The 55,322-nt window shown below is 70.9% G+C and carries 52 protein-coding genes and 7 pseudogenes (2 of these 59 cut by a window edge); 30 read left to right on the top strand and 29 right to left on the bottom strand.

Going from position 1 to position 55,322, the window contains the following annotated elements; translation table 11 throughout:
• The 7 genes and pseudogenes from BLV72_RS40580 to BLV72_RS40550 all read right to left on the bottom strand — a co-directional run.
• Positions 1 to 668: the 5' portion of an L-tyrosine/L-tryptophan isonitrile synthase family protein gene (locus BLV72_RS40580; RefSeq protein ID WP_093468733.1), read on the bottom strand. 268 nt of this gene lie to the left of the window's left edge; only the first 668 of its 936 coding nucleotides appear in the window; it begins with the start codon at positions 666 to 668; its stop codon lies beyond the left edge, outside the window.
• Between the two features lie 188 nt (positions 669 to 856).
• Positions 857 to 2,113 carry a cytochrome P450 family protein gene (locus tag BLV72_RS40575; protein ID WP_093468732.1) on the bottom strand — a complete coding sequence of 419 codons (1,257 nt, stop codon included), beginning with the start codon at positions 2,111 to 2,113 and terminating at the stop codon, positions 857 to 859.
• A gap of 12 nt (positions 2,114 to 2,125) precedes the next feature.
• On the bottom strand, positions 2,126 to 3,952 hold the full coding sequence (gene asnB, locus BLV72_RS40570; RefSeq protein WP_093468730.1) for an asparagine synthase (glutamine-hydrolyzing): 1,827 nt from the start codon (positions 3,950 to 3,952) through the stop codon (positions 2,126 to 2,128).
• Positions 3,953 to 3,986: 34 nt separating this feature from the next.
• On the bottom strand, positions 3,987 to 5,417 hold the full coding sequence (locus BLV72_RS40565) for an MFS transporter (protein WP_244321259.1): 1,431 nt from the start codon (positions 5,415 to 5,417) through the stop codon (positions 3,987 to 3,989).
• Between the two features lie 113 nt (positions 5,418 to 5,530).
• The gene (locus tag BLV72_RS40560; protein ID WP_093468729.1) at positions 5,531 to 6,373 is read right to left on the bottom strand and encodes an ABC transporter ATP-binding protein; all 843 of its coding nucleotides are present in this window, start codon (positions 6,371 to 6,373) and stop codon (positions 5,531 to 5,533) included.
• Positions 6,370 to 7,454: pseudogene (locus BLV72_RS40555) on the bottom strand (FecCD family ABC transporter permease). Before BLV72_RS40555 ends, BLV72_RS40560 begins: the two are co-directional and overlap by 4 nt.
• Positions 7,454 to 8,529: pseudogene (locus BLV72_RS40550) on the bottom strand (ABC transporter substrate-binding protein). Before BLV72_RS40550 ends, BLV72_RS40555 begins: the two co-directional pseudogenes overlap by 1 nt.
• A 365-nt stretch (positions 8,530 to 8,894) precedes the next feature.
• Here BLV72_RS40550 and BLV72_RS40545 point away from each other — a divergent pair.
• Positions 8,895 to 9,257 (top strand): DUF952 domain-containing protein, encoded by a 363-nt coding sequence (locus tag BLV72_RS40545; RefSeq protein WP_093468727.1) that lies wholly within the window; start codon positions 8,895 to 8,897, stop codon positions 9,255 to 9,257.
• A 12-nt stretch (positions 9,258 to 9,269) separates the two neighbouring features.
• On the opposite strand, the gene BLV72_RS40540 is transcribed toward BLV72_RS40545, so the two are convergent.
• The 3 genes from BLV72_RS40540 to BLV72_RS40530 form a co-directional block, all read right to left on the bottom strand.
• Positions 9,270 to 9,650 carry a VOC family protein gene (locus BLV72_RS40540; protein ID WP_093468726.1) on the bottom strand — a complete coding sequence of 127 codons (381 nt, stop codon included), beginning with the start codon at positions 9,648 to 9,650 and terminating at the stop codon, positions 9,270 to 9,272.
• Positions 9,651 to 9,769: 119 nt separating this feature from the next.
• The gene (locus BLV72_RS40535) at positions 9,770 to 10,588 is read right to left on the bottom strand and encodes a CPBP family intramembrane glutamic endopeptidase (protein WP_093468724.1); all 819 of its coding nucleotides are present in this window, start codon (positions 10,586 to 10,588) and stop codon (positions 9,770 to 9,772) included.
• A 44-nt stretch (positions 10,589 to 10,632) separates the two neighbouring features.
• The gene (locus tag BLV72_RS40530; RefSeq protein WP_167746503.1) at positions 10,633 to 11,304 is read right to left on the bottom strand and encodes a GntR family transcriptional regulator; all 672 of its coding nucleotides are present in this window, start codon (positions 11,302 to 11,304) and stop codon (positions 10,633 to 10,635) included.
• A gap of 363 nt (positions 11,305 to 11,667) precedes the next feature.
• Between BLV72_RS40530 and BLV72_RS40525 the strand changes: the two genes are divergently transcribed.
• Positions 11,668 to 13,233: an AbgT family transporter gene (locus tag BLV72_RS40525; RefSeq protein WP_093468721.1), complete on the top strand. Its 1,566-nt coding sequence runs from the start codon at positions 11,668 to 11,670 to the stop codon at positions 13,231 to 13,233.
• Positions 13,234 to 13,373: 140 nt separating this feature from the next.
• A complete protein-coding gene (locus BLV72_RS40520) occupies positions 13,374 to 14,453 on the top strand; it encodes an NAD/NADP octopine/nopaline dehydrogenase family protein (RefSeq protein ID WP_093468720.1) in 1,080 nt (359 codons plus the stop codon).
• Between the two features lie 57 nt (positions 14,454 to 14,510).
• Here the strand turns inward: BLV72_RS40520 and BLV72_RS40515 are convergent.
• Positions 14,511 to 14,959, bottom strand: a pseudogene (locus tag BLV72_RS40515) (isocitrate lyase/phosphoenolpyruvate mutase family protein); the annotation flags it as partial.
• A pseudogene (locus BLV72_RS40510) lies at positions 14,917 to 15,728 on the bottom strand (MmgE/PrpD family protein); the annotation flags it as partial. The pseudogenes BLV72_RS40510 and BLV72_RS40515, both read right to left, overlap by 43 nt.
• A gap of 87 nt (positions 15,729 to 15,815) precedes the next feature.
• On the opposite strand from BLV72_RS40510, the gene BLV72_RS40505 reads away from it, so the two are divergent.
• Positions 15,816 to 17,147, top strand: coding sequence for an MDR family MFS transporter (locus BLV72_RS40505; protein WP_093468718.1), 1,332 nt, complete (start codon positions 15,816 to 15,818; stop codon positions 17,145 to 17,147).
• Here the strand turns inward: BLV72_RS40505 and BLV72_RS40500 are convergent.
• A pseudogene (locus BLV72_RS40500) lies at positions 17,120 to 17,811 on the bottom strand (M24 family metallopeptidase). The gene BLV72_RS40505 and the pseudogene BLV72_RS40500 sit on opposite strands and share 28 nt — an antisense overlap.
• Before the next feature lie 69 nt (positions 17,812 to 17,880).
• On the opposite strand from BLV72_RS40500, the gene BLV72_RS40495 reads away from it, so the two are divergent.
• Positions 17,881 to 18,540 (top strand): pyridoxine/pyridoxamine 5'-phosphate oxidase, encoded by a 660-nt coding sequence (locus tag BLV72_RS40495; protein ID WP_093468717.1) that lies wholly within the window; start codon positions 17,881 to 17,883, stop codon positions 18,538 to 18,540.
• A 43-nt stretch (positions 18,541 to 18,583) separates the two neighbouring features.
• Here BLV72_RS40495 and BLV72_RS40490 read toward each other — a convergent pair whose 3' ends face one another.
• The 3 genes from BLV72_RS40490 to BLV72_RS40480 form a co-directional block, all read right to left on the bottom strand.
• Entirely contained in the window at positions 18,584 to 19,228 is a 645-nt protein-coding gene (locus tag BLV72_RS40490; RefSeq protein ID WP_093468715.1) for a LysE family translocator, read from the bottom strand.
• Positions 19,229 to 19,353: 125 nt separating this feature from the next.
• Entirely contained in the window at positions 19,354 to 20,238 is an 885-nt protein-coding gene (locus tag BLV72_RS40485; protein ID WP_093470832.1) for a serine hydrolase, read from the bottom strand.
• A gap of 255 nt (positions 20,239 to 20,493) precedes the next feature.
• Positions 20,494 to 21,294 carry an alpha/beta fold hydrolase gene (locus BLV72_RS40480; RefSeq protein WP_093468714.1) on the bottom strand — a complete coding sequence of 267 codons (801 nt, stop codon included), beginning with the start codon at positions 21,292 to 21,294 and terminating at the stop codon, positions 20,494 to 20,496.
• 144 nt (positions 21,295 to 21,438) lie between these two features.
• On the opposite strand from BLV72_RS40480, the gene BLV72_RS40475 reads away from it, so the two are divergent.
• Complete coding sequence (locus tag BLV72_RS40475; protein WP_093468712.1) at positions 21,439 to 22,323, top strand: helix-turn-helix domain-containing protein; 885 nt, start codon at positions 21,439 to 21,441, stop codon at positions 22,321 to 22,323.
• A gap of 30 nt (positions 22,324 to 22,353) precedes the next feature.
• On the opposite strand, the gene BLV72_RS40470 is transcribed toward BLV72_RS40475, so the two are convergent.
• Positions 22,354 to 22,995, bottom strand: a complete 642-nt coding sequence (locus tag BLV72_RS40470) for a TetR/AcrR family transcriptional regulator (RefSeq protein WP_208905898.1) — start codon at positions 22,993 to 22,995, stop codon at positions 22,354 to 22,356.
• A gap of 160 nt (positions 22,996 to 23,155) precedes the next feature.
• Between BLV72_RS40470 and BLV72_RS40465 the strand changes: the two genes are divergently transcribed.
• Positions 23,156 to 24,595, top strand: coding sequence for an FAD-dependent monooxygenase (locus BLV72_RS40465; protein WP_244321496.1), 1,440 nt, complete (start codon positions 23,156 to 23,158; stop codon positions 24,593 to 24,595).
• A gap of 277 nt (positions 24,596 to 24,872) precedes the next feature.
• On the opposite strand, the gene BLV72_RS50655 is transcribed toward BLV72_RS40465, so the two are convergent.
• A complete protein-coding gene (locus tag BLV72_RS50655) occupies positions 24,873 to 25,496 on the bottom strand; it encodes a hypothetical protein (RefSeq protein ID WP_244321258.1) in 624 nt (207 codons plus the stop codon).
• A complete protein-coding gene (locus BLV72_RS50650) occupies positions 25,496 to 25,870 on the bottom strand; it encodes a PhnD/SsuA/transferrin family substrate-binding protein (protein ID WP_244321257.1) in 375 nt (124 codons plus the stop codon). Before BLV72_RS50650 ends, BLV72_RS50655 begins: the two co-directional genes overlap by 1 nt.
• 189 nt (positions 25,871 to 26,059) lie before the next feature.
• Here BLV72_RS50650 and BLV72_RS40455 point away from each other — a divergent pair, with 189 nt between their 5' ends.
• Both BLV72_RS40455 and BLV72_RS40450 read left to right on the top strand, forming a co-directional pair.
• Positions 26,060 to 26,773, top strand: coding sequence for an HAD family hydrolase (locus BLV72_RS40455; protein ID WP_093468708.1), 714 nt, complete (start codon positions 26,060 to 26,062; stop codon positions 26,771 to 26,773).
• A gap of 173 nt (positions 26,774 to 26,946) precedes the next feature.
• The gene (locus BLV72_RS40450) at positions 26,947 to 27,585 is read left to right on the top strand and encodes a TetR/AcrR family transcriptional regulator (protein WP_093468706.1); all 639 of its coding nucleotides are present in this window, start codon (positions 26,947 to 26,949) and stop codon (positions 27,583 to 27,585) included.
• 7 nt (positions 27,586 to 27,592) lie between these two features.
• Here BLV72_RS40450 and BLV72_RS40445 read toward each other — a convergent pair whose 3' ends face one another.
• Complete coding sequence (locus BLV72_RS40445; RefSeq protein WP_093468705.1) at positions 27,593 to 29,074, bottom strand: LVIVD repeat-containing protein; 1,482 nt, start codon at positions 29,072 to 29,074, stop codon at positions 27,593 to 27,595.
• Positions 29,075 to 29,266: 192 nt separating this feature from the next.
• On the opposite strand from BLV72_RS40445, the gene BLV72_RS40440 reads away from it, so the two are divergent.
• The 3 genes from BLV72_RS40440 to BLV72_RS40430 all read left to right on the top strand — a co-directional run bounded on the left by BLV72_RS40440 (position 29,267) and on the right by BLV72_RS40430 (position 33,107).
• Positions 29,267 to 29,944 (top strand): DUF305 domain-containing protein, encoded by a 678-nt coding sequence (locus BLV72_RS40440; protein WP_093468703.1) that lies wholly within the window; start codon positions 29,267 to 29,269, stop codon positions 29,942 to 29,944.
• 236 nt (positions 29,945 to 30,180) lie between these two features.
• On the top strand, positions 30,181 to 31,524 hold the full coding sequence (locus BLV72_RS40435; RefSeq protein WP_093468702.1) for an FAD-dependent oxidoreductase: 1,344 nt from the start codon (positions 30,181 to 30,183) through the stop codon (positions 31,522 to 31,524).
• 176 nt (positions 31,525 to 31,700) lie between these two features.
• Positions 31,701 to 33,107: a nucleobase:cation symporter-2 family protein gene (locus tag BLV72_RS40430; protein ID WP_093468700.1), complete on the top strand. Its 1,407-nt coding sequence runs from the start codon at positions 31,701 to 31,703 to the stop codon at positions 33,105 to 33,107.
• Here the strand turns inward: BLV72_RS40430 and BLV72_RS40425 are convergent.
• A complete protein-coding gene (locus tag BLV72_RS40425; RefSeq protein WP_059149370.1) occupies positions 33,021 to 33,404 on the bottom strand; it encodes an ArsR/SmtB family transcription factor in 384 nt (127 codons plus the stop codon). The genes BLV72_RS40430 and BLV72_RS40425 overlap by 87 nt on opposite strands.
• Before the next feature lie 92 nt (positions 33,405 to 33,496).
• Positions 33,497 to 34,576, bottom strand: a complete 1,080-nt coding sequence (locus BLV72_RS40420) for an NADH:flavin oxidoreductase/NADH oxidase (protein ID WP_093468699.1) — start codon at positions 34,574 to 34,576, stop codon at positions 33,497 to 33,499.
• Positions 34,577 to 34,936: 360 nt separating this feature from the next.
• On the opposite strand from BLV72_RS40420, the gene BLV72_RS40415 reads away from it, so the two are divergent.
• From BLV72_RS40415 to BLV72_RS40395, 5 genes are all read left to right on the top strand, one after another.
• Positions 34,937 to 36,025, top strand: a complete 1,089-nt coding sequence (locus tag BLV72_RS40415; protein ID WP_093468697.1) for a WD40/YVTN/BNR-like repeat-containing protein — start codon at positions 34,937 to 34,939, stop codon at positions 36,023 to 36,025.
• A 93-nt stretch (positions 36,026 to 36,118) separates the two neighbouring features.
• On the top strand, positions 36,119 to 36,796 hold the full coding sequence (locus BLV72_RS40410; RefSeq protein WP_093468696.1) for a uracil-DNA glycosylase: 678 nt from the start codon (positions 36,119 to 36,121) through the stop codon (positions 36,794 to 36,796).
• A gap of 39 nt (positions 36,797 to 36,835) precedes the next feature.
• Positions 36,836 to 37,657: an LURP-one-related family protein gene (locus BLV72_RS40405; protein WP_093468694.1), complete on the top strand. Its 822-nt coding sequence runs from the start codon at positions 36,836 to 36,838 to the stop codon at positions 37,655 to 37,657.
• Between the two features lie 4 nt (positions 37,658 to 37,661).
• A complete protein-coding gene (locus BLV72_RS40400) occupies positions 37,662 to 38,813 on the top strand; it encodes an N-acetylglucosamine kinase (protein ID WP_244321256.1) in 1,152 nt (383 codons plus the stop codon).
• A gap of 306 nt (positions 38,814 to 39,119) precedes the next feature.
• Positions 39,120 to 40,118 carry a sirohydrochlorin chelatase family protein gene (locus tag BLV72_RS40395; protein WP_093468693.1) on the top strand — a complete coding sequence of 333 codons (999 nt, stop codon included), beginning with the start codon at positions 39,120 to 39,122 and terminating at the stop codon, positions 40,116 to 40,118.
• A 137-nt stretch (positions 40,119 to 40,255) separates the two neighbouring features.
• On the opposite strand, the gene BLV72_RS40390 is transcribed toward BLV72_RS40395, so the two are convergent.
• Positions 40,256 to 41,290, bottom strand: coding sequence for a lactonase family protein (locus tag BLV72_RS40390; RefSeq protein ID WP_093468691.1), 1,035 nt, complete (start codon positions 41,288 to 41,290; stop codon positions 40,256 to 40,258).
• A gap of 378 nt (positions 41,291 to 41,668) precedes the next feature.
• On the opposite strand from BLV72_RS40390, the gene BLV72_RS48435 reads away from it, so the two are divergent.
• The 3 genes from BLV72_RS48435 (at position 41,669) to BLV72_RS40375 (ending at position 43,726) form a co-directional block, all read left to right on the top strand.
• Positions 41,669 to 41,812, top strand: a complete 144-nt coding sequence (locus BLV72_RS48435) for a hypothetical protein (protein WP_167746501.1) — start codon at positions 41,669 to 41,671, stop codon at positions 41,810 to 41,812.
• A 225-nt stretch (positions 41,813 to 42,037) separates the two neighbouring features.
• Positions 42,038 to 42,718, top strand: coding sequence for an HAD family hydrolase (locus BLV72_RS40380; protein WP_093468688.1), 681 nt, complete (start codon positions 42,038 to 42,040; stop codon positions 42,716 to 42,718).
• A gap of 66 nt (positions 42,719 to 42,784) precedes the next feature.
• Positions 42,785 to 43,726 carry a D-alanyl-D-alanine carboxypeptidase family protein gene (locus BLV72_RS40375; RefSeq protein ID WP_093468687.1) on the top strand — a complete coding sequence of 314 codons (942 nt, stop codon included), beginning with the start codon at positions 42,785 to 42,787 and terminating at the stop codon, positions 43,724 to 43,726.
• Between the two features lie 87 nt (positions 43,727 to 43,813).
• Here BLV72_RS40375 and BLV72_RS40370 read toward each other — a convergent pair whose 3' ends face one another.
• A complete protein-coding gene (locus tag BLV72_RS40370) occupies positions 43,814 to 45,250 on the bottom strand; it encodes a DUF1996 domain-containing protein (RefSeq protein WP_093468685.1) in 1,437 nt (478 codons plus the stop codon).
• A 354-nt stretch (positions 45,251 to 45,604) separates the two neighbouring features.
• Between BLV72_RS40370 and dacB the strand changes: the two genes are divergently transcribed.
• A complete protein-coding gene (gene dacB, locus BLV72_RS40365) occupies positions 45,605 to 46,900 on the top strand; it encodes a D-alanyl-D-alanine carboxypeptidase/D-alanyl-D-alanine endopeptidase (RefSeq protein ID WP_244321255.1) in 1,296 nt (431 codons plus the stop codon).
• A 33-nt stretch (positions 46,901 to 46,933) separates the two neighbouring features.
• On the opposite strand, the gene BLV72_RS40360 is transcribed toward dacB, so the two are convergent.
• Positions 46,934 to 47,197: a hypothetical protein gene (locus BLV72_RS40360; protein WP_208905896.1), complete on the bottom strand. Its 264-nt coding sequence runs from the start codon at positions 47,195 to 47,197 to the stop codon at positions 46,934 to 46,936.
• 21 nt (positions 47,198 to 47,218) lie between these two features.
• Here BLV72_RS40360 and BLV72_RS40355 point away from each other — a divergent pair, with 21 nt between their 5' ends.
• Complete coding sequence (locus tag BLV72_RS40355) at positions 47,219 to 47,443, top strand: hypothetical protein (protein WP_208905894.1); 225 nt, start codon at positions 47,219 to 47,221, stop codon at positions 47,441 to 47,443.
• A 78-nt stretch (positions 47,444 to 47,521) separates the two neighbouring features.
• Here BLV72_RS40355 and BLV72_RS40350 read toward each other — a convergent pair.
• Positions 47,522 to 47,733: pseudogene (locus BLV72_RS40350) on the bottom strand (EF-hand domain-containing protein).
• Positions 47,734 to 47,800: 67 nt separating this feature from the next.
• A complete protein-coding gene (locus BLV72_RS40345; protein ID WP_093468681.1) occupies positions 47,801 to 48,250 on the bottom strand; it encodes a YjbQ family protein in 450 nt (149 codons plus the stop codon).
• A gap of 101 nt (positions 48,251 to 48,351) precedes the next feature.
• Here BLV72_RS40345 and BLV72_RS52255 point away from each other — a divergent pair, with 101 nt between their 5' ends.
• The 5 genes from BLV72_RS52255 (at position 48,352) to BLV72_RS40325 (ending at position 51,831) form a co-directional block, all read left to right on the top strand.
• Positions 48,352 to 48,435, top strand: coding sequence for a putative leader peptide (locus BLV72_RS52255; RefSeq protein WP_350203233.1), 84 nt, complete (start codon positions 48,352 to 48,354; stop codon positions 48,433 to 48,435).
• A 110-nt stretch (positions 48,436 to 48,545) separates the two neighbouring features.
• Positions 48,546 to 49,355 carry an ABC transporter permease gene (locus BLV72_RS40340; RefSeq protein ID WP_093468679.1) on the top strand — a complete coding sequence of 270 codons (810 nt, stop codon included), beginning with the start codon at positions 48,546 to 48,548 and terminating at the stop codon, positions 49,353 to 49,355.
• Complete coding sequence (locus tag BLV72_RS40335) at positions 49,328 to 50,125, top strand: ABC transporter ATP-binding protein (protein WP_093468678.1); 798 nt, start codon at positions 49,328 to 49,330, stop codon at positions 50,123 to 50,125. The genes BLV72_RS40340 and BLV72_RS40335 overlap by 28 nt, the downstream gene beginning before the upstream one ends.
• A gap of 96 nt (positions 50,126 to 50,221) precedes the next feature.
• Positions 50,222 to 51,256 (top strand): ABC transporter substrate-binding protein, encoded by a 1,035-nt coding sequence (locus BLV72_RS40330; RefSeq protein WP_093468676.1) that lies wholly within the window; start codon positions 50,222 to 50,224, stop codon positions 51,254 to 51,256.
• A 113-nt stretch (positions 51,257 to 51,369) separates the two neighbouring features.
• A complete protein-coding gene (locus BLV72_RS40325) occupies positions 51,370 to 51,831 on the top strand; it encodes an ATP-binding protein (RefSeq protein ID WP_093468675.1) in 462 nt (153 codons plus the stop codon).
• A 76-nt stretch (positions 51,832 to 51,907) separates the two neighbouring features.
• Here BLV72_RS40325 and BLV72_RS40320 read toward each other — a convergent pair whose 3' ends face one another.
• Positions 51,908 to 52,723, bottom strand: coding sequence for a TetR/AcrR family transcriptional regulator (locus tag BLV72_RS40320; RefSeq protein WP_093468673.1), 816 nt, complete (start codon positions 52,721 to 52,723; stop codon positions 51,908 to 51,910).
• Between the two features lie 163 nt (positions 52,724 to 52,886).
• Here BLV72_RS40320 and BLV72_RS40315 point away from each other — a divergent pair, with 163 nt between their 5' ends.
• Positions 52,887 to 54,110: a DUF418 domain-containing protein gene (locus BLV72_RS40315; RefSeq protein ID WP_093468672.1), complete on the top strand. Its 1,224-nt coding sequence runs from the start codon at positions 52,887 to 52,889 to the stop codon at positions 54,108 to 54,110.
• Between the two features lie 33 nt (positions 54,111 to 54,143).
• Here the strand turns inward: BLV72_RS40315 and BLV72_RS40310 are convergent, their stop codons facing one another.
• Positions 54,144 to 54,749 carry a TetR/AcrR family transcriptional regulator gene (locus tag BLV72_RS40310; RefSeq protein WP_093468670.1) on the bottom strand — a complete coding sequence of 202 codons (606 nt, stop codon included), beginning with the start codon at positions 54,747 to 54,749 and terminating at the stop codon, positions 54,144 to 54,146.
• Between the two features lie 130 nt (positions 54,750 to 54,879).
• Here BLV72_RS40310 and BLV72_RS40305 point away from each other — a divergent pair.
• Both BLV72_RS40305 and BLV72_RS40300 read left to right on the top strand, forming a co-directional pair.
• Positions 54,880 to 55,044, top strand: a pseudogene (locus BLV72_RS40305) (cupin domain-containing protein); the annotation flags it as partial.
• 74 nt (positions 55,045 to 55,118) lie between these two features.
• On the top strand, positions 55,119 to 55,322 hold the 5' portion of the coding sequence (locus BLV72_RS40300) for an alpha/beta fold hydrolase (protein WP_093468668.1). 606 nt of this gene lie beyond the right edge of the window; the window shows 204 of its 810 coding nt (coding positions 1-204); its start codon is at positions 55,119 to 55,121; its stop codon lies beyond the right edge, outside the window.

Raw genomic sequence — 55,322 nt, 5'->3', positions numbered from 1 at the left:
CCGTAGGCACGTGTGCGGCACTCGCGTTGGAGGGCGGAGCGGGTGCCGGTGAAGTCGGCGGTGTCGTCGACGAGGAACCGGGTGATGCCCCGGTACAGGGCGAGGGTGTGGTCCTCGGAGCGGACCTCGGTTCGCAGCGCCGCCAGGGTGGGCGCGTACCGCTCGTGCACCTGGGCGCGCTTGGTGTCGTGGGGCAGGTCGCCCAGGACGTCGCGCAGGTCGAAGACGGAGAGGCGGTGCAGGCCGGACTCCCGGATGAGGCGTCTGAGTCCGTCCGCGTAGGCGTCTATGTGGTCGTCCGGGACGCGGATCAGGTCGCCGAAGACATGGCCGTCGGAGCAGATGATCACGCGGGCGCCCGGTGGGTGGACCCGCTCGATCTCCTCGCACAGGGTGTTCAGAAAGCCGAGGGAGAGGCGTTCGCCCTGGTCGGGGAGGTGGCCGAGGACCTTTGCGGGGTTCGGGGACTTGCAGGGGAAGCCGGGCAGGGTGAAGACCACGGGTTCTCCGGCGCGTACGAACCCGGCGATCTGGCGCAGCTGGCGCGCGAACGCCTCCGCCGCCGCGGGCGCGGGGTCGGTCGTGCGGTGGTACGGCAGCAGCAGGTCCAGGATGGCGGCGCTCGTGCTGCTCGTGGGGCGGGTGTCCGATGCGGTCGTCAGCGGCATGAGGGGGGTTCCTCCGTGAGGGGATGCGCAACGCGGGGCATGCGGGCATGGCCGCACGGCGCCTCGGCGTGGCGCGCCGGGCGCCGGCGGATGGGGTGCGGATGGTCGGCCGGGGCGGTCCGCACACGGATGGCGCGGGGCCGCCCCGTGAGCCGGATGGGGGGAGCCTGCGGTCGAAAGGCGTCAGGTCAGACGCGTCGGTCGTAGCCGACGGGCAGGTGGTTGGTCCCCCGGCCGAGGACGGCCGGGATCCACTCGATGTCCCCGTCGTCGATGGCCAGGTGGAGTCCGGGAAGGCGGGCCAGGAGGGTGCCCAGCGCGATCTGGAGTTCGGCGCGGGCCAGGGCCGCGCCGGGGCAGAAGTGGATGCCGTGGCCGAAGGCCAGGTGGGGGTTGGGCGAGCGGTCCAGGTCGAGGGTGTCGGGGTCGGGGAAGCGGCGCGGGTCGCGGTTGGCGGCGCACAGGGAGACGATCACCGAGTCCCCGGCCGGGACGTCCGTGCCGTGCAGATCGCTGTCCTGGTCGAAGAAACGCCACGTGGTCAGCTCGAAGGCGCTGTCATAGCGGAGGAGTTCGTCGACGGCGCGGGGCATCAGCTCCGGGTCGTCGCGCAGCCGGGCGAGTTCGGCGGGGTGGCGGAAGAGGGCGATCAGTGCGGTGGTGATCTGGTTGGTGACCGGCTCCTGGCCCGCCACCAGGAGCTGGAAGATCATCGAGTCCAGCTCCTCCTGGGAGAGTTCGCGGCGGTCACGGGCCACGACCAGGCGGCTGAGGAGGTCGTCCGCCCCGTGTTCGCGCGTGTGGGCGACGACCTCGGCTATGTAGCCCTGCAGCCCGTGCAGGCGGGCCTCGTACAGCGGGCGTCCGGGGTCGGTCGGTCCGACCGGCTGGACGACCTTGCCCCAGTCGCGGTCGAAGCGGGCTGCCAACTCGGGTGGCAGGCCGATGGCTTCGGCGAGGGCCTGGAAGGGGAAGCGGGCGGCGAAACCGGTGACAAGGTCCGCGGGGCCGGTTTCCGGGAGGGCGTCGACGAGGGTGTCGGCCAGCTCCTGGAAACGGGGCCTCAGGTGCTCGATACGGCGCGGGGTGAAGGCGTCGGTGACAAAGCGCCGCATACGGGTGTGGGTCGGCGGGTCCTGGTGGAGGAGGTGGACCTGGAGCCGGGAGTGCTGGGGCTCGGGCATGATCGAGGCGCGGGCGCGCCAGCGGTCGTTGCCCCGGTCGTGGTTCTTGCCGAGGCGGTCGTCACCCAGCGCGGAGTGTGCGGCGTCGTAGCCGGTGACGAGCCAGGCGTGGACGCCGCTGGGGAAAAGGACGCGGTGCACCGGGCCGGTTTCGCGCATCCGCTCGTAGAGGGGGTACGGGTTGCTCTTGTAGGGGCAGCCCATCAGCGGCACGGGCTCGGGCAGGGCCTCGGGGGCCGTCCCGGATTCCTGGAGGGTCATGGGAGGTGCTCCTCAAAGGGCGAGTTCGGGCTGGTGGTGGTCCAGCCACAGGGCGAGGTCGACGACGCGTTCGAGGCGGAGGCGGTGGCCCCACTCCAGGTGGCCGGGCGGGGTGTCGAGGCAGGGTTTGAGGCGGGTCTCGTCGGCGAGTGAGCGGACGGTGTCATCCGCGAGGGCGTCGCGGGCCAGGTTCTGCAGACCGCGGTTGTAGTCGGGGTGATGGGTGGCCGGGTAGTGGTTCTTGGGGCGGTGCAGCACCGAGTCGGGGGCCAGCCCGGTGCCCGCCGCGCGCAGCAGGCTCTTCTCCCGGCCGTCGAAGCTCTTCAGGGCCCAGGGGGTGGTGAAGGCGTACTCGACGAGCCGGTGATCGCAATAGGGGACGCGCACCTCCAGACCCTGGGCCATGCTCAACCGGTCCTTGCGATGCAGGAGTTGACGCAGCCATCGGGTGAGCGAGAGGTGCTGCAGCTCGCGCTGCCGGTGTTCGGTGGGAGTCTCGCCGCCGAGGTGCGGTACGGCGGCCAGGGCGGTGCGATAGGTGTCGTCACGGAACTCGCCGATGCGCAGGTCCAGTTCGGGGTTGAGTGGCATCGCGGCCTCGTCGCCGGTCACCAGCAGCCAGGGGAATGTGGGCGCGGCGAGCGCCTTGGGGTTGTGGAACCAGGGGTAGCCGCCGAAGACCTCGTCGGCCGCCTCGCCGGACAGGGCGACGGTGGAGTGCTTCCGGATCTCCCCGAAGAGGAGGTAGAGCGAGGTGTCCATGTCGCCGACGCCGATCGGCGAGTCGCGGGCCACGACCACGGCCTTGCGGTGCTCGGGGTCGAGCAGGGCACGCGGGTCCAGCACCACCGTGCTGTGGTCGGTGCCGAGGAACGCGCCCGCTTCCGTGGCGTACGGGGTGTCGTGGCCGGTGCGCAGAACATCACCGGTGAAGCTCTCGGCCTGGTCGCTGTAGTCGACGGCGTAGGTGCGGATCCGGGCGTCCGGGCCTTCGCGCAGGCGCAGTTCGTCGGCGAGCAGGGCGGTCAGGACGGTGGAGTCGATGCCGCCCGACAGCAGGGAGCACAGGGGGACGTCGGCCTCCAGCTGAGCGCGGGCGGCGGTGCTCACCAGGTCGTGCACGCGGGCCACGGTCGCGTCCCGGTCGTCCGGGTGGGCGTCGGCCTCCAGCCGCCAGTAGCGGCGCTCACGCATGCCGTCCCGGTCCAGGAGGAGCAGACCGCCGGGCTCGACCTCCCGCACACCGGACCACACCGTCGGACCGGTGGTGAAGAGCAGGCTGTACGCCTCGCGCAGCCCGTCCGCGTCCACCCGGGGCCGTAGCTCCGGGTGGGCGAAGAGCGCCTTGGGTTCGGAGGCGAAGGCCAGACCGCCGTCCACCTCCGCCCAGAAGAGGGGCTTGACGCCGAGCCGGTCGCGGACCAGGAGCAGCCGCTGTGCGCGCTCGTCCCAGACGGCGAACGCGAACATGCCGTCCAGGTGGCCGGCCACCTCCTCGCCCCACTCGGCGTAGGCGCGCAGCACCACCTCGGTGTCGCTGCGGGTGCGGAACTCGTGTCCCAGGCCCGTGAGTTGTGTGCGCAGTTCGTGGTGGTTGTAGATCTCGCCGCTGTAGGTGAGCACGGTGGTCGGGGCGTCGGGCCGGTCGGTCATCGGCTGGACGCCACCGGCGATATCGAGGACGGCCAGGCGGCGGTGGCCGATCGCGGCGCGCCGGCCGAGCCAGACTCCGCCCGCGTCGGGGCCGCGCGGGGTCAGGGTGGCGGTCATGGCCTCGATGACCGGGGCCTGGGTGCGGGGGTCCTGGTGGAAGGAGACCCAGCCGGTGATTCCGCACATGGGTGCGACTCCTCGGTGACGGTGAGGCGGTGGCTCAGCGGGGTGCGGCGGGCGCCGCGTCGGTGGTTTTCTCGGTGCGGCTCGCGGGACCGCGGGCGGGCCGGGCGAGCAGCGGTACGGCGGAGCAGGCGGCGAGGGCGGCGACGGCCAGACCCGCCCGTACGCCGTCGTCCGGACCGGCGGGCCCCCACGCCGCCGTGGCCAGGGCCGGTCCGAGCGTGAAGCCGAGGCTGCGGGCGAGCTGGACGGTCGAGCCGACGGTGGCGGCGCGGCCCGGCGGGGCGGCGCCCATGACCAGGGCCTGGGCCGGGCCGCCGTTCAGGCCCATGCCGAGTCCGGCCAGGGCGAGCCGCCAGGCCACGTCAGGAGGGGACCAGCCGTCGCCCAGCGGGACGAGCAGCAACAGGCCGACGGCGGTGAGCGCGGCGCCGGCGACCGCGACGGGCCGGGCCCCGTACCGGTCGGCGAGCCGTCCGCCGAGCGGGCCCGCCAGCCCCATACCGAGGGGGAACGCGAGCACCGTCAGGCCGGTGGTGGTCGCGCTGACGTCCTCGTCGCGCCGGAGGTGCAGGGCGACCACGTAGTGCATGGCGGCGAAACCCACCGCCAGCGCCAGCACCGCGCCATGCGCCCGCAGCAGCCCCGCCGCCCGCAGCACACCGGCCACCGGACGACCGCCCGGACCCCGCAGCCACCACCACAGCGGCGGGGCGGCGACGAGGGCGAGCGGCAGCCAGGCGGGGGTGTCGGAGGCCAGGGTCAGGGACAGCAGCAGGACCGTTACTCCAGTGGCCATGAGGGCGGTGTCGGCGAGGAAGCGCCGGTCCGCGCCGCGCAGACGGCCGTCCCCGGGCATCGCCCGCCACACCACGGCCAGCGCCGGCAGACAGAACGGGATCTTGACCAGGAAGATCCAGCGCCAGCCCAGCTGGTCCAGGAGCAGACCGCCGACCGCCGGTCCGGTGACGGCGCCCAGGGGGCCGAGGGTCGCGGGTACGCTCATCGCCCGCCCGCGCAGCCCGGGCCGCACGGAGCGGATCGCCAGCACCGGCATCAACACGAACAGCACCGCGCCGCACATGCCCTGTCCGATCCGGGCGGCGATCAGCCAGGCGGCCCAGGGCGATGCGGCGGCAAGCACGCTACACAGCGCGAAGCCGCCGGTCGCGGCCAGCAGCGCGGGGCGGGTACCCACGGCGTCGAGCCAGCGACCGACGGGCAACAGGAGGGCGACGACGGGCAGTTGATAGCCCAGGACCGCCCACTGGGCTGTCGCCGCCGACACGCCCAGTCCCTGGGAGATGTCCGCGAGCGCCACGTTGACGATGCTCATGTCGAGCATCGCCACAAACGCCAGCGCGCCCGCCACGGCCACCAGGAGCCAGCCGTCGCGGACCTCGGGTGGATCCGCCGGCCGCTCAGGTACGTCCCCGGGCTGATCCGCACCGGGCGCGTCGTCGGTCATACACCCCTCCCTCCGGCCTTCCGGCAGACCGGCCGCCGGGCGGCGGCCTCGCTCTAGAAGTCGGGCGGGCCGCGAGGTGAGTTCCCGGATGTATCGGGAAAAACCGCTGGAATTCACGATGAGCTGACAGGTTGCCCTTGGTGCTCGTCCGCCGGGTCGGCCGCTTCCGGTTCCGCCCGCCCGTCCGCCGGTTCCCGGTGGTCGAAGGCGATCAGCGGATCGCCGGTCAGCGGGTGCTCGACCACGGCCGCGCGCACGCCGAACACCTCGGCCAGCAGGGCCGGTCGCAGCACCTCGCCGGGCGTTCCCGAGGCGACCACGCGGCCTTCGTGCAGGACGTGCAGCCGGTCGCACACGGAGGCGGCGGCGTTGAGGTCATGCAGCGACACCAGGGTCGTACGGCGTCGGCCGCGCAGCAGCGCCAGGAGTTCGACCTGGTGGCGGATGTCGAGGTGGTTCGTCGGCTCGTCCAGGACCAGGACGTCCGGCTGCTGGGCGAACGCGCGGGCCAGCAACACCCGTTGGCGCTCGCCGCCGGACAGCTCGGTGAAGCCGCGGCCGGCGTGGTCCGCCATGCCGACGTCCGCGAGGCAGCGCGCGACGATGTCCCGGTCGGCGGCGTCCTCCCCGGCGAACGCCCGCTTGTAGGGGGTGCGGCCCATGGCGACGACCTCACGTACGGTCAGCTCGAAATCCCCGCCCCGCTCCTGCGGGAGCGCGGCGATGTGCCGGGCCGACCGTGCGGGGCTCAGCGCGCGGAGGTCGGCGCCGTCGAGCAGAACACGTCCGGCGGCGGGCCTCAGATGCCGGTACACGGTCCGCAGAAGAGTGGACTTGCCGCTGCCGTTGGGCCCCACCAGGCCGGTGATCTCGCCTTCGGCCGCGATGAGGTGGGCATCGGCCACGACCGTACGTCCGGCATAGGCGACCCGCAGGTCCTCGATGTCGATCCTCAACTCCCGCTCCCCAACCGCCGGTCCAGCAGATACAGCAGCGCCGGAGCGCCGATCAGCGAGGTGACGACCCCGACCGGCAACTCCTGCGTGTCCATGGCCGTGCGGCACACGATGTCGACCACCACCAGCAGCAGCGCGCCGAAGAGCGCCGACACGGGCAGCAGACGACGGTGGTCGCCGCCGACGACCAGGCGGCAGACGTGGGGGACCATGAGGGCGACGAAGGCGATGGCCCCGGAGACCGCGACGAGGACGCCGGTGAGCAGGCTGGTGACCGCGAACAGCTCACGGCGCAGCCGTACGACGTCGACGCCGAGCCCGGCCGCCGTCTCATCGCCCATCAGCAGCGCGTTCAGGCCCCGGGCCCGGGCCTGCAACAGCAGCAGGACCGCCGGAACCGCCACCGCCGGGGCGGCCAGCAGCGGCCAGCTCGCACCGCTCAGGCTGCCCATCAGCCAGAACAGCACACTGTGGGTCTGCTGCTCGTCCCCGGCCTGCAACACCAGATAGCTGGTGAAGCCGGACAGGAACTGCCCGATGGCCACCCCGGCGAGCACCAGCCTGAGCGGCGCGAACCCCCCGCCGCGCCGGGCCACCGCCCAGACGAGGGCGAAGGTGGCCAGGGCTCCCGCGAAAGCGGCACCGGACAGACCGAGGCCCAGCACTCCCCCGGTGCCGAGGCCGAGCACGATGGCGGCGACGGCGCCGAGGGAGGCGCCGTTGGAGACGCCCAGGAAGTACGGGTCGGCCAGCGGGTTGCGGACGAGGGCCTGCATGGCCGTACCGACCAGGCCGAGCCCGGCACCCACGAGGGCTGCCAACAGGGCGCGGGGCAGGCGCAGTTGCCACACGATGAGGTCGTTGGTGCCGGGCCGGGGGCATCGCCGCTCAGTCTGCGCCAGACCACGCTCCACACCTCGCCCGGCGGGATCGACGTGGAGCCCCAGGCGACCGCCGCCGTGAGGGCCGCGAGCAACGCGACCGCCAGGAGCAGCGCCGACGGCCCGGCGGGCACGGAACGCCGCGTGCGCACACGGGCATCGGTGCTGCCCTTCCCGCTCACCGTGGCGTCGAGCACCATCAGCCGATCTTGCCCGGGTGGAGGGCCTTGGCGATCTCCTGGACGGTGTCGGCGTTCTCGACTCCGGCGATGGTGGTCCGCTCGGAGCCGATGCGCAGGAAGTGGCCCTCCTTGACGGCCTTCAGGCCCTTGGTGGCGGGGTTCGACTTCAGCCACGTGAGCGCCTCGTCGAACGCCTTCTCGTTCGCCGCCTCGCTGCCCCGGTCGCGGACGCCCAGCTGGATCCAGTCCGGGTTCCTGGAAAGGACGTCCTCCCAGCCGACCTGCTGGTAGTCGCCGTCACAGTCGGCGAAGACATTGCGGGCACCGGCCAGAGTGATCACCGCGTTGGCGACCTGGCGGTTGCAGACGACGGTGGGCTGCTTGGTGCCGGCGTCGTAGTCGAAGAAGAAGTACGTCGGCCGCTCGCCCTCCGCCGTCCTGCCGACCGCCTTTTGGACGGCGTCCACCTTCTTCTTCATACCGTCGACCAGTTCCTTGGCCTTCGCACCGGTGCCGGTGACCGCGCCGAGGGAGGTGATGTCGGCCTCCACCGCGGACAGGTCGGTCACCGGGCGTTCGTTCTGCGCCGCACAGGCGGTGGACTTGAGGTAGATGTGCTTGATCCCGGCCGCCTTGAACTCCTCCTCGGTCGGCGCGTCCCCCATGCCGCCGCCCATGTTCATCGAGGCGAAGGTGTCGATGTACAGATCCGCGCCGGAGCCGAGGAGCTTCTCCTTCGGGATCACCGACTGGCCGAGCACCCTCACCTTCCGCGCCTGCGCGTCGAGTTCACCGGGCAGTGTGCCCTCGCCGGGAGGGAAGCCGGTGCCGATGACCTTGTCACCGGCACCGAGGCGGAGCAGCAGCTCCAGGCTGGAGGCGTTGCTGGTGACGATCCTCTCGGGGCCTTGGAGAACGTGGCCTTGGCGCCCAGGCAATCGGTGACGGTGACCGGGTGGTCGCCGGTGGCCGACTTCTCGTCGGCGGGGCCCACCTGGTCACCGCCGCCACTACCGCCTCCGTCCCCGCAGCCCGCCACCAGGAGGCCGCACAGCACCGCGGCCGTCGTACCCCACCACACACGAGAACGCATCGAAACTCTCCTGGATCCACTGGACACACGGGTTGCCCCGGACCAGTAGTCGTGGCGGATGCGGCATGGGTTCCCGCCCGTTGGGGGCCGGTGATGTCAGCTGCGGACCAGGTATGTGGCGTCGATGACGTCCGGCTGTCCGGGAGCGGCAGTTGAGGGAGCGACGGGAGAGATCGTGCACCGCGAATTTCGCCTGCTCTGGGGCGACTGCCAGCCCTGGCCTGTACGTCTGTCATGGACTGCCGGGAAACTCCCGAATACCCGGACCCGAAGGATGCGGCACCGCCACCGAAGCCCCGGCTGCGCTAGCGAGCGAGCCGATCGTTCTCTCACCCTGCGGCAGATGATGGCGGTTTAATCGAGTCATGATCTACCACGTCGTACCGCTTACCGAGTGGAACGCCGCTTTCGACCGCCCCTACAGCCCCGCCTCCCTCACGGAGGACGGTTTCGTCCACTGCTCTCCCGACGAGGAGACAACGCTGGCCGTCGTCAACGCCTTCTACCGCACTGCGCCGAGGCCACTGCTGGCGCTGCTCCTCGACGAGGACCGGCTCACCGCGAAATGTGAATGGGAAGCCGCGAACCCCGCCCCGCCGCCCGGCGTCGCCGAGAACAGCCTGTTTCCCCATGTCTTCGGGCCGCTGAACCGCGACGCCGTGGCGCGGATCCAGGAGATCGCATGGGACTCGGAGGGCCGGGCGGTGGGGCTGACGGATGTCAGCTGACGACGAGGGCCGTCAGAGCGGCGCGAGGCGGGCCTTGAGCAGGCAGAACTCGTTGCCTTCGGGATCGGCGAGGACGTGCCACTGCTCATCCCCGGTCTGGCCGATGTCGGCCCGGCGCGCACCGAGCTTCAGAAGGCGTTCGAGCTCGGCGTCCTGATCGCGGTCGGTGGCGTTGACGTCGATGTGCAGCCGGGATTTCCCGGGCTCCGGCTCGTCCCTGCGGCTGAGGATGATCGTCGGCTGCGGGCCGCCGAACCCTTCGCGCGGCCCGATTTCGAGGGTTCCGTCGTCCTCGCGATCGAGCACCACGAAGTCCAGGACCTCGCACCAGAACCGCGCCAGCACCTCGGGGTCGCGGCAACCGAGCACGAGCTCACTGATACGACATGCCATTGACGAAAACCTACTCTCAGCGTGGGAACTGCCGGGTGGCCACGCGCAGAGCTCAGAGGCTCCCCGCAGTGAGGACCCTCGGGAACTTACCGGGCGAGGGGAGCACGGGCGAATCGTTTTCAGGCTCTCGCCTGGCTGTCTCCCTCGGGACGCTCGTCGGGGCTGGGACTGGAACTGGGGCTGGGACTGGAGCGGACGGCCTCGGCGGACGACTGGACGCCTTCGGCGCCGTAGCGGCGCAGCAGCCACACGCCGTACGCGGCCTGGAAGACGAGCACGCTCGCCTGCCACCAGTCCGGGGCCGAGCCCGGCGAGCGGATCTGGAAGAAGTCGTCGAGTCCGTGGACGACGACCATCGGCCAGATCGAGCCGATCGCGTAGCGCAGAGCGGCACAGGTGAAGCCGAAGAGACCGGCGGACAGCATCTGCCACAGCGTGTCGTCGAGCGGGTCACCGAAGAACAGGAAGTTCTGGATATGCCCTGTTCCGAATAAGACGGCGACGCCGAGGGCCGCGCGGATCGGGCCGAGCGGGTTGAGGGCCTGCTGGACGAGGCCCCGGCTGTAGATCTCCTCGTTGATGCCGACCCACAGCAACGAGACCAGGCCGCTGACGATGACCGTCGCACTGCCGTCGAGGCCGGCCACCGCGTACGAGCAGGCAATGAGCAGCATCGGCGCGGCCGGCCACCAGCGGTGTGGACGGCCGGGTACGGCCACCGCGGAGACACGCAGCCAACCCCACCGCCACAGGACGAGCCACACCCCGGCGGCACAGACGGCGTTGACCAGGGTGGCGCCGAGGTCCGGATACCACGAGGGCGCCAGCGGGGGCAGGATCACCTCGGCGAACAGCAGCAGCAACGCATGCCAGGCGAAGGTCAACTCCACCGCGCCCCAGAGCGGATGGCGGATGACGTGGCCTTTCCACCGATTCATCACGACAACGAGCGTAGCCGCAGACGCGCAAGGGGGCAGGAGCCTTACACCGGCTTCCCCGCGCCGCTCGTCTCGTTCCCTCCGGACAGCAGGGTGTCCAGCATGTACTGGCGCGAGCGCTCGATGCCTTCGAGGACGACCTGTCGGATCTCCTCCTCCGAGCCCCGCCTGATGGCCTCGACCAACCGCCCGTGGTTGACGCTTGTGTAGGGGGCCCGGCCGAGTTCACCTCGGAGGTTGAGGAAGCGTTCGATCTCCTCGTGCAGCGTGTTGATCATTGGAATCATCAGCGACACGCGTGCGACTTCGGCGATGGCCACGTGCAGCAGCCGGTTCGCCTCGTTCAGATCGGGGCGTGAGGTGTTCGCCGCTACGGTCGCCGCGCTGAGCGCGTCCAGACGGTCCAGATCTTCGGCGCTGGCTCGCTGTGAGGCGAGCACGGCCGCTTCCGGCTCGAGGAGCCGTCGCAGGCGGTAGGTGTCCTGGAGGTCGCCGAGGTCCGTCGGCTTGACGAAGGTGCCGCGCCGCGGGACGACGACGACAAGCCCCTCCCTGCGCAGCGCGTTGATGGCTTCGCGCACCGGGGTCTTGCTCATCCCATAGCGCTCGGCGAGCCACGCTTCGACGATGACGTCGCCGGGGCGGAGGCGGCATCGGATGATGTCGCGCTTGAGGGATGCGTACGCCTGTTGCGCCATCGACGATCCCGAACTCAAACCACAGCTCCTCTTCAAGCACTGTGTGGCGGCCCTCGTCATCCGGCGACCACCTGCGCGACGACCTGTTGACATCGACCTTTCGCAGCGTATCATCCCTGTGAAATATCACAGGGATTGCACAAGTCGGCGGGACGAGTCGCCGTGACCGACCCGTGCCGAACGGAAGCGGAATCCTCCCCGCCGGCACCTGCCGACCCCGGCTCCATACCGACCTGGCCATCGGGCGCCGGACGTCCGCGCAGTCGGGCTTGCACATCAGACAGAGCAGCACACATCACCCCCAGAGCCGCGTTCACCGTCGACCGGATAGGGCCCCAGATGACGCAACTTCGAAGCAGCAGTCCGACCGTGGATGGCTCCATGAACCGGTTGTTCCGGGCTCTCAGCGCCTTGGAACGCGCGGGAAACAGGCTTCCCCATCCGTTCTGGCTGTTCTGGATCTTCGTGGCACTGCTCGGTGTGCTCAGTGCCGTGCTGGCGGGCGTGGGCGTGTCCGTCACACTGCCGTCGACAGGTGACTCCGTCGCGGTCAAGAGTCTGCTCTCGCTTCAGGGAGCCAAGTACGCCGCGGAGTCCGCGCTGGACAACTTCGCCGGGTTCGCGCCCCTGTCGGTCGTGGTGGTGGTGCTTCTCGGTGTCAGCGTCACCGAGAAGAGCGGCCTTCTCACCGCGCTTCTTCGCGTCACGATCGGCCGGCTGCCCGTTCGGTGGCTGACCTTCTCCATCGCGTTCGGCTCCATGATCGCGCACATCATGAGCGACTCGGCCTACATCGTGATGATCCCGCTGGGCGCGCTGGCCTTCCGGACCGTGGGCCGCAGCCCGGTGCTCGGCCTGATGGTCGCCTATGCGTCGACGGCCATCGGCTTCAACGCCAGCCCGCTGGTGACACCGGCCGACGCGGTCAGGTCGTCCCTGGCGGCCGAGGCCGCGCACACCGTCGATCCCGACTACGTCATCACTCCGGTGGCCACCTACTTCTTCACCGCGGTCTCATCGGTGTTCCTCGCCGCCGTCATCGCCCTCACGGTCGACCGCGTCCTGGCCCAGCGGCCCGAGTTCGTGCCGACACCCGAGGACGACGCGGCCGCCGACCGGCTCTTCAACACCACCGCCCAGGGCGAGGCGCCCCAGCACGGCGGGCCGGCCGGGGAGGCTCCCACCTCCTTCACCTTGAGCACGGTCGAGAAACGAGCCATGCGGCTGTCCGGCGCGGTGCTCGCGCTCTACGTCCTGGCGGTGTCCGCGCTCCTGCTCCCGGGGTCCCCGTTCCGCGGCGCGGGCGGCAGCATCGTGCAGTCCGTGGTCGTGGTGAACATCGCCGTGTTCATCTCGCTGCTGTTCGCCATCCTCGGAATCGTCTACGGCAGGCAGGTGGGCACGATCCCCTCACTGTCGTCCGTGCCCTCCGCCATGGCCGACGGGGTGAAGTCCTTCGTCCCCGTGATCGTGCTGTTCTTCGTGGTCTCGCAGTTCCTCGCCTACTTCACCTGGACGGGCATCAGCAATGTGATCACCGTCGAGGGTGCCCGGCTCCTGAAGTCCCTGGACGCGCCCCACCTCGTCATCCTGCTGGTGATCATCCTGGCCATCAGCGGGCTGAACATCATCATCAGCAGCGGTTCGGCGATGTGGTCCATCCTCGCCCCCGTCGTGGTCCCCCTGGCGATGTACATCGGCCTCTCGCCCCAGGCGGCGATGGTCTCCTTCATGATCGGGGACTCGGTCACCAACACCACGCCCATGAACGCCTATTTCGTCCTGGCCCTGGGATTCCTCCAGCAGTTCCGGAAGGGCGCGGGCATCGGAACCATGCTGTCCTTCACGGTCCCCGTGGCTCTCGCCGTACTGGTCTCGTGGTCGGCCTTCTTCGCCCTCTGGTACGCCCTGGGTATTCCGCTCGGCCCAGGGGTGCCCGTCAGATGACCCCTGCCGCCCGTCCCTTGGCGGTTCCCCGCTGGGCAACGGGCGCCCGATGACCGAAAGGACGCCGCGAACGGCCGTCACGACATGACGGCTTCAGTTCCCTACCCCCGCACCACATCAGAACGGAAGAGTCACGCACTATGGGCAGCATCGCCATCATTGGCGCAGGAAACGTCGGCCAGGCAATCGCCGGCCATATGTCCCTCAACGAACACGACGTACGAATCTTCGACAGGTGGGGCCGCGATCTTGAGCCGATCAAGGCCAACGACGGCATCGACATGACCGGCGACGTGGAGGGGCATGGCACACCCTCGGTGCTGACAACCGACCTCGGGCACGCCGTCCGCGGCGCCGAGGTGGTCATCGTCGCCGTGCCCGCCTTCGCCCACGCCTACCTGTCCAAGGAACTCGCGTCCGTCCTCGAGCCGGACCAGCTCGTCCTGTTCCAGCCGGGTGTGCTCGGCAGTGGCGTCGAGCTCGCGCGCATGTTCGCGCTCGCCGGCCGGCAGCCCTGCCTCATCGCGGAGACGCCGACCAGTCTGTACACCTGCCGGCTGCGCCGCCCCGCACACGTCTACATCGGGGCGATCAAGCACGCCGTCCCGCTGGCCGCCGTACCCAGTGCGGACACGCCGCGGGCCCTCGACATCCTGCGGACGTACTTCGGCGACCGGTACGTACCGGACCAGGACGCGCTGACCGTCGGGCTCAACAACTGCAACCCCATCTACCACGTTCCGCCGGCGGTGCTGAACTTCAAGACGGTCGAGGACGCCGACTGCCATCCGCTGCACAGCCTGGTGACCCCGCGCATCGCCGAGGTCATCGATGCCCTGGACCGCGAACGCCTTGCCCTGGCGGACGCCCTCGGAGTGAAGGCGGCCAGCTTCTGGGACTTCCTCAACACCGCATACGAGGTGACCGAGGGCAGCTTCGTCGAGCGCATCGTGCAGGGCTACGGCCGTCAGGCATTCCCCGAACCCGACTCGATCAAGCACCGGTACTTCACCGAGGACATTCCCTTCGGGCTGGTCATCTGGAGTTCGCTGGCCGCGCAGATCGGGCTCTCCGTGCCCCTGACCGACTCGTTCATCGCTCTGAGCGGGCCCCTGTGCGGACAGGACTTCGTGGCCGGCGGCCGTACGGCGAAGACGCTGGGCCTGCTCGGCTCCGACGTCGACGGCATCCGCGCCGCGTTCGTCGACGGTGTGGTGTAGACATGCGCCACACGCCGTAGTCCGCCTGCGGTACGGCCCGCCCGCTGTCCCGGAAGGCGCCATGCCATCCGGGGCAGCGGCCGGACGTCCCGGGCCGCGGTGCGTCAGGTGCCGGTCGACGTACGCCTTCGCCCGGTCGATGGCCGCGGGCAGTCCCTCGACGGCGCGGGCGTCGGTGCGGGCCATGAGCAGGAAGCCGGGGTCGCGGCGGGCGTCGACCGCGGCCCGGATCCGGCGGGCCATCTCCTCGCGGGTACGACCGATTTGCCGTCGAGGTGGCCGCACCGCTTGGGGTGGACCTGGTCCTCCAGATGCAGCCTGGCCAGGCCCGCGTCCTCCATCAAATGCACCGTGCGCGCGGCGTTCATCGGCTCGCCGAAGCCGGTGTCGGCGTCGATGAGCACGGGCAGGTCGGTGGCCCTGGTGGTCTGCTGGGCGCGGGCGGCGATCTCGGTGGAGGTGGTCAGCCCGATGTCCGGCAGCCCCAGATCGGCGGCGAGGACGGCAGGTCGGGGGCGGTCGCCTCGGCGAGCCGCTCGGCGGCCGCCAGGAAACGGTCCTGGCCGGCCGGGGTGACGATGCCCTCGGTCAGGGTGCGGAACTTGCCCGCGTAGGCCGGGCGGTCGAAGGGGCGGGCCCCGGCCGGATGGGCGTCGGCGGCCGCCGGCTCGTCCTCGACCACCGTGCCGTCGTCGAGGGTGATCACGGCGCGGCCGCCGAAGGCCCGGCGGTCCGGATCGGGGTCGTGATAGCGACGGGTCCACTCCGGGTCCTCGACCGTGGTGATCTTCGGCCACAGCTCTTGCGGGGCTGCCGGGTCGCGGTCGTGGTGTGCACCGTCTGCTGCACCGCCTGGTACACAGTCTCGGTGGGCAGCCGCAGCAGCGCGCCGAGGCCGCAGGCGGTGGCCGCGCCGAGGTGGGCCACGTGGTCGATGCGGTGCTCGTGCGGGCAGCTGCCCTTGACCAGGGCGACTCGGACCTCGTACCCGGCAACGATGCCGCTCAGCAGGTCGGCGCCGGTGCGGCCGGTGTGCTGGGCGACGGCGAGCAGGGGCGGGATGGTGTCGCCGGGGTGGGAGTAGTCGGCGGCGAGATAGGTGTCGTGGAGGTCCAGCTCCCGGACGGCGGTGCCATTCGCCCAGGCGGCCCATTCCGGGGAGACCCGGGTGTGCGTACCGAAGACCGAGGCACCGGGCGTGGCGGCCGGGTGGGCGGTGGCCTGGGCGCGGGCGACGGCCACCGGGCACCACAGGAGTGGCCCGATGACAGCCGCCCGGGGCAGGCGCCCGGCGCTTGTTGCCTACGCTGTGCTGATGCATCAGATGTGCATCTGCCTCGACCCCCTCCCGGACGGCGCCCCATGACGGACCTGATCCGCCGCGCACTGACCGGCCGAGCCGCCGGGACGGCGCCGACCCCGAAGCCCCCGCGCGAGCGCACCTGGAAGCACCTGTCTCCGCTGCCGCGGCTGCTGATCCTGACCCAACTCGCCTTCAACATCGGCTTCTTCGCGGTCCTGCCCTTCCTCGCCGAACACCTCGGCACCACGATGGGCATGGCGGGATGGACGGTCGGATTCGTCCTCGGTCTGAGGACCTTCAGCCAGCAGGGGCTGTTCGTGGTCGGCGGCTGGCTGGTGGACCGTTACGGTGTGCGTCCGGTGGTGCTGACCGGCTGTGTCGCGCGGATCGCGGGCTTCGTCTGGCTCGGCCATGCGGAGCGGACCTGGGCGGTGATCGGCTCGGTGCTGCTGATCGGCTTCGCCGCCGCGCTGTTCTCTCCCGCGGTGGAATCCGAAGTGGCCCGGCAGGCGGTGTCCTGGGAGGAGGAAGGCCACGGTTCGCGCACCCGGGTCCTGGCCCTGTTCACCGTCTCCGGCCAGGCCGGTACCTTCGTCGGCCCCCTCCTCGGCGGTCTGCTGCTCGGCGTGGACTTCCGCGCCGCGTGCCTCGCCGGGGCCGGGGTCTTCCTCGTCGTGCTCGCCGGGCATGCCTGGCTGATGCCGCGGCACATCCCGGGCCGGGTCGGTAACCGGGAGCGGGGTGGTGTCCGCGCGATGGTGCGCAACCGGCGGTTCCTCGCCCTGTGCTGCGCGTACGGCACCTATCTGCTCGCCTACAACCAGCTCTATCTGGCCCTGCCGGCCGAGGTGGAGCGGGCGGCCGGCTCCCAGGTGCCGCTGTCGTGGCTGTTCGCCCTGTCCTCGCTGCTGGTCGTCTTCGCCCAGCTCCCGGTCACCCACTGGGCGGGCGACCGGCTCGACCTGCGCCGCTCGATGACCATCGGACTGCTTCTCATCGCCGCCGGTTTCGCGGTGGTGGCCGCCGCGCGCCCCGCCGCCTGGACGGGCACCGCCGGATTGCTGCCCGCCGCGGGCTACGTCGTGCTGCTCACCCTCGGCCAGATGCTGGTCGTCCCGGCCGCCCGCGCCTGGGTGCCCGACCTCGCCGAGAGCGGGCGGCTCGGCCTCTACACCGGCGCGCTGTCCTCCGTCTCCGGCCTGATCGTCCTCATCGGCAGCTCGGCCACCGGCTCCCTGCTCGACCTGGGCCTCCCGCCCGCCGCGCCCTGGCTCGTCCTCGCCGCCGTCCCGGCCCTCGCGGTGACACTGCTGCCCCGCCGCCGGCATCAGGCCGACCGGCCGCGGGCGCCGGGAGAAGCGGATCAGCCCAGGGTGAGCAGTTCCTCGTAGAAGCCGCCGAACTCCCGTTCCCGGTCGACGAGGTGGATCTCCAGGATCCAGTGGCAGCGGCGTCCGGCCTTGTCGGTGCGGAGCAGCGGGGTGTCGTTGTCGGGCGTGATGTACGACTCCACGTGCGCGCCGTCGATCGTCTCGTGCGGGAACTCCCCGACCAGATGGCCGGCGTGCCAGCCGCCCAGCTCCCATCCGGCCTCGGCGGCCAGCCGCTCCACCTCGGCGTGCAACCGCTTCCCGGTGATCTCCGGGTCGCTCTGGAAGAACCGCTTGCCCGCGTCGAAGACCGTGGCCAGATCGTCCCGCAGCCGCCGCTTGACCGGGTCGTCGCCGAGGACGAAGGTCCGGCCGAAGTCGGCCTCGTACTCTTCGAAGATCGGCCCGAGGTCGGCGAACACGATGTCATCCGTGCCGATCACACGGTCCGGCGGATTCTCCCGGTACGGCAGAAGCGTGTTCGGCCCCGAGCGCACGATCCGCTTGTGCCAGTGCCGGGTCGTACCGAACATCTCGTTCGCCAGATCCCGGATCCGGTCGCTGACCGCCCGCTCCCCTCGCCCGGCGCCACCAGCCCGCGCTGCTCGATCTCCGCGAAGAGCCGCACGGCCTTCGCCTGGGCATCGATCAACCGTGCCGCGCGCGTGGGTTCGTCGTCCGCCATGGACCCGACGGTAGGCTGCTAGATCGTTTCTCGGCAACCGAATCGGCCACTGGGAGAGGTGCCCCGCACATGCACGAGACGATGCGCGACAGACTCAGGTCGATTCCGGTCTTCGCGGACGTGGGCACCGGCCACTTCCAGGACCACGAACTGCCGGACAACCCCCTGCCCCTGGTCGGTGACTGGATTCTCGCGGCGGGCGCGACGGGCCAGCGGGAGCCGCACGCGATGAGCCTCTGCACGGTGGACGCGTCGGGGATGCCGTCCAGCCGGGTCCTGATCGTCAAGGACATCGACGACGCGTCCCTGTTCTTCGCCACCCTCTCCGACAGCCGCAAGGGTCGCGACATCGCGGCGAATCCGCGGGTGGCGGCCCACTTCCACTGGCCCGTGGCCGGGCGGCAGATAAGGATCACGGGGACCGCGGCCGACTGCGGCCGCGCCCCCTCCGAGGCCGACTTCGCCGAACGGGGCCGCGGCTCCCGGCTCGCCGCCCACCTGCACCGGCCGGGTCCGCTCCCCGACCGGAAGGCGGCGCTGACCGAGTACGAGCGCCTCGAAGCGCTCTACCCGGACGAGGTTCCGTGCCCGCCGACATGGACGCTCTATGCCATCACTCCCACCGAAGTGGAGTTCTGGGAAGCGAGCGTCGACCGGGTGCACCACCGGCTGGTGTATCGCAGGGATGCGGCCCATGGTGGCTGGCGGCACGAGTTGCTGTGGCCCTGACGGCTCCGGTCGGCCTCGCCCTCTGAGGATCCCCCGGGCGTCCTCAGTCGGCGCGGCCGGTCGCCGCCACCGTCACGCCCAGGCCGATCATCGCGAGGCCGCCCGCCCCGCCGACCATCGACAGGCGGCGGTCCGAGCGGGCGAACCAGGAGCGGGCCGCCGAGGCACCCAGTCCCCACAGGGTGTCCGTCACCAGGCCGATGGTGACCGGGACCAGGCCCAGCACCATCATCTGGACGGGAAGATGCCCCGCCGAGTGGTCGACGAACTGCGGTAGCACCGCCGCGAAGAAGACGATGCCCTTCGGGTTGGTGACACCCACCACCATGCCGTCCAGGATCGACCGCAGATCACCGCGCCGCTCTTCGGCCGGAGCGTCCATGTTCGCCACGCGCATCTCCCCGCGGTGCCGGAACGCCTGCGCACCCAGGTAGACGAGATACGCCGCTCCTGCCAGCTTCACGCCCATGAACAGCGCCACCGAGCTCTGTACCAGCGCGCCGAGGCCCCACGCCACGGCGACCACCAAGGCGTAGCAGCCGATCACATTGCCGAGGACCGTCGCGAGCGCCGTGCGGCGGCCGTGCGCCAGCGCCCTGCCGACCACGAACAGCACACTCGGCCCCGGGATCACGATCACCAGGAGCGACATCGCCGCGAACGTGAGAACACTCTCCGTGGACACCACCTGTCCGCCACCTCCTGAATCGCTCCGTCCAGGGGACATACAAACAGATGGCGGGACGTCCGCTCCAGACTCGGGCCCCGGCCGGCGCTCGCAAGAAGGGGCCCCGGCCAGGGCGAGCCGGCTGCTTACGACTGAGCGCCGGACACCGGCGCGTTGAGGTTCTCGTGGACCGCGCGGGCGATGCCCTCGATGTTGGCGATGCCGTCGTCCATGGTGGCGTTGTCCTGCGAGAGCACCGTGATCGTGTAGTCGTGGTCGCCGCCGGTGAAGGCGCCGAGGCTGTGCACACGCCAGCCGTTCGTGGCCCGCTCCAGCCAGCCGTTCTTCACATGCACCTGGGCGTCACCCGGCGCGCCGGCCGGGGTGCCCCAACGCTGTGAGGGGATGACCTCGGAGGTCAGCTTCAGGATGTAGGCGCGGGAGTCGTCGCTGAGCACCGGGTTGGTGTGGGTCACCAGTTGGAGGAGCTTTTCCTCGTCGTTCGCGGTGATCTGGGTGAGCCCCCAGTGGCCCTCGCTGTCGAGGACGGTGTTGGTCATCCCCGCGGCCTGCAGGAATCCATTGATCTTGTCCGGCCCGAGCTGCTTCCACAGCGCGGTGGTGGCGTCGTTGTCGGACTCGGTGATCATGGCGGTGGCACGGTCCTTCTCCTCCTGCGTCAGCGCGCGATCGTCCTTCTGCGCGTCCCACAGCAGGGTGCTGAGCACGGTCACCTTGACCGTGCTCGCGGAATCGAAGTGCCGGTCCGCATCCAGTGTGCAGGTGGTGTTCGTGGCGTGGTCGTGGAGGCTGATCGCCGTGGTGGCGGAGCCGTCCAGTGCCGAGTTGATGTCCTCGGAGAGCTTGTCGGCGAGTTCCGGCCGGTCCGAGGTGCAGATCGCCGCCTGCGGGGTGGCGGCGTGGGCCGACCCCACCGAGGCGAACGTCGGCACGAGCACCCCTGCGGCCAGCGCCGCTCTTGTCGCCAGGGCACTCCGGGGAGGCTGGGTTATTCGTCGGTGTCGACCCATGGTGCGCTTGTCCATTCTTCGTGGGGCAGTTGGACACGCGGTGCCTTCGCTCCGTTGCGACGGCATCCGGGTGCTCCGACCCTGGATGACGAGTCGGCGGCAGGTGAGGTTCACGAACGCGTCCGAGTCTCACAAGATCGCTCCACAATAGGCACAGCGCCCGGGCGGGCCGGACGCCGTGCGGCGGACGAGCTGGGCGGCGACGGCCAGGACGGCGAAGTACACCGAGCGACCCGGTTGTCACCGCCGACCCGGTCAGCGCTGAATGGCCGTGAGGAAGTCTCCGAGTGCTTTCGCGACGGCGCCGGGGGCTTCCGCGGGGAGCAGGTGGCCGGCGTCAGGGACAGTCGTCAGGGTCGCGTGCGGGATGTGGGGCAGGAGGTGTTCGCGCAAGATGTGCGGCGGCTCCACCACGTCGTTCTCCGCGGCCAGCACCGTCACCGGGACCTCGATACGCCGTGCCGCATCGGTGATGTCCCGCGCGATTCCGTGCAGGGGCCACTCCTGCCGGGCCTCGGCATCGACGGCGAGGCTGTCGCGCTCCGCGGTGGCCCGCACCGCCTCGGGCAGCGGCGTGGCGGTCAGAACACGGTCGAGGGCGTGCGCCACCGCCTCGGCCGAGTCGTAGGCGTGGGACAGGCCCTGCCGGTACTCCTCGGTCACCATGGCGGGCGGCTGGGGCGGCGCGGGCGCGACGAGCACCAGGCCGGCCAGGCCGACCGGTCGGCGGGCCGCGACGAGCTGGCTCGCCTTGCCGCCCATCGAGTGGCCGACGAGGACGAACGGCCCCGACACGCGCGCCTCGATCACCCGGACGAGATCGTCGGCGAGCTGGTCGAGGTGATAGGGCCCGGGCAACGCCCGTGAGGTGCCCCAGCCGCGCTGGTCGAAGCGGACCGTCGCCTGCCCGGGCGGCAGGTGGCCGATCACACCGTTCCAGGTGGCGGCGGAGCCGCCCCAGTAGTGGGCGAACACCAGCGCCGGGCCGGTATCGCCGCCGACTCGTACGTCGAGCGACCCGCCCGCCACCGGGACTGTCATTGTCGTTTCGGTCATCTTCGCGCCTTCCCTGTCGGCCGCGGAAAGCGACTCGGTCGTCCTGCCGCAGCTCTGAACCAGTAACCTGACCTGCCGACCAGGCTCGGAATCGACCGTAGGCGAGGGGGTGTCCGCTCCTTGGCGGAAAGGAACACGTTCCTTGTGGAAAACGGACACAGTGCGGTGCGGCAACTGCGCTACCTGCCTGCCGTGGGATCGGCGTACGGGGTGGAGGTCCTGGATTTCGCCGCGCTGCGTTCGATGGACACCCAGCGCCGTCGCACCCAGCCGCAACGCCCCGACTTCCATGTGTTCGCTCTGGTCGGCTCCGGAACCGGCACCCACGAAGCGGACTTCCACGACTACCGGCTGGGGGAAGGCAGCGCCGTGTGGATCCGGCCGGGCATGGTGCACCGCTGGAGCGACATCGACGCCTGCGACGGCCCGCTGATCCTCTTCCGGCCCGGCTTCCTCTCCGGCTTCACCGCGTCGGAGGCCACCACACCGGCGTGCTGGCACCTGGATCAGCAGCACCTGTCCCTCGCCCTGCTCGCGGCCGACCATCTCGGCCGCGAGCACAGCACAGCGGTGCACACACCACGTCTGGCATCCCCCGCCCTGCTCTCCCACCTGCTGGCGGCACTGATCCTGCGCGCACTCCCCGACACACCGCCCTCGACCGGCGCGGCAAGCCCCGGCAGCCGACCCACCGAAGTGTTCCGCGCCTATCGGGCCACCGTCGAAGAGCGCTTCACCGAGTGGCACCATGTGGCCGACTACGCGCGGGCATTGGGCTACGACGTACGCACCCTCACCCGGGCCACCCGGGCCGCCACCGGCACGGGCGCCAAGACCTTCCTCGACCAGCGCATCCTGCTGGAGGCGAAACGGCTGCTCGCCCACACCGGCCTGCCGGTCAGCGGCTGCGCCCGACGCCTCGGCTTCCGGGACGTCGGCAACTTCACCACTTTCTTCCGGCGCCAGGCCGGTCTGCCGCCCGCCGGGTGGCGCGCCGCGTACAGCACCCCCGACACACACGGCGTCTGACCTGCCCTCGGCGGCAGGGGGCTAGGAGAGTCACGATCGCGGGGGCAGGTGCCGCAATCCGTTCTCCAGCAGGGCGAAGGCGTGTTCCATGTCGGCCACCGCACCCGCATAGCGCTCGTCGGCCGGCTCCCCGTACGCCAGGCGTTCGGCGTTGTCCTGCGCCAGCGCCCAGTGGACCGCGACGATTTGGACGGCGGCGAGCCGCGCGGTGAGTTCCGGAGTGTCCGCCGTTTCCCGCAGTGCCTCAGTCAGTGCGTGCTCGGCGCCGGTCTTGAACCGTGCCATCCGGGCCACCAGCGAGGGGGCGTCGAGGATCATGCGGTGGAGCCTGCGCACCGCGGGATGGTCGTTGAGCCCGGTGATCGGATCCCGCTCGCGCAGCCCCTTGAGGAAGTGCTCACGCAGTGCGGTCAGCGGGGTGGTGCCGGGCGGGCGGGCCCGTACGACGCGTGCGGATTCGGTCTCGTGGTCGGCCAGGCGGTGCACCACGAGGTCTTCCTTCGTCGGGAAGTAGGCGAAGAGGGTGCGCTTGGACACCTCGGCCGCCTCGGCCACCTGGGCCACCGAGACCTGGTTGAAGCCGTGTTCGAGAAACAGCGCGATCGCCGCGTCGGAGATCGCCGCGTGGGTCCGCTGCTTCTTTCGTTCCCGTAGCCCTGGCTTGCCGTCCACGGCGTCCACCGTAGCAGAAAACTGCCCCTGGTAAATTTCTGCACCAGGTATATATTTATCCCGAGTGAGCCGAACCGGAGTGTCGAGCTGAGATGGAGTGACGGTGTTGACGGAGAGCACGACCGAGGTCGTTGTCGCGGGCGCGGGCCCGACCGGACTGATGCTGGCGTACGAACTGGCGCTGGCCGGGGTCGAGACCCTGGTGCTGGAGAAGCTGCCCCAGCGGATCCAGCAGGTGAAAGGCGGCACGATTCAGCCCCGCACCGCCGAACTGCTGGAGTTCCGCGGCCTGCTGGAGCCGCTGCTGCGGCGGGCCATTGCGCGTGATCCGGTGGGCGGGCATTTCGCGGCCCTGCCCGTGCCCTTGGACTGCGCCCCCTGGCGGACCGAGCACCCCTTCCCGATCGGGGTCCCCCAGTGGGAGATCGAGGAGGTGCTCGAAGAGCGGGCGACCGCCGCCGGCGCGCGGGTACTGCGCGGCGCCGCCGTCTCGGAGGTCGCGCCGGACGACGACGGTGTGGTCGTCACGGCGGACGGCCTGCGGGCGCGGGCTCACTATCTGGTGGCGTGCGACGGCGGCCACAGCACGGTGCGGAAGCTGCTCGGGCTGCCGTTTCCCGGCCGGGCCGGAACGCATCAGGCGGTGCTGGCCGATATCCGTCTGTCCGCCGTCTCATCGCTGGTGCCGCGGCAGATGGGGCATATGAGCACCCTGACCCGTCATGCGCGCGGCTACTGGTCCATGCTGGTCCCTCTGGGCGGCGACCGGTACCGGTTCACCTTCGGGCACGCGGACCAGGCGGACACCGCCCGCGACACCTCCGTCACCCACGAGGAGATCGCAGCCGCGCTGGAGGCCGTGTACGGCCCCGGGACCACCCTCGGCGCCGTGGACAACTCCTCGCGGTTCTCCGATGCCACGCGACAACTGGAGCACTACCGTACGGGCCGTGTCCTGTTCGCCGGGGACGCCGCGCATATCCACCCGCCGCTGGGCGGCCAGGGCCTCAACCTCGGCATACAGGACGCGCTCAACCTCGGGTGGAAACTGGCCGCCGTCCTCCAGGGCCGGGCGCCGAGCGGCTTGCTGGACAGCTACCACGCGGAGCGCCATCCGGTCGCGGCCCAGGTACTGCACCACACCTCGGCGCAGCGCGTCCTGGCGGTTCCGGACCCGAGCGAGGACCTGGCCGCCCTGCGCGACATCGTCACCGACCTGCTGCGCCTGCCCGACACCAACCGCCATCTCGCGGGGCTGATGTCGGGTCTCTCACTGCGCTACGACCTGCCCGGGGATCACCCGCTCACCGGCCGGCGCATGCCGAACGCCGGCCTGGTCACCGCAACCGGCCTCACCCGGCTGTCGACGTTGTTCGGCTCCGGGCACGCCGTCCTGCTCGATCTGGCCGGAGCCGTCCCGGCCGACCTGCCGCTCCCGCCACGAGTCGACCTCGTCCGCGCCACCTGCGCCGACGATCTGGGCGCCGCCGCCCTGCTCATCCGTCCCGACGGCTATGTCTGCTGGGCTACGGACACCTCCTCCGACCGCGGCGACACCCTGCCGGCCGCGCTCACCGGCGCCCTCGCGAGGGTGCACTGAGCCAGGTGCCCACCCTGACCTGACCACCCTCACGCGACCGCAGCCGCCGGCGCGGCCCTGCGCCGGCTGTCCCAGCCGTTCTGCCGACGCCTAGGCGAAGGCCCTCAGGGTGTCCTCGCCGTCGGTCCACCAGACGCTGCCCGACCGAGTCTGGACCGGTCGAAGGCCGCCGACCAGGCCGTACGCCGCCCAGGAGCACCGCACCCAGGCGGCACACCGGCGGACTCAGGGGAGGCAGTTGGGCCACGGCCAAGGGAGTGGGCCGGCCCCCGGCCGGTCATGTCTCCAGCAGGTCGGGGGTGAAGATCTCCTCGATCGTCCAGCGGTGTGCGGTCAGGCCCTGTTCGCGGTGGTAGCGCAGCAGCGTGTCGAGGGCCGCGCGGTTGGCGGCCACGCCGTAGGGCCACCAGTCCTCGGTCATCAGCTCCGCGTTCTCCTCGTACAGCGCGTTCAGCCAGGGCACCATGAACGGGGCCTCGTACAGCCGCCGTCCCTGCCGGTACCGCCGGGCTCCTGCCTCCTTCGCCGCCAGAAAGCCCTCGTAGACGGCGCGGGCGACCCAGGGATGCCGGGTGAGCAGGTCTCGCCTGACGACGACGGTGTGCATCATCGGGAAGATCCCGGTGCGCCGGTAGTAGTCCCGCTCGCGAGTTTCGAAGTCCGGAAACAGACGCGTGACATGAGGCGATCCATCGAGGACGGTCTGCGGCACATTCGCGGTGAACAGGACGTCGAGCTCCCCCGAGTCGAGCATCGGGCCCAGCGCCCTGCCCTCCGGTGCCGCGCTGATGTCGATGCCGTCGGGCCACACCTGCGGGACGAAGCCGAACGGTGGCGCAGGCGTGTCGAGACCGCCGATGACCCAGCGGTTCTCCTCGGGGCGGAAGCCGTATTCGTCCATCAGGATGCCCTTGGCCCACACCCCGAGTCCTGGCCGTAGACACCGAACTCGCCGATCGTCCTGCCCACCAGATCGGCCGGGCCGCTGATGCCGCTGTCCCGGTTCACAAAGACGCATGAATGCCTGAACACCCGGTTGGGGAACACCGGGAGAGCGATGACGTCGGCCTCCCGCTCCAGCGCGCGCAGATAGAAGGTCATGCCGAACTCCGCGACATCCACCTCGCCGTCGAGGAGGAGCCGGAACACCTCCGGCAGTGTCGCCCCCGTCGCCATCTCGACGTTCGGGACGCCGGGAATCCCGGCGGTCCCGTCGAACAGCGCCTGGGTCGTGTCGTACCGGAACGTACCGATACGCAAGTCCGGATCCGGCATGCGTGCCTCCCTCGGTCGCGGCCGGCCTCGCCGCACCGGCCATCTACGGCGCCGGTCCCCGTGCCGGTGCGAGCGGATCGCCCCACGCGGAAACGGGTGCGCCGTGGACCGAACCCGGGGCCGGACCCGCGGCATACGATGCCGGAAGTCCTGGCTCCTGGCCGCATCAGAGACGAGGGAGCGTGAACTGTGACCGCCAAGGGCGTGTTGTTCGACTTCTCCGGGACGCTGTTCCGAATCGAGTCCGCCGAGTCCTGGCTCCGTACCGTGCTGGAGCGGAGCGGGGCCGCGGTCCCGGACGAGGAGGTCGTACGGTACACGCGGGGCCTGGAGGAAGCCGGTGCGCTGCCCGGTGGCGCCCCGCCGCTCACGGTGCCGCCGCACCTGGAGGAGGTATGGGCCGTCCGGGACCGCAGCGCCGAGCTGCACCGGGCCGCCTTCACCGGTATGGCCCGCCAGGTGCCGCTGCCCCGCCCCGAGTTGTACGACGCCCTCTATGACCGCCATATGGAGCCCGCGGCCTGGCGGCCCTACCCGGACGCCCCCGAGGTGCTGGGCGAGCTGCGCCGGCGCGGGGTGCGGATCGCGGTGGTCAGCAACATCGGCTGGGATCTGCGCCCGATCTTCCGCGCCCACGACCTGGACCCGCTGGTGGACGCCTATGTGCTGTCGTACGAGCACGGGGTCCAGAAGCCGGACCCGAGGCTGTTCCGGGCCGCGTGCGACGCGCTGGGAGTGGACCCGGGCGACGCGGTGATGGTGGGCGACGACCGCCGGGCGGACGCGGGAGCGGCGGCCCTGGGCTGCCGGGTCCACCTGGTGGACCATCTCCCGGTGGACCGGCGTCCGGACGCGCTGCGCGCGGTTCTCGGCCTGCTGCCGGACGCCGCCACGGCCCCCTAGGCCCCCGCCGGACGAAGCCCGAAAGGGATCCCGCGGGGCGAACCCACCGGTTCGGGCGATCCCCCCGTGTCGCCCGAACCGGCGGAGACATGCGGCCGCCCTCGAGGATCGGCGGACAACCAAACGTCGCCTGAGTATATTGGCTGACAGCCAGCCAACGCAGGAGTTACAGCATGGTCCCCCGAAGCCCGTCGGTCAATGAGGAGTTGCGCCGCCGATCCCAGGCCCGTCTGCTGGAGGCGACGGTCGAGCTGGTCGACGAGCACGGCTACGAGGCGACCACCCTCGCCGATATCGCCGACCGGGCCGGGGCGGCCCGCGGCCTGGTCTCGTACTACTTCCCGGGCAAGCGGCAGCTGCTGCAGACGGCCGTCCACCGGCTGATGCACATGGAGCTGGCCCGGGGGCTCGAGCGGGAGCCGCGTCCGGAGGGCGAGGAGACCGGGCGGGAGCTGATGGCGCGGGCGATCGACGCGATCCTGGGGCTGGCCCGGGACCGGCCGCGGCTGATGCGGACGCATATGGCGGGGATCCTCACGGCCGAGGGCTTCATCCAGTGCCCCGAGCAGCAGCGGCTGGCCGGTCTGCTGCGGGACACCGTCACCCGGTACGGTTCCGAGGACCCCGAGACCGACTACCGGCTGCTGCGCGCCCTGCTGATGGGCGCGGTGGTCGCGGTGCTGCTGCCGGGGGCGCCGATGCCGCCCGGGCGGCTGCGGGCGGAGCTGTTCCACCGCTACGGACTGGACTGGGAGCTCGGCCTCCCGCCGGGCGAGGAGCCGCCCGACGGGAGCCACGCTGGGGTGAACTGACCAGCACTCAGCGATAGTCGGGCTGCGTCTGCGCGTTGAGCTCGCGCAGCCGGACCGACGCGGCGCTGTCGGTGCGCCGGTCGTGGATCTTCAGGACGTCGAAGCCCTTGTCGATGTCGTTGGAGTAGATGTAGCCGTTGTAGTAGTACGCGGACCAGGAGCCGCCGGTGATGAGCGTGTCGCTGGAGAGCGGCCCGCGCTCGAAGTAGCCGATCTCCTTGGGCTTGTCGGAGTTGGTGAAGTCCCAGACGGAGACGCCGCCCTGGTACCACGCCTGAACCATGATGTCGCGGCCCTTGGCCGGGATCAGCGAGCCGTTGTGGGCGACGCAGTTCTCGGTGTCCGCCTGGTGGCGCGGGATCTTGTAGTAGCTCCGGAAGACCAGCTTGCGCTTGTCGCCCTTGCCGACGATGTCGTAGATGCCGTCGGCGCCGCGGTCCTGACCCACCTCGGTGTTGCAGGTCGCGGCGACGCCGCCGCCCAGCTCATCGGTGAACACGACCTTGGTGCCGCGCTCGTTGAAGGTCGCCGAGTGCCAGAAGGCGAAGTTGACGTTGTCCTCGACCCGGTCGATGACTTTCGGCTTCGCGGGGTCGGCGATGTTGAGCAGGACGCCGTCGCCCATGCACGCGCCCGCCGCCAGCTTCAGCTTGGGGAACGTGGTGAGGTCATGGCAGCCGGTGGTCTGCGAGACGCCGGGGTTGGTGGGCCCGCCGGGGTTGCCGCCGTCCGGGAAGAGCACGGGGAAATCGATGACCGCGGCCTTCTCGGGCGCCTTACGGGGCACCTTGATGACGGAGATGCCGTCATGCGGGGGCTGGCAGTCCGGGAAGGTGGCGCTGGGCGCGTACGAGGAGACGTAGATGTACACGTCCTTGCGCTCGGGCACCAGGGTGTGGGTGTGCGAACCGCAGGAGGTCTCGACGGCGGCGACGTACTGGGGGTTCCGCTTGTCGCTGATGTCGAAGACCTTCATGCCCTCCCAGGAGGACTTCTCGGTCGCGGGCTGGGTGGTGCTGGTGCAGGAGTTGTCGCTGCGCGAGGAGTCGGTGGAGAGGAAGAGCAGGTCTCCTGAGACCGACACATCGTTCTGCGAGCCCGGGCAGAGCACCTGGCTCACGATCTTCGGGCTCTTCGGCCGGCTGATGTCGTAGATGACAAAACCGTCGTAGTTGCCCGCGAAGGCGTACTCGCCCTGGAAGGCCAGGTCGGTGTCGATGCCCTTGAGGTCCTGCTTGGGGATGTTGGTGAGATGGCTGACGTTGTCGCTGTGGACCACCTGGTCCACCCCGGGGATGTCGCCGTCCTCGATGGCGGCCCTGGCTTCGGACTGCTGACCCTTCGTCACCCGCTCCTTGTGCGGGGCGTCACCGGGGTCGGGCGTCGCGGCCGCCGGGCCCGCGGCCAGCAAAGTGGCCACCAGACCGAAGGCGGCCGCGGCCGCGCCGAGATATCTGCGCCGCTGCGGAGGTCTTTCCCACGGCTTCACTGCGTCCTCCCTTTGTCGCCGTCCCCGTTCGGAGTTGAACGGTTGACGGACCGGGGGAAGTATCGCTCTATCCATGTACACCACAACAGGTAGCAACATGTTCGTAAAGAGAATTTCCCAACACGCCCGGCACAGTCGCGCCGCTGACGTGCTAAGACGGTCTGCGGATCCCAAGCGCCCGAGGAGGCCACGGTGTTGAACCGCCGTACGACGCTCCACACCGCATCCCTCGCGGCCGCCGTGGCGGCGGCCCTGGCACTCGTCCTGACCGGCTGTGACGCGGAGAGCGACGGCGGGGCCGACGCCGGAAAGGGCAAGGACGGGAAGCCCGCGGTGATCGCGCCGGGCAAGCCCGGCGAGGCGGCGAAGAAGCTGTCGGCCGAGGAGGCGGCGAAGGCGGGGGACGACGACTCCGCCAACACGGCCGACCGCTCCTACGTCCGCATGATGATCGAGCACCACGCACAGGCCCTGCTGATGACCGACCTCGCCGACGACCGGGCCGAGTCGGCGAAGGTCAAGCGGCTCGCGGAGCGCATCGCGGCCGGGCAGAAGCCGGAGATCGAGGCGATGCGCGCCTGGCAGAAGACCGACGGCGGCGCGCCGAAGGGCGGCGACGGCGCCCATGAGGGCCATGACGCGAGGATGCCGGGGATGGCCACCGCGGCCGAGCTCAAGCGGCTGCGCGACGCCGAGGGCGCCGACTTCGACGCGCTCTTCCTCAAGCTGATGATCGCCCATCACCGGGGCGCGGTCTCGATGGCCACGGATGTGCTGGCCCAGGGGAACAACATCCGGGTGGAGGAGATGGCGGGCGATGTGATCGCGCAGCAGAGCAGCGAGATCCGGCGGATGCTGCAGATGTCGTAGGCAGATGGCCGTAGGCGGATATTCGTAGACGGATCTCGTAGCGGGGCGTACAGGGGCGTACGGGGCCGTGCCGGGCCGTAGGGTCCGGGTCTCGTGGAGCCGGGCTCGCGGCGCGGTCGCGGGCCCGTGGACCGGTGGCCGGGAGGCGTCGTCCGGGCCGGCCCCCGGCGCGTAGTGCCGGACACGGCGCCCCGCCGGGTGGGATGCTGGAGACATCCTGCGGAAGGGGCTCCTTCGTGCTTCGTGTCGCGGTCGTCGGATCCGGGCCGAGCGGGGTGTACGCCGCCCAAGCGCTCGTCCAGCAGCAGGCTGTCCCCGAGGTGTCGGTGCATGTGCTGGACCGGCTGCCCTGTCCGTACGGGCTGGTGCGCTACGGTGTCGCGCCCGACCACGAGAAGATCAAGTCGCTGCAGCACACGCTGCGCGCGGTCCTGGAGCACCCCCGGGTCAGCTTTCTCGGCCATGTGCATGTGGGCCCGCCCCCGCTGGTGCCCGAGCGGCTGCTGGAGCTCTACCACGCGGTGGTCTACTGCGTGGGGGCGGCGACCGACCGGCGGCTCGGCGTTCCCGGCGAGGAGTTGCCGGGCAGCTTCTCCGCGACCGACTTCGTCTCCTGGTACAGCGCCCATCCCGACGCCACCGGCGACGCCTTCGCGCTCGGGGCGGACTCCGCCGTCGTCGTCGGGGTGGGCAATGTCGCGGTGGACGTGGCGCGCATCCTGGCCCGCGGGGCGGAGGAGCTGCGGCCCACCGATGTGCCGCACGCCGCCCTCGGGGCGCTGTCCCAGAGCCGGGTCTCGGACATCCATATGGTCGGCAGGCGCGGGCCGTCGCAGGCGAAGTTCACCACCAAGGAGCTGCGTGAGCTGGGCTCGCTGACCGGCGCCGAGGTGCTGGTGCGCCCCGAGGAGCTGGCGCTGGACCCGGGATACGCGGATCCGTCGGGGCTACCGGGGGTCAACCGGCGCAATGTCGAGGTGCTGCGCGACTGGGCGCGGCGCGCGCCCGTGGGCCGACCGCGCCGGATCCATCTGCGGTTCTTCCTGCGGCCGGTGGCGCTGCTGGGCGAGGGCGCGGTGCGCGCGGTGCGCTTCGAGCGGACCGCGCCGGACGGGCGCGGCGGGGTCGCGGGCACCGGGGTCTTCGAGGACATCGAGGCGCCGCTGGTGCTGCGGTCGGTGGGTTATCGGGGTGTGCCGCTGCCGGGGCTGCCGTTCGACGAGGAGCGCGGCACGGTGCCCAACGCGGCGGGGCGGGTGCTGCGCGGCGGCGAGCCCTCGCCCGGGGAGTACGTGGCGGGGTGGATCAAGCGCGGGCCGACCGGGGTGATCGGCACCAACCGGCCGTGTGCGAAGGAGACCGTGGCCTCGCTGCTGGCCGACGCGGAGGCGCTCGCCGCCCGGCCGGTGGTGGCGGATCCGCTGCGGGCGCTGCGCGAGGCGGGGGTGGAGCCGGTGGAGTGGACCGGCTGGCTGCGGATCGAGGCGGCCGAGGAGGCGCTCGGGGAGGCGCTCGGGCGTACGAAGGTGAAGATTCCGGACTGGATGGGGCTGCTGGGCGCGGCGCGCGAGCAGGAGTGAACCGGGCGGGGCGCCGGTCGGGCTTCGCCGGCGGTCCACGGGTCCGCGCTGTCAGAGGGGTTGACACAGGGCGGTAACACCCCTGAAATCAACAGATTGTTTAAGCCTTCTACGGTCGCGTCATCCTGATCCGTCGCCCATCCCATCGCCATCCCGTCGCCGCGCGAGGAGCCGCCATGCCGTCCGTACGTCCTCCCGCGTCCCTACGCCACCCCGTGGACGAGGTGCCGCCGCCCGGCCGGCTCGCCGCCTTCGGACTGCAGCATGTGCTGGCCATGTACGCGGGCGCGGTGGCCGTGCCGCTGATCGTCGGTGGCGCGCTGAAGCTGTCGCCCGCCGATCTGGCGTATCTCATCAACGCCGATCTGCTGCTGTGCGGTATCGCCACGGTGCTGCAGTGCGTGGGGCTGTGGCGATTCGGCGTCCGGCTGCCGATCATGCAGGGCTGCACCTTCGCGGCGGTCACCCCGATGGTGCTGATCGGCACCGAGGGCGGCGGGCTGCGCGCGATCTACGGTTCGGTGATCGTGGCCGGGGTGGCGATGATCCTGCTGGCTCCGGTCTTCGGGCGGCTGCTGCGGTTCTTCCCGCCGCTGGTGACCGGCACGGTGATACTGATCATCGGCCTCTCGCTGCTGCCGGTCGCGGGCAACTGGGCCGCGGGCGGCCAGGGCGCGGCGGACTTCGGCGCGCCGAAGAACCTGGGCCTGGCCGCCGGAGTACTGGTCATGGTCCTGGCCGTGCAGCGCTTCGCGCCCGGCTTGCTGAGCCGGGTCGCGGTGCTGGTGGGGATCGTGGCCGGGACGGCGGCCGCGATACCGCTGGGCTTCACCGACTTCTCCGGGGTGGGCGATTCCGACTGGGTCGGGGTCTCCACCCCGTTCCATTTCGGCTCCCCCACGTTCGAGACACCGGCCGTGGTGTCCATGCTGGTCGTCGCGCTGGTGACGATGACCGAGACCACCGGCGACTTCATCGCGGTGGGCGAGATGACCGAGCGGCCGGTCGACAGGCGGCGGCTGGCGGACGGACTGCGCGCGGACGGCGCCGCGACCGTGCTCGGCGGGGTCTTCAACACCTTCCCGTACACCGCCTTCGCGCAGAACGTCGGTCTGGTGGGGATGACCCGGGTGCGCAGCCGCTGGGTGGTGGCGGCCGCGGGCGGGATGCTGGTGCTGCTCGGGCTGGCCCCGAAGCTGGGCTCGGTGGTGGCGGCGATCCCGGCCCCGGTGCTGGGCGGGGCGGGTCTGGTGATGTTCGGTACGGTCGCGGCGAGCGGGCTGCGCACGCTGACCGGGGTGGATTTCCGGGACAACCACAACCTCACCGTGGTCGCGGTGTCGGTCGCCGTGGGGCTGCTGCCGGTCGGCGTTCCGGGGATCTACAAGGAGTTCCCGAACTGGTTCCAGACGGTGATGGACAGCGGGATCAGCGCCGGGTGCGTCACCGCGATCGCGCTCAATCTGCTCTTCAACCACCTGCCGGGCGGGCGGACTTCAGCCCCGGTCGCCGCCGAGGCGCCCCTCCTGGAGAGCCGCGGCGGCGAGGACGCTGTCGAGCAGACCGGGGAACAGCGCGTCTAGGTCCTCCCGGCGCAGCGCGTTCATCTTGGCGGTGCCCCGGTAGATCTGATGGATCACTCCGGATTCGCGCAGTACCCGGAAGTGGTGGGTGGTGGTGGACTTGCTGACCGGCAGGTCGATGACCGAGCAGGTCAGCTCGGCGGACTCCTCGGCGAGTGTCCGCACCACCCGCATCCGCATGGGGTCGGAGAGCGCGTGCAGCACATCCTCGAGGCGGATCGCCTCGCGCCGTGGATGCTCCATCGAGCGCCCCGTCGCCTGTGGCTGGGGCCCGGTCGACGTCGTCTGCGTCTGCACGGCTGCTCCTCATCGCCTCGTTCCGTGACCTCCAGTGTAGTTTGACGATCGCCGTACTACTTCAGGCCAGGAGGGAACGGTGACGATCCGTTCTACCGGACCGCGCGGTGGTACTGGTCCGGATTGCGTACCTGGCCACCCAGTTCGGTCGCCGCGCGGCGGGCGAAGTAGGGGTCCCGGAGCAATTCGCGGCCCAGCAGGACGGCGTCCGCCTCACCGTTGGTGACGATCTTCTCGGCCTGCTCCGCCTCGGTGATCAGCCCGACCGCGGCCACCGGCAGCCCGGTCTCCCGGCGCACCCGCTCGGCGAACCGCACCTGGTAGCCCGGCCCCGTCGGGATGCGCACACCGGCCGCGTTGCCACCGCTGGAGACGTCGAGAAGGTCCACTCCATGGTCCTTCAGCAGGGCGGCGAGCCGGACGGTGTCCTCCGGGGTCCAGCCGTTCTCCTCCAGCCAGTCGGTGGCCGAGATGCGGAAGAACAGCGGCAGGTCCTCCGGCCAGACCTCGCGGACCGCGTCGACGACCTCCAGGGCGAAGCGGACGCGGTTCTCGAAGGAGCCGCCGTAGCCGTCGGTGCGGCGGTTGCTGTGCGGGGAGAGGAACTCGCCGATGAGGTAGCCATGGGCGCCATGGACCTCGGCCACCTCGAAACCGGCCGCGAGCGCGCGCCGTGCGGCGTCCGCGAACTGGCGGGTGATCTCGCCGATCCGCTCCACGGACAGCTCCTCGGGCACCGGATGGCCCTCGTCGAACGGAATCGGGCTCGGCGCCAGCGTCCGCCAGCTCCCCTGGTCGGCGGCGAGCGGCGCACCGCCCCGCCAGGGGGCGTCGGTGGACGCCTTACGGCCGGCATGGGCGAGCTGGATGCCCGGGACGGTGCCCTGCCCCTTGAGGAAGCCGACGATCTTACGGAACGCCTCGACCTGCGTGTCGTTCCAGATGCCGAGGTCTCCGGGGGTGATGCGGCCCTCGGCGGAGACGGCCGTCGCCTCGACCAGGATCAGCCCGGTGCCACCGGTGGCGCGGGCGCCGTAGTGGACGAAGTGCCAGTCGTGCGGGACCCCGGCACCCTCGGGCCCATCCGCGCTGTACTGGCACATGGGTGACATCCAGAGGCGGTTGGGGATGGTCAGCGACCGCAGGGTGAAGGGCTCGAAGAGGGCACTCATGAACGTCTCCGTTTCTCCTCGCGGGGCCCGGCCGGACCGCGCGGTAGTACGGTAACCACCGTAGTACGACGATCGTCAAATTACGAAGCCTCTCGTACGAGCGCTCCTGAACCCCCGCCCGTCATGCACGGTCATGACCTGCGGCGACGCGGACACCTCAGATATATGCGGACGTGCTCCCTCCGGTTGTCGGTGGTCGGGTGCAGACTCTGTGATGCCGGACACATCGCCTTCTCCTCCACCAAACCCGCCCGCCGATTCCTTCTGATCCGCTCACCGATTCCTTCGCCGTTCGTTCCGCCGCCCTTCCCGCTTGTTCCGCCGTCCTTCCCGCACCCGCACTCCAAGGAGTGAGCCGCCATGAACGATGTCCTGCTCGCCGTCGGCACCCGCAAGGGTCTCTTCCTCGGCCGCCGCGGCGGCCGAGGGGGCTGGGACTTCACCGGCCCCCACTTCCCCATGCAGGCGGTCTACTCCGTCGGCATCGACACCCGGGGCGACCGCCCCCGGCTGCTGGCCGGTGCGGACAGCTCGCACTGGGGCCCCTCGGTCTTCCGCTCCGACGACCTCGGGGGCAGCTGGCACGAGCCCGCCAAGCCCGCGGTGAAGTTCCCCGAGGGCACCGACACCTCGCTGGAGCGGGTATGGCAGCTTCAGCCCGCCGGGCCGGACGAACCGGAGGTGGTCTACGCGGGCACCCAGCCGGGCGCGCTGTTCCGCTCCGAGGACGGCGGGGAGACCTTCGCGTTCGTCCGCGGCCTGTGGGACCACCCGCAGCGGCCGGAGTGGGGCGAGGGGTTCGGCGGGCAGGCCGTGCACACGGTCGTCCCCGATCCGAGGGACCCGCGGACGCTCATGGTCGCCGTGTCCTCCGGTGGGGTGTACCGCTCCGCGGACGGCGGGGAGAGCTGGGCGCCGTCCAACAGCGGGCTCAAGGCGGATTTCCTGCCGGATCAGTACCCGGAGTTCGGGCAGTGCGTCCACAAGGTCGCCCGGGACCCGGTCGACCTCGACCGGCTCTATCTGCAGAACCACGGCGGGGTGTACCGCAGCGACGACGGCGGGGCGCACTGGACCGAGATCGGCAAGGACCTCCCGGCGGACTTCGGCTTCGCGGTCGCCGTCCATCCGCGCCGCAGCGGCGTCGCGTACGTCTTCCCGGTCAACGACGGCTCGGACCGCTACCCCCCGGGCTTCCGCTGCCGGGTGTTCCGCACCGAGGACGCGGGCGCCACCTGGGAGGAGCGCTCCGCCGGGATGCCGGACGAGCTCCACTACGGGGTGGTGCTGAGGGACGCGCTGCGCACCGATGACGCCGATCCGGTCGGGGTCTACCTCGGCAATCGCAACGGCGAGGTGTACGCGAGCGCCGACGAGGGCGAGAGCTGGCGGCAGATCGCCCGCCATCTCCCCGATGTGCTGTGTGTCCGGGCCGCCGTGATCGGCTGAAGTGATCGCGAGCGTGATCGGCCGGGAGTGATCGGCTGAGAGTGATCGCCAGGCGGCACGCGGCCACCCGCTGAGCCACTAGAGTGACGCGGTGTGGCAGCACGACCCTTGAATGACATTGTGGAAGCGGGCTGGGCCAAGGCACTTGAGCCCGTCGAGGAACGCATCGCGGCGATGGGCGACTTCCTGCGGGCCGAGATCGCGGCAGGCCGTACCTATCTGCCCGCCGGGCCGAATGTGCTGCGCGCCTTCCAGCAGCCCTTCGACGAGGTGAAGGTGCTGATCGTGGGTCAGGATCCGTATCCGACGCCCGGACACGCGGTGGGTCTCAGCTTCTCGGTGGCGCCCGAGGTCCGGCCGCTTCCCGGCAGCCTGGAGAACATCTACCGCGAGCTGCACACCGACCTCGGTCTGCCGCGCCCGTCCAACGGCGATCTGACGCCCTGGACCCAGCAGGGCGTCCTGCTGCTCAACAAGGCGCTCACCACGGCCCCGCGCCGGCCCGCCGCCCACCGCGGCAAGGGCTGGGAGGACGTCACCGAGCAGGCCATCCGGGCGCTGGCCGGGCGCGGCCGCCCCCTGGTGTCCATCCTGTGGGGCCGCGACGCCCGCAACGTCCGGCCGCTGCTGGGCAGCCTTCCGGCGGTCGAGTCCGCGCACCCCTCCCCCATGTCCGCCGATCGGGGGTTCTTCGGCTCACGTCCGTTCAGCCGCGCCAACGACCTGCTCGTACAGCAGGGGGCCCAACCCGTGGACTGGCGCCTTCCCTGACCCCATCGTTCCAGGTGGGCGACGGGTAGTCTGCCCGCCATGACATCACATCCGAACACCCCTGCGGGCTGGTACGCAGACCCCCAGGGGACGCCGAACCAGCTGCGCTGGTGGGACGGTGCCCAGTGGACCGCGCATACGCACCAGGGCCAGCCCGGCCAGGCACCTCCGACGCAGGCCGCCCCGCCCAACCCCAACCCCGCCAGGGTCCAGCACCAGGTGCAGCAGCAGGCGCATGTGGGGCCGACGATGGGCGGCGGCGGCACGCTGTTCACCGAACCGGTGCTGGTGGTGAACCAGAAGGCCAAGCTGATCGAGCTCACCAATGAGTACAGCGTCTTCGACCAGCAGGGGCGCACTCTCGGTTCGGTGGTCCAGGTCGGCCAGAGCACGCTGAAGAAGGTCGCGCGGTTCGTCTCGAGCCTCGACCAGTTCATGACGCACAAGCTGGAGATCCGCGACGCCAACGGGCAGCCGCATCTGGTGCTCACCCGGCCCGCGAAGTTCATCAAGTCCAAGGTGGTGGTGACCCGCCCGGACGGACAGCCGGTCGGCGAGATCGTCCAGCAGAACGTCATCGGCAAGATCAACTTCGGCATGCTCGTCAACGGCCAGCAGGTCGGCGCCATCAAGGCGGAGAACTGGCGGGCCTGGAACTTCGCCATCGTCGACCACACGGACAGCGAGGTCGCCCGGATCACCAAGACCTGGGAGGGCCTGGCGAAGACGATGTTCACGACGGCGGACAACTATGTGCTGCAGATCCACCGCCAGTTGCCCGATCCGCTGCTGAGCCTGGTGATCGCCACGGCCCTCACCGTGGACACCGCGCTCAAGCAGGACTCGCGCGGATTCGGCTGAGCCGGTGGGCGACACGGTGCCCGGCGATGCGGTGACGCATGTGCTCGGGATCGATTCGGGCGGTTCCGGCGTACGGGTGGCGGTGGCACGCGCAGCCGCTCCCGGCGGCCCCGCGGCGCAGCCACCGGCCTCCTCACCGCCGACCTGGTCCTCGCCACTGACGTGGTCCTCGTCCACACCCGCCGCCGTCGGCGACCGGGGCATCGACGCGGAGAGCCTGCTGGCGCGGGTCCTGCCCGCCGCCCAGGAGCTGCTGCGCGAGGCCGGGGCCCGGCGTCTCGGCGCGGTCTGCGTCGGCGCGGCGGGCATGGCCACACTCGGCGACGATCTGCGCGCCAGGCTTCCGGACGCGCTGGCCGACGCCTTCGGCGTACGGCGCTTCGCCCTGGCGGCCGACGCGGTGACCGCCTACGCCGGGGCGATGGGACAGCGTCCCGGCGCGGTGGTCGCGGCGGGGACGGGCCTGATCGCGCTGGGCGCGGTGCCCGAGGGCTTCGTCGGTGGGGTGGACGGTACGGACGGCGATTCCGGCGTGCCCGGCGCGTATGGCGCATCCGTTACGGACGCCACGGCCACGGGCGCAACGGACGGCGACTCCCGCAGGGCCACAGGCGGCTGGCGGCGCGCCGACGGCTGGGGCCATCTGCTGGGCGACTGCGGCGGCGGTGCGTGGATCGGCCGGGCGGGCCTGGAGGCGGCCATGCGCGCGTACGACGGGCGCGAGGGCGGCTCGAAGCCTCTGCTGGCCCGTCTGGAGGCCGTGTTCGGCCCGGCGACCGGGCTGCCGGGGCAGCTGTACCCGCGCCCCGACCGCCCCGCCGTCCTGGCCTCGTTCGCTCCCGAGGTGGGCCGGTGCGCCGGCGAGGATCCGGTCGCGGAGGCGATTTTGCGGGCAGCCGCCCGCCATATCGCCGAGGCCGCGGAGGCGGTCTGCCCCCGGCTGGAGTCGAGCGAGGTGGCGCTCACCGGCGGGCTGTTCCGTATGGGCGCGCCGCTGCTGACGCCCGTGCGCGAGGAGCTGGCGGCGCGGCTGCCCGGGGTCGGGATCACGGAGGCGGCCGGGGATCCGCTGGACGGGGCGCTGTGCGTCGCGGTGGCGCTGGCGGCGGACGGACTGCGGCTGCCCCGGGACCCGGCGCTGCTCAGCATCGTCTGAGCGCCGCCCCGTACCGGCACACCGCAGGGCGTCCGACGCGGGCCTCAGCCCGTGGCTCCGACGCGAGGCCCCAACCCGTAGCCCCGCCCCGTGGCTCCCGAGACGTGTGTCCCATATGGGCGCTCAGCATGGGCGCCCAGTATGGGATTCCATGACCGGCAATTCCGGACACATGGTCGATTCTTCGATCAAGTATGCCCGCTGAGCGCACATCACCGCACAGCACCAGTCGACAAAGTGGGACAGATACCCCCAGTCACACCCTCCCGAACAGCCGAGCCCATCGAGCGACTAACATGCGGCGCCATGAGCTCCCCCACAGGGCCCGCGTCCGGCCTGCCTGTACGAATGCCACGTCCCCGCCAGTCCGGACGGCACCGCCGACCGGAGGCCGCCGCCGCGCCTCTCGGCGCACCGCCGCTGGTGCTGGCCGTCCCGGGTGCCCCGAGCGACGGTGCCCGGCGCCTTGCCGAGGACCTGGTGAGCATCGCCCGCTCCGAGATGCCCGGGCTCGACGTTCAGATCGGTTTCCTGGACGGGGACGGCCAGGAGTACCCACAGCTCGAGGCCGTGCTCACCCGTGCCGCCCAGGAGAACCCCGAGCGTCTGCGACAGGCGGCCGAGGCCGCCAAGGCCCTCGCCGACGAGGCGGCGGAGGCGATCGCCGCGGCCGAGGCTGCGGGCGAGGTCGTCGACGAGGTTCCCTCCGTCCCCACGGCCCCCACGGACGGTCCGGCGGCCGTCGTGGTCCCGCTGCTCGCGGGCCCGGACAGCGCACAGTTGCGCCGGATACGCCAGGCCGTGATGAGCAGCGGCTCGGCGGCCGAACTCACCGACGTCCTCGGCCCCCATCCGCTGCTCGCCGAGGCCCTGCACGTGCGTCTGTCGGAGGCGGGCCTGGCCCGCGCCGACCGCGCCCGTCTCTTCACGGTCGCGACCGCCGCGGACGGCATCATCCTCGCCACGGTCGGCGGCGAGGAGGCGGCTCAGGCCGGTGGGATCACCGGCATGCTGCTCTCCGCGCGCCTCGCGGTGCCGGTGATGGCCGCCGCGCTGGACGAGGACGGGGCCGTCCTCCGCGTCGCCGAGCAGCTGCGCTCGGCCGGCTCCGCCCGGCTCGCCCTCGCGCCGTACCTCATCGGCCCGGAGGTCGCCGCCGAGCTGATCTCGGCGGCCGCCGAGGAGGCGGGCTGCGCGGCTGCCGAGGCGCTGGGCGACTACCCGGCCGTGGGCAAGCTGGTGCTGGCGAAGTACGCGGCGGCGCTGGGCATCACGCTGCAGCAGGCGTCGCCGGCGATGCGCTGACACCACGCACGGCGAAGCAAGGCACGAGAAAGCGGGGGCGGCGACCGTCAAGGTCACCGCCCCGCTCGTATCCGAAAGCCCCCGTATCCACTCCGAAAGCCCCCGTATCCACCGGGCCCGCATCCGCCCGGCGAACGTCAGCCGAAGACCACGCAGGACGCCGCCGGGGCCGGGACCGAACCACCACGACGCGGCACCCCCGTCGAGGGGTCGATGTCGAACCAGGTGACATCGCCCGAGCGCTCATTGGACACATAGAGCCGGCGGCCCGACGGGTCGAGCGTCAGATCGCGGGGCCAGTGGCCGCCACAGGGCGTGGTGGTGACCAGCTCCATCCGGTCGCCGGGCGCGTCGAGGGCGAGGGTCGCGATGCTGTCGTGACCGCGGTTGGCGGCCCATAGGAAGCGGCCGTCCCCGCAGACCACGACCTCGGCGGGGTAGGTCTCGACGTCCGTACCGTCGGGGACCAGACGGGTCTCGCCCAGCGGTTCGAGAACGCCGGACGACGCCTCCCAGCGGCAGGCCGTGATCGTCGGATCGAGCTCGTTGATGACATACACGCGGTCGCCACGCGGATGGAACACCAGATGGCGCGGGCCGCTCCCCGGGCGCAGCCGGACCTCGTGGTGCGGACGCGGCCCGGGCAGCGCGTACACCTGGACCGCGTCGATCCCCAGGTCGACGGCGAGCAGCCAGCCACCCGACGGATCGGGCGCCACGGCGTGGGCATGCGGCCCCTCCTGCCGCTCCGCATGCGGTCCGCTGCCCTCGTGCCGCAGCACGTCCGCCGCCTCCCCGAGCCGGCCGTCCTCCAGCACCGGCAGCGCGGTGACGCTGCCGGAACCGTAGTTGGCGGTCAGCAGCTGCCCGCCGGCGAGCGCGAGATGGGTGGGCGCCGCGCCCCGCACCGGCACGGGCTCCCCGAGCAGCGCGGGCGGATCCTGTGTGACATCCAGCGCGGCGGCCGCCCCCTCCTCGGACTCGCTCACCGCGTACAGCACGCGCCCGCCGGGGGCGAGCACCAGATAGGACGGGTTGACGACCACGTCCGTGGAGTTCCGGATCCGCAGCGCGCCGGTCTCGTCGTCGACATCCGCGACGGTGATCCCGGCACCTCCCGCCCCGGTGAAGGACCCGATATACGCCCGCAACCCACTCCCGCTCGCGCCCACCGCACTACCCTTCCGCCGACTCCGGTTCCGGTACCGCTCGGGGCCGACGGTAACAGAGCGGTCTAGACCAGCGCGGATCCGTCGCGGACACGCGGGTCGCTCACCGCGCGTGGCGATCACCCGTTGAGGTGAGCGGTGGTTGGCATGTTGATCGCACTGCCGTGCGCACGACCGGGGGGAATTCATGAGCAAGGAAGTTCTGCCTGAGCCGAAGGACGACGAGCTGCCGCTGCCACCGGACAAGCCGCTCACGGACGGCCTCTTCGCACCACCACCCTTGTTGGCCCGCCGGACTCGGCCAACATCTATGACCCCAACGCGCCCGCGCCGCAACGTCCCCTGGCTCCGGGCGTACAGGGACCGGTACCGCAGAACCTCGTGATCGCGCCGAGCGTGCTGGGCGGGGCGGCCGGGAAGGCGGACGACGTCTACGACACGCTCCACAAGCAGGCGGCGTCCCTGGAGGAGCCGACAGCCACGGCAGCCAGGCCGTGGACGGCCTCCAGGTACAGAGTGCGCTGAAGCGTTCACACAAGCACTGGGAGGAACAGGCCGGCACGGTCACCGCCTGGCTCGCCCATATCTCCGAGAGCCTGCGCCTGGCGGCCAACACCCCATGTGAAACAGGACGGGGCACACCCGACAGCTGCCCCGACGCGGAGTTCCGGCAGTAGCCGGAGCCGTCGCGGCGGGGCCCGGAGGCTCCCCCGCGAGCACCACGGGCCGGACTCTTGGCATGCTGTCCCCATGAGCACCATGCCCGCCGTGATCTTCGACCTGGACGGCACTCTCGTGGACACCGAGCCCCTCTACTACGAGGCGGGGCGGCGGACCCTCGAGCGGTACGGGGTCACCGGCTTCACCTGGGAGGAGCACTCGCGGTTCATCGGGATCGGCACCCGGGAGACCCTGGAGACGCTGCGCGACCGGTATCGCATCGAGGCGCCCGTGGAGGAGCTGCTCGTCGTCAAGAACCGGCACTATCTGGAGCTGGCCGCGGCGACCGAGATCTTTCCCGCGATGCGCACCTTCGTGGAGCGGCTGAGGGCCGCCGGGCATCCGCTGGCCGTCGCCTCCGGGTCGTCCCGCCCGGCGATCGAGACCGCGCTCAAGGCCACGGGGCTGGACGCGCTGCTGCCGGTGTATGTGTCCGCGGAGGATGTCGGCCGGGGCAAGCCGGAGCCGGATGTGTTTCTGGCCGCCGCGCGGCTGCTGTCCGTCGATCCGGGGCAATGTGTGGTGGTCGAGGACGCCGGTCCGGGGGTGGAGGCGGCGCGGCGGGCCGGGATGCGCTGTATCGCGGTTCCGTATGTGGCCGGGCCGTCGCCGGACGGCGAGCCGTTCGCCTCCGCCGGGCTGCTCTTCCGGGGCGGGCAGCCTCAGTTCGACGCCCAGCGGGCCTACGAGTGGGTCGCGGCCGGCAGTTGAGGCCGTGAGACCATGCGTCGCATGCCCGGACATTCACGGGCATGTCGTAGGAGAGACGGAGGGCGTATGGAAAGACGTGGGGGTAAGGCGATCCGCCGTTGGGGGACGGCGGTCATCGCCTCGGCGGCGGCCCTGACGGTCGCCGTGCCGGCGAACGCGGCCCAGGCCACCGAGGCCAGGAGCGGCCCGTCGGGGGTCAGTGCCAAGGGCGCGTATCTGCTGGACAACAACACCGACAAGCAGCTGTGGGCCAAGGCGGCCGACACCAAGCGGCCGATGGCGAGCACCACCAAGCTCATGACGGCGGTCGTGGTGCTCGACACCCGGGGGCTCGATCTCGGCAAGAGGGTCACCGTCAAGCAGTCGTACATCGACTACACCGCCCGCGTCGGCGGCAGCAAGGCGGACCTGAAGAAGGGGGACAAGCTCACCGTCAAGCAGCTGCTGTACGGGCTGCTGCTGCCGTCCGGCTGTGACGCGGCCATGGCGCTCGCGGACACGTTCGGCACCGGTGACACCACCGCCAAGCGCACCAAGTCGTTCATCGCGCAGATGAACAAGAAGGCGTCCGCGCTGGGGATGACCAAGTCCCACTACGACACCTTCGACGGCATCTCGCAGGGGGGCCAGAACTACACCACGCCCCGCGACATGGCCAAGCTGGCCAGGCACGCGCTGAAGAACTCCACCCTCGGCACGGTCGTCAAGTCGGTCGACACCATCCAAAAGGCCCCGGCCGCCAACGGCAGGACCAGGACGTACTTCTGGAACAACACCAACCGGCTGCTGGGCTCGTACAGCGGCGCGATCGGCATCAAGACGGGCACCGGCACCGCACCCGGCAGGTGTCTCGTCTTCGCCGCGAAGCGTGACGGACGCACCGTCGTGGGCGTGATCCTCAACGCTCCCAAGCGCTACCCGGATGCGAAGAAGATGCTCGACTGGGCCTTCCGGGCCCACACCAAGGTCACCTGGCGCCAGCTTCCCAAGGGCACACCGCAGGACTGATGGCAGGATCCATGGCCCGCCTTTCACGCGGGTGGTGCCCCGGCCGGATGGCCATCCGGCCGGGGCACCGGGCCGTAGCGGCGGCGGTCAGCCGCACTTACGCCCGGTGTTGATGCACTTCACGGCCTTCCTCATCAGCGAGTTGGACATCACGTTGATGAAGTCGCCGTGGTCGGTCACCGGCTTGTGCAGCTGCTCGGGGAAGCTGTCGACCGCGAAGAGCGAGCCGGGCGCGACCTTGTAGGTGATCCGCTGGACCAGCTGCGGAATGGCCTTGAACCCCTTGGCGCACGCGCCCTTGGCATCCGCGAAGGCCACATGGGTGCGGTGGTTCGCACTGTCGGCGTTCTTGCCGTCCCAGCAGCTCTGGAACTTGAACGTACGGACCACCTTGCTGCCCTTGGGACAGAGCGGGTACTTGTCCTTCAGCTGCCGGTTCTCGAATCCGGTGCAGCTCCAGGAGGCGTTGGCGTTGGCCGTGCCGTTGGTGAACGCCTTGGCGTCGCCCGTGATGATGCGCAGGAACTTGGGCATCTCGACGACCTTGGAGACCGCGCTGCCGCGGAAGCTGATGGACGCGGTCGCCGGGCGCAGGATCCGCCCCACATTGCCCTCGGTGCCGCCGCCGGGCCGGTCGGCGTCGGCCTCCTTCGTCCCGTCCTGCTGCCGCAGGACCGGCCAGTAGTGGGTGGAGCGGTCACCGTTGGTGCAGGTGGTCCCGGCGGCGGCGAGGCTGTCGTTGGTGGAGAAGGCGTCGGTGTCGCGGTTGCCGACGTAGTCGTGCATATGGTGGGCGCCGTTGCTCACACCGGGGGCGACGATCACGTTGTCCGAGTTGAAGTGCTTGTTCTCATTGCGGCCGCAGCGCGATGAGAAGGTGCCGCGGGAGGCGTTGGCCCGCGTACGGGGGTTCTTGACGTTCGGCCGCACCCTGCGGATGTCCACGAAGTCCGCCTTCACCGGGCCGGACTGCGCCTGGCCACCCGCGGCCGGAGCGGCGGGGGCGGCCGTTCCCGCGGCGGGGGTGGCATCCGCCGGTGCGGAGGAGGCGCCCGCCGGTGCGGCGGCCGGGGCCGCCTGCTGCACGGTGCAGGACGCCAGCGTGTCCAGGCCGGACGGGCGGCTCGCCACCCGGCCGATCTCGTTCCCGATGCGGTTCAGCGCGCCACGCCGCTGGGCGCTCAGCGGCTCCAGCACCCGGGTGCGCACCCAGTCCTGGTCGGCGCTCGCGCCACGCGCGGCCAGCTGCTGGTAGGCGTCGGCGACCTGGCTGTCCATGGTCGCCAGTTCCTTGTCCACCGCGGGCCGCGCCTGCTGCGGCACATGCGACAGCCGGGTCGCGGCATCGGGACACTTGACGGTCATCGCCGCCCAAGCCGGTGCCTGCTGCCCGGCCGATCGGCGGGCGGCGGAAGCATCGTTGTCGGTCATCAGGAGCGCCCCGCCGCCCACGGCCAGTGCGGTCACTCCGACCACGGTCAGCCCGATGACCCTGGATCGCTTGTGTCTCTTCTTGTTCCTCATCCTTCGCCCCTCATCGGCCGTCTTCATACGCCGGGGACGTCTTGCCCTCGGCCACGTCGGACCGCGCCCCCTCACCCCCGTCCCGGGGCGGAGGGCACAGCGCGACGCCGATGGATACGGACAGCGAGGCGATCGTTCTCAACGGTGGTCGCAACATCTCGTAAATAGCCGGAGGAGTCGGCGCACCGGCACATCTCCCTAGTGGCTTCACCACATGTCCACCGTCCGGCGATATGGAACTGATCAGTTCCGGTTAAAGTCTTTACTTCGCTGTACCCCCGTTACCCCTTCGCCCGCGGAGCCCCCATGTCCAGCGCGAACTCGTCCAGTGGGCGTCATCGCAAAGCCAAGCCCATGAGCCTCGCGGTCCGCCGCGCGTTCATCATCGCCGCCGTTCCGGTCACCGGTGCGTTGCTGTCCGCTCCCTCGGCGCTCGCCGCCGACAAGAGCACCAAGACCACCACGGCGACCGAGTCCGTGGCCGCCGACGGGCTCGACCCCGCCGAGCAGAAGATCGCGGACAACCTCAACACCCGCGCCCAGAACCCGAGCCTCGGCGACACCTTCAGCGGCATCGTGCTGGACTCCAAGTCCGACAAGGTGATCTGGGGGCATGACGCCGACACCGCGCTGATGCCCGCGTCCAACGCGAAGCTGGCCACCGCCACGGCGGCGCTGACCGTGCTCGGCCCCGAGCACCGGTTCATGACCAAGGTGGTCTACGGCGATGGCACGCTCACCCTCATAGGCGGCGGCGACCGGCTGCTGAGCACCGCCGACGTCACCGAGCTCGCGAAGTCCGCCGCCGCCGGGGTCAAGAGCGCGGGCCTGGGCTCGGTGAAGGTCCGTATCGACGACAGCCTCTTCGCCGAGCCGTCCCTGGCCAACGGCTGGAACGACTCGTACTACGACGACCAGGTCTCGCCGGTGCGCTCCCTGGTGGTGGACGGAAAGCTGTCCGCGGACACGTCCATCGACGCGGGGAAGATCTTCGCCAAGCAGCTCGCCGACCAGGGTGTCACCGTCGACGGTGAGGTCACCCGTGGCACGGCGTCGGCCACGGATGTGCCGGTGGGACAGCATCTGTCCCCGACGCTGGCCGAGACGGTCAAGAAGATGCTCAAGACGAGCAACAACGACATTGCCGAGACGATGCTGCGCATGACGGCGATCGCCGCCGGTAGGCCCGCCACCTTCGAGGACGGCACGGCCGTGGTGCGGGACGTCCTCAGCCGGCGCTACGGCGTCTCGATGGAGAACTTCGAGATCTACGACGGCAGCGGGCTCTCCCGCGCGGACCGCATCCCGGCCCGGACCGTCGCGGACATCCTCGATCTGCTCACCGATCCGCGCTACAGCCATCTGCTGCGCTCCATCGACGAGGGCCTGCCGGTGGCGGGCGAGGCGGGCAGCACCCTGGGGCCCGAGTGGGGCCGCTTCGACACCGCGGACTCCCAGTGCGCCGTCGGCCAGGTCAAGGCCAAGACGGGCACCCTGACCGGCGCCATCGCGCTGAGCGGCCTGACGAAGGCGGCGGACGGCCGGTGGAAGGTCTTCTCCTTCATCGAGAACCAGTCCTCCGCCGACCCGGCCGCCACCAAGGACACCCTCGACGGCCTCGCCGCCACGGTCAACGGCTGCTGGGCCTAGGGTCTGTCGTTTGGATCAAGCCGGCCCCGCAGGTCACCCGGTGGTGGCCTGCGGGGCCGGGGGCTCGGGGTGGAACCGCTCGACGCGGTCGCGCTTGGTGTACATGTCCCAGTAGTACTCGGCGAGGTCGTCCGCATCGGCGACCGGATAGTCCGCGAGCGCTTCGACGTTGGCCACGACCGGCTCCACCATCTCGCTGCGCTCGATCAGGGATCCGATGGTGAGGGTGCCCGCGTAGACACCGGTGTCGGCGAGCTCACCGTTGAGCGAGTACAGGTAGTTGCGGGTGGCGGCCATCACCGGACCCACCCCGCTGAGGTGGGGGTCGGCACGGTCCTGGGCCTCCTGGCCGCCGGGCTCAACCTGGCGGGCATGTGGAGTGCTCTGGCCCTGCTGTCGGTGTGGGCCACGGTCGAAATCCCCTGGACGACCATCGGCATGGTGGTGGGCGCGTGCGCGGTGGTCACCGTGATCTCGGCGGTCGTCCCCGCCGCGTTCGCCCTGCGTCGCCGGGCAGTGGAACTGGCGAGCCTGCGGGAGTGACCACGCGGGCGTACCTCTCGGGTCACTGCGCGGCCCCCGTTGCCTCCGGCACGCTCACACGTGCCGGAGGCAGCAGTGTCAGCGGTTCATGGCCGCCCAGAACTCCTCGAAGGACATCTGGCGATCGCCGTTGGTGTCGAGCGAGTCGATCAGCGCCTGGGCCTCCGCAGCGGTGATCTCCGAGCCCTCCAGCTCCGCCACGACCTGCCGGTATTCGTCCGCGGTGACCAGACCGTCTCCGTCGAGGTCGTAGCGACCTTGCGCGCCGCCGTCTCCATGATGTCTGTCATGTGCTCCGCCTATATACGATCTTCGCTGACGGGCCCAGACTATCCCGGTCGTCTCCGGGCCCCTTCATCACGCCGAGGCGGCATCCGTCGGGGTCGCCTGGCCCAGGAAACTCAGCCGGACCTGGCGGTCGGGGTTGTCGACGTTCGTGTCCACCAGGCACACCGACTGCCAGGTGCCCAGCGCCAGCCCGCCACCGATGACCGGGAGGGTGGCGTGTGGGGGTACGAGGGCGGGGAGGACGTGGTCGCGGCCGTGGCCGGGGCTGCCGTGGCGGTGGCGCCAGCGGTCGTCGGCGGGGAGCAGATCGCGCAGTGCCAGGAGCAGATCGGTGTCGCTGCCGGCGCCCGTCTCCAGGATCGCGATCCCGGCCGTGGCATGCGGGACGAAGATGTTGAGCAGGCCGTCGCCGCCGCCCGCCACCTCCCGTAGATACGCCTCGCAGTCGGCGGTGAGGTCGGCGACGGTCTCGGTGGAGCCGGTGGTGACGTTGATGGTGTGGGTACGGAATGTGCTCATGGAACCATCCTGGTACGCCACCGCGTAAAACTCCCGCAACAAAGGTCCGAGGGGCAAGACACCGTTGACCGGTTCCGGACACCGTCGCTAACTTCAAGGGCATGTCTACGTCAGCCCTGCTCACCACGCGCGGTCATATCGACCTGCTGCGGGTGGCGTCCGCCGCGTGTCCCGGCCTCCGCTGACCTTCCTTCTCCCTCCCCACTCCTCCCGCTCGCCTCTGTCCCGTTCCGCCGTACCGCGCTGACCGTCGTGGCGTACGGGCATCGAGGCGTACCCCTTTTGTGGAGCCCCCATGTCCCCGGTTCTCGAACCGGTCGTGCCACTTTCCGCGCGCCGCCGCCCCGTGCCGCGCTGGCTGCGCCGCACGACCGGGCCCCTTCTGCTGCTGGCGCTCTGGCAAGTGTCCAGCGCCACCGGTGTGTTGCCCTCCGACATCCTGGCCTCGCCCGGCACCATCGCCGGGACCGCCTCCGACCTGCTCCAGGACGGCACCCTCCCGCACGCCATGCTGGTGTCGGTGCAGCGGGTGCTGATCGGGCTGCTGATCGGCGGGGTGGTCGGTGTCGCGCTCGCGCTGATCTCCGGGCTCTCCCGGCTCGGCGAAGACCTCGTCGACGCGAGTGTGCAGATGCTGCGCAGCATCCCCTGGGTCGGCATGATCCCGCTGTTCATCATCTGGATGGGCATCGGCGAGGCCCCGAAGATCGCGCTCATCGCACTGGGCGTCACCTTTCATCTCTATCTGAACGTCTACGCGGGCATCCGCGGCGTGGACGCCCAGCTCATCGAGGCCGGCACCGCCCTGGGGCTCGGCCGCTGGGGGCTGATCCGCCATGTGGTACTGCCCGGGGCGCTCCCCGGCGCGATGACCGGGCTGCGCTACTCGCTCGCCACCGCCTGGCTGGCGCTGGTCTTCGGCGAGACCATCAACGCCGACGACGGGATCGGCTTTCTGCTCAACCGCGCGCGGGAGTTCTTCCAGACCGATGTGATCGTGGTCTGCCTGATCGTCTACGCCGCCCTCGGCCTGCTCGCCGATTTCATCGTCCGCACTCTGGAGAGGCTGCTGCTGCAATGGCGACCGAACTTCACCGGCAAGTGAACTCTCTGGAGAAGGAGTTGGAGAAGGAGAAGGTGGCGGGCGAAACCGGCGAGGCGGCGGTGCGCGTTCGTTCGCTGACCCGCTCGTTCGACGGCCGCGCGGTCATCGACAACCTTCAACTCGATGTCGAGGCGGGCGAGTTCGTGGCACTGCTCGGCCGCAGTGGCTGCGGCAAGTCCACGCTGCTGCGGGTGCTCGCCGGGCTCGACCGGGAGATCGAGGGCGAGGTGCTGGTGCCGCGCCGCAAGGCCGTCGCCTTCCAGGCGCCGCGGCTGATGCCCTGGAAGCGGGTCTGGCGCAATGTGCTGCTCGGGCTGCCCGGCCGCCCGGGGCGTGCCGTGGCCGAGCGGGCGCTGAAGGAGGTCGGCCTCGGCCACCGCGTCGACGCCTGGCCCAAGACCCTCTCCGGCGGTGAGGCCCAGCGCGCCTCGCTCGCCCGTGCGCTGGTGCGCGAGCCCGATCTGCTGCTGCTGGACGAGCCGTTCGGCGCGCTGGACGCACTCACCCGGATCACGGCCCAGCAGCTGGTCGCCGAGTTGTGGCAGCGGCGTGGCTGCGCGGTGCTGCTGGTCACGCATGACGTGGAGGAGGCCCTGCTGCTCGCCGATCGCGTCCTGGTGATGGACGGGGGCGTCATCGCGCATCAGATCCGGGTGGACCGGGACCGTCCGCGCGACATCGCCGATCCGCTCCTCGCCGAGCTGCGCACCGAGCTTCTGGACCGGCTGGGTGTGAAGGCTCCCGAGCCGGCCGTCCACAAGGTCGCCTGAGGGCGCCTGGTTCCTCCCGGTCGCGTCCTCTCGCGATCTCCCCGAACTTCTCGTAACGCCCGCACTTCCCGACCTTCCTGAACGGACCCCGCTGACATGAGACGGCGCATCCTCCCCGCCCTGTCCCTCCCCCTCGCCCTGCTGCTGTCCGCATGCGTCAGCTCGTCACCGCACAACGGCTCCGGCTCCTCCGGCCATACCGACGGCAAGGGCGATGTGACCCTCGACGTCGGTGACCAGAAGGGCAACGACGAGGCGGTGCTGCGCGCCGCCGGGCAGCTCGACAACCTCCCCTACAAGATCAAGTGGTCCACGTTCACCTCCGGCCCGCCGATCCTGGAGGCCGTGAGCGCCAAGGCCGTGGACATCGGCGGGGTGGGCAACACCCCGCCGGTCTTCGCCGCGGCCGCCAAGTCGAACATCAAGGTCGTGGCCGCCAAGCACGGCACGGCCGACGGTGAGACGATCCTGGTCAAGAAGGGGTCGCCGCTGAAGAAGACCAGCGACCTCAAGGGCAAGTCGGTGGCGGTCGCTCAGGGCAGCTCGGCCCACTACCAACTGGTCGCCTCGCTCGCCAAGGCCGGGCTCTCCATCAAGGACGTGCAGGTCACGTTCCTGCAGCCCGCCGACGCCCTGGCCGCCTTCACCCGCGGCAAGGTGGACGCCTGGGCCGTCTGGGACCCGTACACCTCCCAGGCGCTGCGCCAGTCGGACGGGCGGGTGCTCACCACGGGCAAGGGCGTGGTCAACGGCCTCAACTTCCAGGTCGCCAACCCCTCCTCCCTCGAGGACGCGAAAAAGGCGAAGGCCATCAAGGACTATCTCGGGCGGCTGCGCCGAGCCCAGGACTGGGTGTACAAGCACCCAGAGGAGTGGGCCAAGGTATGGGGCGAGGAGACCGGGCTGCCGTACCAGGTGGCGCTGGACTCCGTGAAGCGGACCAACGGCACCCGGGTGTATGTCGCGGTCGACAAGCCCGCCGTCGCCTCCGAGCAGGAGATCGCGGATGCCTTCGCGAAGCTGAAGCTCACCCCGCGCCGCTTCCAGTTCGCCGATTACGTGGACACCCGTTTCAACGGCGATCTGCCGCCGTCCACCTCCGCACCGCGCACCTATGGAAAGGGATCCTGAGACGCCCCTTTGGAAAGGGACCTGAGACGCCCCTTTTCGAAAGCGTCGCATCGGGTAAGCGCGTCTGCATCGTCAACCGCGCGAAACACACCCGATGAAACGAGGTGAGCGTCATGCACACCGCCACGGCCCAGCGGACGGCTGCCCCGCCGTCCGCGCTGCGGGCGACCCTGGAGTGCCGCCCCGAAGCGGCCTCGCACGCACGGCATCTCACCGGCACCTTCCTGGAAAGCCTGCATCCGGCGCCCGATCAGGGCGCCGCCGAGGCGGTGGTGCTGGTCGTCTCGGAGCTGGTCACCAATGCCGTACGACACTCGGGCGGCCGGTTCTGTTCGCTGCGCCTGTCGGCCCAGCCTGACGCCATCGCCATCGCCGTGAGTGATGCCAGCCGCGTACCACCCCACCGGCGCACTCCGGATGTCCGCGGAGAGGGCGGCGGATTCGGCTGGGCGATGATCTGCGACATGGCCACGACCACGGCCGTCAGCGAGGAGCCGGGCGGCAAGACCGTGAACGCGATCGTCGCCCGGCGAGGGCGGGCAAGGGGGCATGCCACTGCCCCGACACCAATTTGACCTGCTCCGCCACCCACCTGACGACGCCCGGCCCAGGCCACCGGGTCCGAGCCGCGGAGCTGCGCGAGCCCCCGCGCTACGGCGTCGTCCCCTCCCCGGTCGCCGCCCCCTCCCCCGTCGCCGTCCGCGCACGGTCGACGGCCACGGCGATCCCGTCGAGGACGCGTTCGAGGCCGAAGACGAAGTCATGGTCGGTCGCCGGATCGTCGTACGCGCCATCGGGCGCCGCTTCGAACAGGCCCGACGAGAAAAGCAGCGCCACCTGCGGAAAGCGGTCCGGGGTGATGAGCCGCGCCAGGGTCCTGCCGTAGGCCCGCTCGGTCTCCTCCTGACTCAGGCCCGTCTCGCTCCTGCCCTGCGCGTGTTCCTGGGCGAGCAGGGAGGCGTGGCGCACGTAGCCGCTGAGCAGGGTCAGACTGCCGACCTTGGCGGCCCAGTCGAGTTCCGTACCGCTGAGCGCGCTCAGGCCCGCTTCCATCCACGCGATCTCATGAGGTCCCATCGGCGGCCCCGCGATGGGGAGCCGGGGAAGCCAGGGGCGGTCGTGGTTGACCAGGCGCTGGGCGACGGTCCACTGCCGTAGCCCCGCCCGCCAGCGGTCGGGAGCGGTCTCGACCTCGGGCGGAGCGCCGAGCGCCAGGTCCCGCATGAGGACGAGGAGCTCGTCCTTGGATCCGACATGGCGGTAGAGGGACATCGGGGAGACGCCCAGCTCCTTCGCGATCTTCGGCAGCGTCGCGCCCGGCAGCCCGTCGCGGTCCGCCAGTTCCACCCCCGTACGCACCACGCGCTCGGTGTCGAGCGCGGCGGGCCGGCCGAGGCCCGAGACCGATACCGGGAGCCTCCACAGGCGGGCCAGCTCGGCGGGCGCCTCCTCCTGCTCGGCCGACATGGTGCTTCTCCTTCTCGTACCTCGGGTGCTCACCAGGTACATCATGGCGTACGGCTACTTAGTTTTCCCCATATAGATTATCCCCTATACTAAGCGCGCGCCGAGGGCTCGCTCATGTCCCGTTGCCCCATGGGCCCTCATGTCAGGACGGAGAGAGTTCCAGGTGACAGCCATAACGCAGTCCCATGTCACGGGCCCCGCACGGGGCCCTGTGCGCCGGACCGAACGGGCCCTGGCGCCCGACCTGGCCCGGGGCACCATGCTGTTGTTCATCGCGCTCGCGAACGCCGCGGTGTTCACCTTCGGCAACCAGCCGGGCGCCGAGGCGTCCCCCCACGGCTGGGAGCGCGGGTTCAACCTCGCCATGTTCGTCTTCGTGCACGCTCGCGCCTATCCGATGTTCGCCGTGATGTTCGGCTACGGGCTGGTGCAGCTCACCCGCAGACAGGACGCGCAGGGCGCCGGGCCCGGCGCGGCGCGCTCGGTGCTGCTGAGGCGCAACGCCTGGCTCGTCGCCTTCGGCCTCGTGCACGCCGCGCTGCTCAACTTCGGTGACTTCCTCGGGGCCTACGGCATCGTCGGCATCCTCTTCACCCTGCTGCTCCTGCGCCGCGGCGAGCGGGTGCAGCGCCTCGTGCTGTGGCTGTGGGGCTGGATGGTGGTCTACGTCGCCGTTGTGGCGGGCATGGCCGTGTACCACGCCGCGAAGAGCACGTCAGGCTCCGCCGCCGTGCCGACGGACGGTGTGGATTCGCTGTCGGCACCCGATTACGCCACGTCCGTGGCCGACCGGCTCGGCGAGTGGCCGATCCACACGCTGACCGTCGTGCCGTTCATCGTGATCGTCTGGCTGGGCGCGTGGGCCGCGCGCCGGGGCGTGCTGGAGGACCCGGCCCGGCACCGGAGCCTGCTGATCCGCACCGCCGTGATCGCCCTCGGCATCGCCTTCGCGGGCGGGGTGCCGATCGGCCTCGTCAGCGCGGGATTCGTGCATGTCGACGGCTCCACCGCGGACGCGTTCCTGTTGCTGTACGAGGTGAGCGGCCAGTTCGGCGGCCCCGGATACGTGGCGCTCTTCGGGCTCCTCGCCCTGCGGCTGTCGAAGGCCCGCTCCGACGCGCGACCGAAGCTCCCGGTGGCGGCGCTTGCGGCTCTGGGCCAGCGGTCGCTGAGCGGCTATCTGTTCCAGTCGCTCGCATGGGTGCTGCTGCTCTCCCCCTTCACCCTCGCGCTCGCAGAGCGCACCGGCAGCCCGACGCTCACCGCCTGCCTGAGCGCCGTCCTGGTCTGGCTCGCCACGGTGGCCGGGGCCTATCTCCTGCAGCGGCGCTCGCTTCCGGGGCCCGCCGAGAAGGTGTTGCGGAGGCTGACGTACGGACCACGGTAGCCGCCGGGTGGCGCTTGGTGGCGCCCCTGACCGCTACTCGATCGTGCGCACCGCGGCCTGCGTCAAGGTGGTCGCGGTGCGCACGGCGCTGGCCACGGCGGTCTGCGGATCGAGCCCGCACAGATCCATGAGGGTGAAGAGCGCCTCGGCGCTCACGACCACCGCGAGATCCCGTTTGAGCTGGGCGAACGCTTCCGGGTCCGTCGCCCCGAGGGTGCCGTCGAGCGGCCGGAGCGCATGGTCGATCAGCCCGAAACGGATTCCGGGCCGCGCGGTCGCGGTGGCGGGCTTGGTGATGGTGGCCGCGATCATCGCCCGTACCGCCCCCTCGCGGGCGAGCACACCGCGGAGCAGGAACTCGCAGGCGAAGGCGGTGCGCTCGACGGGGTCGGCGGAGTCCGCGACCGGTGCGAGCGCCTCGGCGGGAGACGGCCAGACGCCCGCCAGCGCCTCGCTGATCAGCGACTGGAGGTCGGGGAAGTACCGGTAGGCGGTGGCCTCGGAGACCAGCGCCGCGCGGGCCACCAGTGGCATGGTCACCTCCGCGCCCGTTCCGATGAGTTCGCGGGCCGCCGCCACGATCGCCGTGCGGGTGCGCTGCTTTTGGTTGATGCGGCCGGTGCCCGCCTGCGCAGTCATCGCAGAACCCCTCCTCCTGTTCGTTCCAGCGCCCATCGTAGCAACTCGCTCTCGTCATGAGAGTGGACTTGCATGACGAGGCCCGCGCTCTCTACTGTCATGAGAGTCAGCTCTCATGAAGGAGGCAGCGATGAACAGGGTTTCCGTGGTCGGCCCGGACGGCGGCGAGTCGATCCAGCTCGGCCCCACACGGATGCGCATCCTCGAGGACGGCAGCACCACCGGGCACCGCCTCGGCATCGGAGAGATCACCATCGCCCCGCACACCCAGGGGCCGCCCCAGCACCGCCACGCCGCCCGCCACCGACTTCGCCTGACGGCCGGGCCCGGCCACCTCACCCAGAAATCAATCCACTTGAGGAGCAGCACATGACCCGCACCACCCACATCCTCACCCTCGACCAGGGCACCCTCGACGTCACGGTCGACCTCCACGGCCGGCAGGGACACCCCTTCCTGCTCCTGCACGGAGGCGGCGGCCCGCAGACCCTCGCCCCGTTCGCCGGCCTCCTCGGCGAGCAGCGGCCGGCCAGGGTGTTCTCCCCCGTCCACCCGGGCTTCGACGGCACCGCC

The organism is Streptomyces melanosporofaciens (assembly GCF_900105695.1).
Lineage (GTDB): Bacteria > Actinomycetota > Actinomycetes > Streptomycetales > Streptomycetaceae > Streptomyces > Streptomyces antimycoticus.
The sequence above is the reverse complement of the archived record's forward strand: the minus strand, read 5'-3'. Positions and strand labels throughout refer to the sequence as shown.

Excerpts from the sequence above, each read along its gene's own strand:
- BLV72_RS40575 (WP_093468732.1), bottom strand. The coding sequence starts at position 2,113 with ATGACCCTCCAGGAATCCGGGACGGCCCCCGAGGCCCTGCCCGAGCCC.
- asnB (WP_093468730.1), bottom strand. The coding sequence starts at position 3,952 with ATGTGCGGAATCACCGGCTGGGTCTCCTTCCACCAGGACCCCCGCACC.
- BLV72_RS40565 (WP_244321259.1), bottom strand. The coding sequence starts at position 5,417 with ATGACCGACGACGCGCCCGGTGCGGATCAGCCCGGGGACGTACCTGAG.
- BLV72_RS40545 (WP_093468727.1), top strand. The coding sequence starts at position 8,895 with ATGATCTACCACGTCGTACCGCTTACCGAGTGGAACGCCGCTTTCGAC.
- BLV72_RS40540 (WP_093468726.1), bottom strand. The coding sequence starts at position 9,650 with ATGGCATGTCGTATCAGTGAGCTCGTGCTCGGTTGCCGCGACCCCGAG.
- BLV72_RS40535 (WP_093468724.1), bottom strand. The coding sequence starts at position 10,588 with ATGAATCGGTGGAAAGGCCACGTCATCCGCCATCCGCTCTGGGGCGCG.
- BLV72_RS40525 (WP_093468721.1), top strand. The coding sequence starts at position 11,668 with ATGAACCGGTTGTTCCGGGCTCTCAGCGCCTTGGAACGCGCGGGAAAC.
- BLV72_RS40520 (WP_093468720.1), top strand. The coding sequence starts at position 13,374 with ATGGGCAGCATCGCCATCATTGGCGCAGGAAACGTCGGCCAGGCAATC.
- BLV72_RS40505 (WP_093468718.1), top strand. The coding sequence starts at position 15,816 with ATGACGGACCTGATCCGCCGCGCACTGACCGGCCGAGCCGCCGGGACG.
- BLV72_RS40495 (WP_093468717.1), top strand. The coding sequence starts at position 17,881 with ATGCACGAGACGATGCGCGACAGACTCAGGTCGATTCCGGTCTTCGCG.
- BLV72_RS40485 (WP_093470832.1), bottom strand. The coding sequence starts at position 20,238 with ATGGGTCGACACCGACGAATAACCCAGCCTCCCCGGAGTGCCCTGGCG.
- BLV72_RS40480 (WP_093468714.1), bottom strand. The coding sequence starts at position 21,294 with ATGACCGAAACGACAATGACAGTCCCGGTGGCGGGCGGGTCGCTCGAC.
- BLV72_RS40465 (WP_244321496.1), top strand. The coding sequence starts at position 23,156 with ATGCTGGCGTACGAACTGGCGCTGGCCGGGGTCGAGACCCTGGTGCTG.
- BLV72_RS50655 (WP_244321258.1), bottom strand. The coding sequence starts at position 25,496 with ATGGACGAATACGGCTTCCGCCCCGAGGAGAACCGCTGGGTCATCGGC.
- BLV72_RS50650 (WP_244321257.1), bottom strand. The coding sequence starts at position 25,870 with ATGCCGGATCCGGACTTGCGTATCGGTACGTTCCGGTACGACACGACC.
- BLV72_RS40450 (WP_093468706.1), top strand. The coding sequence starts at position 26,947 with ATGGTCCCCCGAAGCCCGTCGGTCAATGAGGAGTTGCGCCGCCGATCC.
- BLV72_RS40430 (WP_093468700.1), top strand. The coding sequence starts at position 31,701 with ATGCCGTCCGTACGTCCTCCCGCGTCCCTACGCCACCCCGTGGACGAG.
- BLV72_RS40420 (WP_093468699.1), bottom strand. The coding sequence starts at position 34,576 with ATGAGTGCCCTCTTCGAGCCCTTCACCCTGCGGTCGCTGACCATCCCC.
- BLV72_RS40415 (WP_093468697.1), top strand. The coding sequence starts at position 34,937 with ATGAACGATGTCCTGCTCGCCGTCGGCACCCGCAAGGGTCTCTTCCTC.
- BLV72_RS40405 (WP_093468694.1), top strand. The coding sequence starts at position 36,836 with ATGACATCACATCCGAACACCCCTGCGGGCTGGTACGCAGACCCCCAG.
- BLV72_RS40395 (WP_093468693.1), top strand. The coding sequence starts at position 39,120 with ATGAGCTCCCCCACAGGGCCCGCGTCCGGCCTGCCTGTACGAATGCCA.
- BLV72_RS40380 (WP_093468688.1), top strand. The coding sequence starts at position 42,038 with ATGAGCACCATGCCCGCCGTGATCTTCGACCTGGACGGCACTCTCGTG.
- BLV72_RS40375 (WP_093468687.1), top strand. The coding sequence starts at position 42,785 with ATGGAAAGACGTGGGGGTAAGGCGATCCGCCGTTGGGGGACGGCGGTC.
- BLV72_RS40370 (WP_093468685.1), bottom strand. The coding sequence starts at position 45,250 with ATGAGGAACAAGAAGAGACACAAGCGATCCAGGGTCATCGGGCTGACC.
- dacB (WP_244321255.1), top strand. The coding sequence starts at position 45,605 with ATGAGCCTCGCGGTCCGCCGCGCGTTCATCATCGCCGCCGTTCCGGTC.
- BLV72_RS40360 (WP_208905896.1), bottom strand. The coding sequence starts at position 47,197 with ATGGCCGCCACCCGCAACTACCTGTACTCGCTCAACGGTGAGCTCGCC.
- BLV72_RS40345 (WP_093468681.1), bottom strand. The coding sequence starts at position 48,250 with ATGAGCACATTCCGTACCCACACCATCAACGTCACCACCGGCTCCACC.
- BLV72_RS52255 (WP_350203233.1), top strand. The coding sequence starts at position 48,352 with ATGTCTACGTCAGCCCTGCTCACCACGCGCGGTCATATCGACCTGCTG.
- BLV72_RS40340 (WP_093468679.1), top strand. The coding sequence starts at position 48,546 with ATGTCCCCGGTTCTCGAACCGGTCGTGCCACTTTCCGCGCGCCGCCGC.
- BLV72_RS40335 (WP_093468678.1), top strand. The coding sequence starts at position 49,328 with ATGGCGACCGAACTTCACCGGCAAGTGAACTCTCTGGAGAAGGAGTTG.
- BLV72_RS40330 (WP_093468676.1), top strand. The coding sequence starts at position 50,222 with ATGAGACGGCGCATCCTCCCCGCCCTGTCCCTCCCCCTCGCCCTGCTG.
- BLV72_RS40325 (WP_093468675.1), top strand. The coding sequence starts at position 51,370 with ATGCACACCGCCACGGCCCAGCGGACGGCTGCCCCGCCGTCCGCGCTG.
- BLV72_RS40320 (WP_093468673.1), bottom strand. The coding sequence starts at position 52,723 with ATGTCGGCCGAGCAGGAGGAGGCGCCCGCCGAGCTGGCCCGCCTGTGG.
- BLV72_RS40310 (WP_093468670.1), bottom strand. The coding sequence starts at position 54,749 with ATGACTGCGCAGGCGGGCACCGGCCGCATCAACCAAAAGCAGCGCACC.